General features: G+C 33.7%; 56 protein-coding genes and 1 tRNA gene (1 of these 57 running past the window's edge). 33 read left to right on the plus strand and 24 right to left on the minus strand.

Translation table 11 applies throughout. The features are described from left to right. Nucleotides 1–170 precede the first annotated feature (170 nt). The 3 genes from DFQ06_RS19460 (at nt 171) to DFQ06_RS16215 (ending at nt 2919) form a co-directional block, all read left to right on the plus strand. A complete protein-coding gene (locus DFQ06_RS19460) occupies nt 171–338 on the plus strand; it encodes a hypothetical protein (protein WP_159019090.1) in 168 nt (55 codons plus the stop codon). Between the two features lie 163 nt (nt 339–501). Next, nucleotides 502–2235, plus strand: a complete 1734-nt coding sequence (locus DFQ06_RS16210) for a tetratricopeptide repeat-containing sensor histidine kinase (protein WP_052415300.1) — start codon at nt 502–504, stop codon at nt 2233–2235. Between the two features lie 9 nt (nt 2236–2244). Continuing rightward, entirely contained in the window at nt 2245–2919 is a 675-nt protein-coding gene (locus DFQ06_RS16215) for a helix-turn-helix domain-containing protein (protein WP_042496825.1), read from the plus strand. Between the two features lie 267 nt (nt 2920–3186). Here the strand turns inward: DFQ06_RS16215 and DFQ06_RS16220 are convergent, their stop codons facing one another. Beyond that, entirely contained in the window at nt 3187–3690 is a 504-nt protein-coding gene (locus DFQ06_RS16220; protein WP_042496829.1) for a DUF456 domain-containing protein, read from the minus strand. Nucleotides 3691–3830: 140 nt separating this feature from the next. Between DFQ06_RS16220 and DFQ06_RS16225 the strand changes: the two genes are divergently transcribed. The 3 genes from DFQ06_RS16225 to DFQ06_RS16235 all read left to right on the plus strand — a co-directional run bounded on the left by DFQ06_RS16225 (nt 3831) and on the right by DFQ06_RS16235 (nt 6437). Next, on the plus strand, nt 3831–4196 hold the full coding sequence (locus DFQ06_RS16225) for a BlaI/MecI/CopY family transcriptional regulator (RefSeq protein ID WP_042496832.1): 366 nt from the start codon (nt 3831–3833) through the stop codon (nt 4194–4196). Further along, nucleotides 4193–5797, plus strand: a complete 1605-nt coding sequence (locus DFQ06_RS16230; RefSeq protein WP_133968933.1) for a M56 family metallopeptidase — start codon at nt 4193–4195, stop codon at nt 5795–5797. Before DFQ06_RS16225 ends, DFQ06_RS16230 begins: the two co-directional genes overlap by 4 nt. Before the next feature lie 163 nt (nt 5798–5960). After that, complete coding sequence (locus DFQ06_RS16235) at nt 5961–6437, plus strand: hypothetical protein (protein ID WP_042504459.1); 477 nt, start codon at nt 5961–5963, stop codon at nt 6435–6437. A 38-nt stretch (nt 6438–6475) separates the two neighbouring features. On the opposite strand, the gene DFQ06_RS16240 is transcribed toward DFQ06_RS16235, so the two are convergent. Then, the gene (locus DFQ06_RS16240) at nt 6476–7600 is read right to left on the minus strand and encodes a glycosyltransferase family 2 protein (RefSeq protein WP_042504457.1); all 1125 of its coding nucleotides are present in this window, start codon (nt 7598–7600) and stop codon (nt 6476–6478) included. Next, entirely contained in the window at nt 7597–8517 is a 921-nt protein-coding gene (locus tag DFQ06_RS16245; protein ID WP_235833569.1) for a hypothetical protein, read from the minus strand. Before DFQ06_RS16245 ends, DFQ06_RS16240 begins: the two co-directional genes overlap by 4 nt. A gap of 142 nt (nt 8518–8659) precedes the next feature. Between DFQ06_RS16245 and DFQ06_RS16250 the strand changes: the two genes are divergently transcribed. The 10 genes from DFQ06_RS16250 (at nt 8660) to DFQ06_RS16295 (ending at nt 15918) form a co-directional block, all read left to right on the plus strand. Then, complete coding sequence (locus DFQ06_RS16250) at nt 8660–9298, plus strand: outer membrane beta-barrel protein (RefSeq protein ID WP_042504453.1); 639 nt, start codon at nt 8660–8662, stop codon at nt 9296–9298. Then, nucleotides 9295–9864: a crossover junction endodeoxyribonuclease RuvC gene (gene ruvC, locus DFQ06_RS16255; RefSeq protein ID WP_042504451.1), complete on the plus strand. Its 570-nt coding sequence runs from the start codon at nt 9295–9297 to the stop codon at nt 9862–9864. The genes DFQ06_RS16250 and ruvC overlap by 4 nt, the downstream gene beginning before the upstream one ends. Before the next feature lie 9 nt (nt 9865–9873). After that, nucleotides 9874–11106, plus strand: coding sequence for a radical SAM family heme chaperone HemW (gene hemW / locus DFQ06_RS16260; protein ID WP_235833573.1), 1233 nt, complete (start codon nt 9874–9876; stop codon nt 11104–11106). 14 nt (nt 11107–11120) lie between these two features. Continuing rightward, on the plus strand, nt 11121–11873 hold the full coding sequence (locus DFQ06_RS16265; RefSeq protein WP_042504450.1) for a cyclase family protein: 753 nt from the start codon (nt 11121–11123) through the stop codon (nt 11871–11873). 45 nt (nt 11874–11918) lie between these two features. Then, nucleotides 11919–12527: a DUF4230 domain-containing protein gene (locus DFQ06_RS16270; RefSeq protein ID WP_074938688.1), complete on the plus strand. Its 609-nt coding sequence runs from the start codon at nt 11919–11921 to the stop codon at nt 12525–12527. Between the two features lie 12 nt (nt 12528–12539). Further along, nucleotides 12540–12941, plus strand: a complete 402-nt coding sequence (locus DFQ06_RS16275) for a GNAT family N-acetyltransferase (RefSeq protein WP_133968937.1) — start codon at nt 12540–12542, stop codon at nt 12939–12941. Between the two features lie 21 nt (nt 12942–12962). Further along, nucleotides 12963–13328, plus strand: coding sequence for an MmcQ/YjbR family DNA-binding protein (locus DFQ06_RS16280; RefSeq protein ID WP_133968939.1), 366 nt, complete (start codon nt 12963–12965; stop codon nt 13326–13328). A gap of 150 nt (nt 13329–13478) precedes the next feature. Next, nucleotides 13479–14300 carry a hypothetical protein gene (locus DFQ06_RS16285; protein WP_074938694.1) on the plus strand — a complete coding sequence of 274 codons (822 nt, stop codon included), beginning with the start codon at nt 13479–13481 and terminating at the stop codon, nt 14298–14300. Nucleotides 14301–14430: 130 nt separating this feature from the next. Further along, the gene (locus DFQ06_RS16290; protein WP_042496858.1) at nt 14431–15009 is read left to right on the plus strand and encodes a PhnA domain-containing protein; all 579 of its coding nucleotides are present in this window, start codon (nt 14431–14433) and stop codon (nt 15007–15009) included. A gap of 264 nt (nt 15010–15273) precedes the next feature. Further along, entirely contained in the window at nt 15274–15918 is a 645-nt protein-coding gene (locus DFQ06_RS16295) for a hypothetical protein (RefSeq protein ID WP_133968941.1), read from the plus strand. Here DFQ06_RS16295 and DFQ06_RS16300 read toward each other — a convergent pair. Then, complete coding sequence (locus DFQ06_RS16300) at nt 15915–16577, minus strand: polysaccharide deacetylase family protein (RefSeq protein ID WP_042496860.1); 663 nt, start codon at nt 16575–16577, stop codon at nt 15915–15917. The genes DFQ06_RS16295 and DFQ06_RS16300 overlap by 4 nt on opposite strands. 3 nt (nt 16578–16580) lie before the next feature. Beyond that, entirely contained in the window at nt 16581–19964 is a 3384-nt protein-coding gene (locus tag DFQ06_RS16305; protein WP_133968943.1) for a glycosyltransferase family 117 protein, read from the minus strand. 162 nt (nt 19965–20126) lie between these two features. Here DFQ06_RS16305 and DFQ06_RS16310 point away from each other — a divergent pair. Next, nucleotides 20127–20199: transfer RNA gene (locus tag DFQ06_RS16310), tRNA-Gln, on the plus strand. Nucleotides 20200–20351: 152 nt separating this feature from the next. Here the strand turns inward: DFQ06_RS16310 and DFQ06_RS16315 are convergent. After that, nucleotides 20352–20708 (minus strand): hypothetical protein, encoded by a 357-nt coding sequence (locus DFQ06_RS16315; RefSeq protein WP_042496862.1) that lies wholly within the window; start codon nt 20706–20708, stop codon nt 20352–20354. A 147-nt stretch (nt 20709–20855) separates the two neighbouring features. On the opposite strand from DFQ06_RS16315, the gene DFQ06_RS16320 reads away from it, so the two are divergent. The 6 genes from DFQ06_RS16320 to DFQ06_RS16345 all read left to right on the plus strand — a co-directional run bounded on the left by DFQ06_RS16320 (nt 20856) and on the right by DFQ06_RS16345 (nt 27671). Then, nucleotides 20856–21371 (plus strand): CvpA family protein, encoded by a 516-nt coding sequence (locus DFQ06_RS16320; protein WP_042496865.1) that lies wholly within the window; start codon nt 20856–20858, stop codon nt 21369–21371. A gap of 273 nt (nt 21372–21644) precedes the next feature. Then, nucleotides 21645–23063 (plus strand): PSP1 domain-containing protein, encoded by a 1419-nt coding sequence (locus tag DFQ06_RS16325; protein WP_133968945.1) that lies wholly within the window; start codon nt 21645–21647, stop codon nt 23061–23063. Continuing rightward, nucleotides 23047–23544 carry a gliding motility lipoprotein GldH gene (locus DFQ06_RS16330; protein WP_394345345.1) on the plus strand — a complete coding sequence of 166 codons (498 nt, stop codon included), beginning with the start codon at nt 23047–23049 and terminating at the stop codon, nt 23542–23544. Before DFQ06_RS16325 ends, DFQ06_RS16330 begins: the two co-directional genes overlap by 17 nt. A gap of 48 nt (nt 23545–23592) precedes the next feature. Beyond that, nucleotides 23593–25929, plus strand: a complete 2337-nt coding sequence (locus DFQ06_RS16335) for a penicillin-binding protein 1A (RefSeq protein WP_074938705.1) — start codon at nt 23593–23595, stop codon at nt 25927–25929. A 299-nt stretch (nt 25930–26228) separates the two neighbouring features. Then, nucleotides 26229–26930 (plus strand): CoA transferase subunit A, encoded by a 702-nt coding sequence (locus DFQ06_RS16340; RefSeq protein ID WP_042504440.1) that lies wholly within the window; start codon nt 26229–26231, stop codon nt 26928–26930. An 87-nt stretch (nt 26931–27017) separates the two neighbouring features. After that, nucleotides 27018–27671, plus strand: a complete 654-nt coding sequence (locus tag DFQ06_RS16345) for a 3-oxoacid CoA-transferase subunit B (protein ID WP_133968947.1) — start codon at nt 27018–27020, stop codon at nt 27669–27671. A 346-nt stretch (nt 27672–28017) separates the two neighbouring features. Here the strand turns inward: DFQ06_RS16345 and DFQ06_RS16350 are convergent, their stop codons facing one another. The 7 genes from DFQ06_RS16350 to hemB form a co-directional block, all read right to left on the minus strand. Then, nucleotides 28018–29694 carry an ABC transporter ATP-binding protein gene (locus DFQ06_RS16350; RefSeq protein ID WP_133968949.1) on the minus strand — a complete coding sequence of 559 codons (1677 nt, stop codon included), beginning with the start codon at nt 29692–29694 and terminating at the stop codon, nt 28018–28020. Further along, complete coding sequence (locus DFQ06_RS16355) at nt 29694–30407, minus strand: 3'-5' exonuclease (protein WP_042496870.1); 714 nt, start codon at nt 30405–30407, stop codon at nt 29694–29696. Before DFQ06_RS16355 ends, DFQ06_RS16350 begins: the two co-directional genes overlap by 1 nt. Beyond that, nucleotides 30404–31555 carry a serine hydrolase domain-containing protein gene (locus DFQ06_RS16360; protein ID WP_133968951.1) on the minus strand — a complete coding sequence of 384 codons (1152 nt, stop codon included), beginning with the start codon at nt 31553–31555 and terminating at the stop codon, nt 30404–30406. The genes DFQ06_RS16355 and DFQ06_RS16360 overlap by 4 nt, the downstream gene beginning before the upstream one ends. 65 nt (nt 31556–31620) lie before the next feature. After that, nucleotides 31621–32145 (minus strand): DUF4442 domain-containing protein, encoded by a 525-nt coding sequence (locus DFQ06_RS16365; RefSeq protein WP_042504431.1) that lies wholly within the window; start codon nt 32143–32145, stop codon nt 31621–31623. A gap of 1 nt (nt 32146) precedes the next feature. Continuing rightward, the gene (locus DFQ06_RS16370) at nt 32147–32620 is read right to left on the minus strand and encodes a methylated-DNA--[protein]-cysteine S-methyltransferase (RefSeq protein WP_074938718.1); all 474 of its coding nucleotides are present in this window, start codon (nt 32618–32620) and stop codon (nt 32147–32149) included. Continuing rightward, nucleotides 32620–33705: a CNNM domain-containing protein gene (locus DFQ06_RS16375; protein WP_042504427.1), complete on the minus strand. Its 1086-nt coding sequence runs from the start codon at nt 33703–33705 to the stop codon at nt 32620–32622. The genes DFQ06_RS16370 and DFQ06_RS16375 overlap by 1 nt, the downstream gene beginning before the upstream one ends. A 179-nt stretch (nt 33706–33884) precedes the next feature. Then, entirely contained in the window at nt 33885–34877 is a 993-nt protein-coding gene (gene hemB, locus DFQ06_RS16380; protein ID WP_133968953.1) for a porphobilinogen synthase, read from the minus strand. Nucleotides 34878–34930: 53 nt separating this feature from the next. Here hemB and DFQ06_RS16385 point away from each other — a divergent pair, with 53 nt between their 5' ends. Further along, complete coding sequence (locus DFQ06_RS16385; protein ID WP_133968955.1) at nt 34931–37558, plus strand: DEAD/DEAH box helicase family protein; 2628 nt, start codon at nt 34931–34933, stop codon at nt 37556–37558. 15 nt (nt 37559–37573) lie between these two features. Here the strand turns inward: DFQ06_RS16385 and DFQ06_RS16390 are convergent, their stop codons facing one another. The 10 genes from DFQ06_RS16390 to hemA all read right to left on the minus strand — a co-directional run bounded on the left by DFQ06_RS16390 (nt 37574) and on the right by hemA (nt 47536). After that, nucleotides 37574–38347: a hypothetical protein gene (locus DFQ06_RS16390; RefSeq protein WP_042496884.1), complete on the minus strand. Its 774-nt coding sequence runs from the start codon at nt 38345–38347 to the stop codon at nt 37574–37576. A gap of 15 nt (nt 38348–38362) precedes the next feature. Then, entirely contained in the window at nt 38363–38749 is a 387-nt protein-coding gene (locus tag DFQ06_RS16395) for a YchJ family protein (RefSeq protein ID WP_133968957.1), read from the minus strand. A gap of 18 nt (nt 38750–38767) precedes the next feature. Next, on the minus strand, nt 38768–39670 hold the full coding sequence (hemF, locus tag DFQ06_RS16400; RefSeq protein ID WP_133968959.1) for an oxygen-dependent coproporphyrinogen oxidase: 903 nt from the start codon (nt 39668–39670) through the stop codon (nt 38768–38770). 6 nt (nt 39671–39676) lie between these two features. Then, a complete protein-coding gene (locus DFQ06_RS16405; RefSeq protein ID WP_042496890.1) occupies nt 39677–40222 on the minus strand; it encodes a GNAT family N-acetyltransferase in 546 nt (181 codons plus the stop codon). Then, nucleotides 40209–40970, minus strand: coding sequence for an EI24 domain-containing protein (locus DFQ06_RS16410; protein ID WP_074938729.1), 762 nt, complete (start codon nt 40968–40970; stop codon nt 40209–40211). Before DFQ06_RS16410 ends, DFQ06_RS16405 begins: the two co-directional genes overlap by 14 nt. 158 nt (nt 40971–41128) lie before the next feature. Next, nucleotides 41129–42154, minus strand: coding sequence for a uroporphyrinogen decarboxylase (gene hemE / locus DFQ06_RS16415; protein ID WP_042504416.1), 1026 nt, complete (start codon nt 42152–42154; stop codon nt 41129–41131). A 1-nt stretch (nt 42155) separates the two neighbouring features. Continuing rightward, entirely contained in the window at nt 42156–42872 is a 717-nt protein-coding gene (locus DFQ06_RS16420; RefSeq protein ID WP_042496899.1) for a potassium channel family protein, read from the minus strand. A gap of 29 nt (nt 42873–42901) precedes the next feature. Next, nucleotides 42902–44653 (minus strand): TrkH family potassium uptake protein, encoded by a 1752-nt coding sequence (locus DFQ06_RS16425; RefSeq protein WP_042504414.1) that lies wholly within the window; start codon nt 44651–44653, stop codon nt 42902–42904. 53 nt (nt 44654–44706) lie between these two features. After that, nucleotides 44707–46281: a hydroxymethylbilane synthase gene (gene hemC / locus DFQ06_RS16430; protein ID WP_133968962.1), complete on the minus strand. Its 1575-nt coding sequence runs from the start codon at nt 46279–46281 to the stop codon at nt 44707–44709. Next, nucleotides 46274–47536, minus strand: coding sequence for a glutamyl-tRNA reductase (hemA, locus tag DFQ06_RS16435; RefSeq protein WP_042496906.1), 1263 nt, complete (start codon nt 47534–47536; stop codon nt 46274–46276). Before hemA ends, hemC begins: the two co-directional genes overlap by 8 nt. A gap of 182 nt (nt 47537–47718) precedes the next feature. Between hemA and DFQ06_RS16440 the strand changes: the two genes are divergently transcribed. Genes DFQ06_RS16440 through DFQ06_RS16460 form a run of 6 tightly spaced genes read left to right on the plus strand, consistent with a single transcriptional unit; the run spans nt 47719 to nt 52486 of the window. After that, complete coding sequence (locus DFQ06_RS16440) at nt 47719–48627, plus strand: helix-turn-helix transcriptional regulator (RefSeq protein ID WP_042504412.1); 909 nt, start codon at nt 47719–47721, stop codon at nt 48625–48627. 51 nt (nt 48628–48678) lie between these two features. Next, a complete protein-coding gene (locus DFQ06_RS19465; RefSeq protein WP_162857687.1) occupies nt 48679–48834 on the plus strand; it encodes a hypothetical protein in 156 nt (51 codons plus the stop codon). After that, on the plus strand, nt 48831–49535 hold the full coding sequence (locus DFQ06_RS16445; RefSeq protein ID WP_133968964.1) for a ThuA domain-containing protein: 705 nt from the start codon (nt 48831–48833) through the stop codon (nt 49533–49535). Before DFQ06_RS19465 ends, DFQ06_RS16445 begins: the two co-directional genes overlap by 4 nt. 5 nt (nt 49536–49540) lie before the next feature. Continuing rightward, the gene (gene hemH, locus DFQ06_RS16450; RefSeq protein WP_133968966.1) at nt 49541–50572 is read left to right on the plus strand and encodes a ferrochelatase; all 1032 of its coding nucleotides are present in this window, start codon (nt 49541–49543) and stop codon (nt 50570–50572) included. A 2-nt stretch (nt 50573–50574) separates the two neighbouring features. Then, a complete protein-coding gene (locus tag DFQ06_RS16455) occupies nt 50575–51930 on the plus strand; it encodes an MATE family efflux transporter (RefSeq protein ID WP_133968968.1) in 1356 nt (451 codons plus the stop codon). 7 nt (nt 51931–51937) lie between these two features. Next, nucleotides 51938–52486 (plus strand): CopD family protein, encoded by a 549-nt coding sequence (locus DFQ06_RS16460; RefSeq protein WP_074938743.1) that lies wholly within the window; start codon nt 51938–51940, stop codon nt 52484–52486. A 52-nt stretch (nt 52487–52538) separates the two neighbouring features. Here DFQ06_RS16460 and DFQ06_RS16465 read toward each other — a convergent pair whose 3' ends face one another. Beyond that, the gene (locus tag DFQ06_RS16465) at nt 52539–53363 is read right to left on the minus strand and encodes a universal stress protein (protein WP_042496912.1); all 825 of its coding nucleotides are present in this window, start codon (nt 53361–53363) and stop codon (nt 52539–52541) included. Between the two features lie 214 nt (nt 53364–53577). On the opposite strand from DFQ06_RS16465, the gene rimP reads away from it, so the two are divergent. From rimP to infB, 3 genes are all read left to right on the plus strand, one after another. Further along, nucleotides 53578–54039, plus strand: coding sequence for a ribosome assembly cofactor RimP (rimP, locus tag DFQ06_RS16470; protein WP_042496915.1), 462 nt, complete (start codon nt 53578–53580; stop codon nt 54037–54039). Between the two features lie 13 nt (nt 54040–54052). Then, nucleotides 54053–55285 (plus strand): transcription termination factor NusA, encoded by a 1233-nt coding sequence (gene nusA / locus DFQ06_RS16475; protein WP_042496918.1) that lies wholly within the window; start codon nt 54053–54055, stop codon nt 55283–55285. A gap of 100 nt (nt 55286–55385) precedes the next feature. Further along, nucleotides 55386–57671 carry the 5' portion of a translation initiation factor IF-2 gene (infB, locus tag DFQ06_RS16480; RefSeq protein ID WP_133968970.1) on the plus strand. 570 nt of this gene lie beyond the right edge of the window, so 2286 of the gene's 2856 nt are visible here — the first part of the coding sequence; it begins with the start codon at nt 55386–55388; its stop codon lies off the right edge, out of view.

Consider the following 57671-nt stretch of genomic DNA (forward strand, 5'->3'; position numbering starts at 1 on the left):
CAGTATTCACATCATGCACAGAGCAAGATTTAAACGATGACAGCTTATTAGCAGGAGACCAAACGGAAGTAAACGATACAGGCGGAGATATTGATGAATTTACAGGTGGTGACATCGACGAGTAGAACATTATTAACCAATAAAAAATTCACCTTAAAAACATATATAACATGAAAGCATTAAAAATTACATTCTTATTAGCATTATTAGTAACAGTATTCACATCATGCACAGAGCAAGATTTAAACGATGACAGCTTATTAGCAGGAGACCAAACGGAAGTAAACGATACAGGCGGAGATATTGATGAATTTACAGGTGGTGACATCGACGAATAACTAGTTAAAAATTTAATCAACTAAGAAAATAATAATACATTTGAAGTAATCATAAAATGCATTATTGTTGAGACTCAGTATATTTATAATATTATTTATCTGTAATTTTTCCTTTTGCCAGCAGGAAGATGCATTTTTAGAAATAGATTCGTTAAAGAAAACCATGTTTAACATTAAAGAACAAGATTCTTCTTTAATTGCGGATACCGATTATTTAATAGCTCAGACATTTAGAAAGAGTACTACCTATGCCGATAGTGCATACTTTTACTACCAAAAAGCTGAAAAGATATATCGGAACTTAGGTGATAATTTAAAATTAGCGCGTACTATTTATGGTGTTGCTGTTATATTAAAAAATGAAAAAGACTTTATAGGTAGTGAGGTTGCTAGTTTTGAAGCTATAGCTTTGTTAGAACCTCTTTATGAAACTAGATCGGTTGTAGAAACCAAGTCTTATATTTATAATAATTTAGGTATTGTTTTTAAAGAACTGGATGAATTTGATGAATCAATAGAATATAATAAAAAATCACTTGAATTAAAATATAGGTTAAATGTTAAAAGCAGTATTGATGCTTCTAAAAACAACTTAGCCAATACTTATAAAAAGAATAAGCAGTATAATCTAGCTTTAAATTATTACAGTGAAATTTTATCCAATAAGGATCTTGTTAAAGAGCGTCCACGGATATTTTCATTAGTGCTTGATAATTATGCGCATACACGATTTCTTTCTGGTAACTTAAGAGAACTTCCAGGACTATATCACAAAGCCCTAAAAGTTAGTAATAGTGTCGGTGAAGACGATTACTATTCCATAATTATAAACCAACATTTAGCAGAGTATTACTTTGATAATAAAAGAAATGTTGATTCTGCTAGATATTATGCTTACCGAGCAAAAAATATTTCAGAAAAATACTATACCGACGATTTATTAAAATCTTTACTATTGCTATCTAAAATAGAAGAAGATCACAAAGCTGTAGAGCACTTTAACGCTTATATTAAATTAAGCGATAGTCTACAAAAAAATGAACGTGCCATTCGTAATAAATTCGCACGTATTCGTTTTGAAACAGGCCAGAAAGAAAAAGAAAACATACAACTAACCAAAGAGCGTATGTGGCTCTTTATTATATCGGTAGTTGTTGTAATATCTTCATTTTTATTATATCTCGTAATAACACAGAGAAATAATAATATCGAACTAAAATTTGTTCAAAAACAACAAGAAACAAACGAAGAAATTTATAATCTCATGCTTTCTCAAAATGAAAGTATAGAAGAAGCCCGAGATTTAGAAAAAAAACGTATTTCTCAAGAACTCCACGATGGTGTTTTGGGACGCTTATTTGGTACTCGTTTAAGTTTAGATAGTTTGAATAGAAATAATAGCGAAGAAGCCATTAAATCGAGAGATTTATATATAACCGAGTTAAAAACCATTGAAGAAGAAATTAGAAAAGTATCTCACGAGTTAAATACAGATTTTGTTTCCGGTTCAGGATTTATAGATATTATTAAAACACTTGTGGAAACCCAAACATTGGCTTACGGTTTAGGTTATGATTTAAAGCACGATGAGTCCATAAGTTGGGACGATGTGAACAATAAAAAGAAAATACACATATACAGAATTATACAAGAAACATTGCATAATATTTACAAACATGCCAATGCAGAACATGTAAATATTAGTTTAGAATTAAAAAATGATGTAATTTGCTTGTCGATTATAGACAACGGTTCAGGTTACGATGTAGAGAAAGCAAGATCGGGAATTGGTTTAAAAAACATGAACTCAAGGATTAACGAAATTAACGGTATATTAAAAATAACTTCAATTAAAAACCAGGGAACAACTGTAATGATTGAGGTGCCAATGATCTAACCAAGAAAAATGATTGAAAAATTAAAAATATTAATGATCGATGATCACCCGATGATTATTGAAGGGTATCAGAATACATTGCTTTTTACTAAAAAAGAAAATCAAGAATTAGAAATAGATATTGCAAATAATTGTGATGAGGCCATTATGTATATGGATCAGGCCGTTGAGAAAAACTCACCCTATAATGTACTGTTTGTAGACATTAGTATACCGCCTTCTAAAGATGGTATTATGAGTTCTGGAGAAGACTTAGCCGAATACGCTAGAAAAGTATTACCAAAAGCTAAAATTATTATTCTAACCATGTTTAATGAGTCTTTTAGAATACATAATATTATAAAAACCATCGATCCAGAAGGGTTTTTAATAAAAAGTGATTTAACATCGAGTGAGTTGGCTAGTGCTTTTCAGGCTGTAATTTATAATCCGCCTTTTTATAGTGGTACGGTTAATAACCATATTCGTAAATCTATTGTTAGTGATATTGTTATTGATGATAAGAATAGAAAAATACTTCATTTATTATCACAAGGTGTAAAAACTAAAAACCTAGCATCACATTTAGACATCTCTTTAAGTGCTGTAGAAAAGCGTAAAAGGCAATTAAGAGACATTTTTGATGTGCAAGATGGTCAGGATGAGACCTTACTGAATGAAGCGAGGAAAAAAGGATTTGTATAGTTTTTCTTACGTAAGTGTTAAATTTATAAGTTTTTTAGTAAAAATTTAAATTTTTTTTATTCCCGAAAGTAGCATTATACTTCATTTGTCGTATTTGTCTATAAATCCATTACGGGTTTCCCTCAGTTTGAAAAGAAAAAATATTTTTATCTTTGATGCATCAACACTTCGAAAATTAATTAATCCCTCAATTTTTTTGTTGATAATAGCAATTTACATAAACCCTGTGGAGGTGAGAGACCCACAGGGTTTCTTCTGTTTAATAGTTTAGTAGGCAAAAATAGCACTTCCGTAGTCTATTAATATCCCAATAAAAAGACCTAAATAAATAATAGCAACAACAAACTTTATAAATGTTGAGGTTAAAAAACCTATAAACGATCCAAAGGCTGCTTTTGTTGCGGTTTTAGCATCATTTTTATTAATAAGTTCTCCAATTAAAGCTCCAAAAAAAGGGCCAATAATAATTCCTCCCGGGATAGGAGCAAATAAACCTACAATAAGGCCTACCGTTGTACCTATTACTCCATATTTAGTTCCGCCAAAACGTTTTGTGCCAATAGCTGGAATAATATAATCGAGCACCCAAATGGCAATCGCGATAAGCAATGTTGTAATTAAAAAAGATTTATTCATGGGCACAGCATCCGTAAAATGTGCTATTAAAAGTCCAAACCAACTAGTTATTGGTCCAGGTAAAACAGGTAAAAAGCTCCCAATAATACCTAGTAGTATAAAAAGAGTGGCAATAATAATTAAAATAATATCCATATAAAGTGTTATGTTTTCTAGTAATAAGACGAAATATTATGCCAAATGTTACATTTTAAACTAAAAAATTAGTTTGAACTAAATATTTAGTTATATTTGTTGAACTAAGTTTTTAGTTGAATAAATAATTCTTATCAAAAATGAAGCAACTTACTAAGGCAGAAGAAGATATTATGCAAATACTGTGGCAATTAGAAAAAGCCAACGTAAAGGCAATAATAGAGGAGTTTCCAGAGCCAAAACCAGCTTATAATACAGTATCGACTATTGTGCGTATTTTAGAAAGTAAAGGTTTTGTAGATTATGAAAAAGCAGGAAAAGGCCATGTGTATTTTCCGTTAATGCAACAACAGGATTATAGTAATCAATCTATAAATAAATTAGTCGATAATTATTTTCAAGGATCATTTAAAAGCATGGTGTCTTTCTTTATGAAGAAGAATGATATTAGTTTAAACGAGTTAGAATCGGTGTTGAGCGAGATTAATAAAAAGGATAAATCATGATACATTATATTATTCAAACCATTGCTTTTCAGGTGTTCTTTTTACTCATTTACGATGTGTTCTTAAAGAAAGAAACCTTTTTTAACTGGAATAGGTTTTATTTAATAGTCACGGCGTTAATGTCGTTAGTGATTCCTGTCGTGGAAATTGAAAGTTTTAAAAATGTTGTTCCAGAAAATTATATCATTAGGTTGCCTGCAGTTATTTTGGGGCAAACACAAGCAAATGTTAAAGCCGAACAAATAAATCAAACCATTTTACCTTCTAGCTTTTCTGTTTTAGAATTAATATTTTATGTTGGTGTTGGAGTAGTCGTATTATTGTTTATCTATAAGCTGAGTAAACTTGTAAGGCTAATTCAATCAAATCCTAAGGAGTATAAAGACCAATTTATTATAGTTAAACTTTTAAATAGTAGTGCTTCGTTTTCATTTTTTAAATACATTTTTTTAGGTGAAAGACTTAGTAGCGAAGAAAAAGAAATCATTTTAAAACATGAACAGATACATGTAAAACACTGGCATAGTCTAGATTTAATGTGTTTTGAATTGTTACGCGTTCTATTTTGGTACAATCCGTTAATTTATATTTATCAAAGTAGAATCACAGAATTGCACGAGTTCATCGCCGATGCGGAAGCTGTAAAAATAGAAGAGAAATCAATTTATTATCAAAGCTTATTGGCTCAAGTTTTCGATACCAAAAAAATATCATTCATCAATCCATTTTTTAATCAATCATTAATCAAAAAACGAATCGTTATGTTACAAAAATCAAAATCAAAACAAGTTTATTTATTTAAGTATGCACTGTTAGTTCCTATGGTTTTCGGTATGCTGGTTTATACCTCATGTGCTGATAATATTGGAGAGAAAGAAGTGCCCGAATTAATTAGTCCTGACAATAATCAAGAAACAGAGTTAGTTAAAACAGTTAACGAAGTAAAATATCAAATACAAATTCAAGGTGATATTAGTGATCAGGAAGAAAAAGGATTAGATCTTTTACTTCAAACTGTTAAAGGTTCTGGGTTAAGTAGCTCGTTGGTAAATGATGTGCAAGAATTTATAGCAAATAAAGATGAAACTAAACTAACCGAAAAAATTTCTTATGTCTTTGAGCAAATTCAAGCTAAAGGTGAAGTTAGCGAAGCGGAAACAAAAGCCTTAAAAGGTTTATTAATTTTAACTAGTGATGATGGGTTTAATGATCCGTTTTTTGCTGATGTTTTAAAGGATGTTGAAATACCTTTCGGAATTATCGACCAAGTACCTATGTTTCCAGGTTGCGAAGATTTAGAGTCTAACGCTGATAGAAAAGCGTGTATGTCCAAAGGAGTTCAACAATTAGTTGTTCAAAATTTTAATACTGATTTAGCTGATGATTTAGGGTTGAAAGGTAGACAGCGAATTAATGTAATTTTCAAAATAAATAATGAAGGAGATGTTGTCGATGTTAGAGCTAGAGCACCGCATCCAGAATTATCTGAAGAGGCCATTCGAGTTATAAAAACACTACCTAAAATGATTCCCGGAGAACAAAAAGGTAAAAAGGTAAATGTACCTTATTCATTACCAATAGTTTTTCAAGTGCAGGAATAAAAATAAAATCAATACTATTTTTAAAACCGAAGTGGGAGCTTCGGTTTTTATTTTGCTCTAATTTTTGAAATAAAACGCCATACATCGCTATTAAGTGCCTTATTTTGAACAAAAAGAGTTTAAAAACCAAAAAAATCGTACTTTTCGGCTTTAGTTTTAATCTATGAAACAAATTTGTGTTTTTCTATCTGTTTTAATGCTTTGCTCTTGCGAGTATTTTAATGTGAAAAAAACATCATCAGAAGCCATTTTGAAAGAGGAACTACAAACCTTTAATTGGAATGATGTTGATGCTTATCCTAGTTTTTCGGAATGCGATTCGGTAGAAACTAAAACCGATAAAAAATCTTGTTTTGAAAATGTTTTAACACTGCATATTTGGGAGTTTTTACAACGCGAAAAAATTGTGGTCACTAAAGATGTTAGCGATACTATTATTTTAAGTTTTCGAGTTTCGGAAACAGGCGATTTAAAGCTAAGTAATGCTAAAATAGATTCTGTAACCCGCCGTGAAATACCAGAAATAGAAAAGCTGCTGTATAAAAGCTTAGAACAATTACCTCCTGTTTTTCCTGCAACAAAACGTGGACAACAAGTTAAAACTGAATTTCAGTTACCAATTATTATAGATATTCAGTAAACGTTTACAAACCAATTTCAAACTAGAATACGGAGTCTTTATTTTTTAAAGGTTCTGCCTTTCCAATTATAGGTTTTAAAAATAGATAAGAACGCAACGTACACGCTAAAAAACGGATAGATAAAAAATGAAGGCATATAGCTTTCAAAAACCTTTTTCTGATTGAAAAAAGTAGCTGTTTTACTTATTAAATAAAAATCGATATTGAATTTAATAACCAAAACATAAAACAAGGCTTTTAAAGGGAAGCATCCGAGTAGTAAAAGTATAATTACTGATATGGTTAAAACATTCATGAGTAAAACAATAAGGCCGGTAATTTTTCCAAAAGTACTGTTGTACGCACTAGTTTTAGAAGCCCATCTTAAGCGTTGCTCTATTAAACTACCCCATGTAGGTTGGGCGTTTGTTTTAACTATGGCTTGCTCGCATTTTAAATAATGAAGTTCGTTGGCACGATTTTTAGCAATTTTTTCTAGCATAAAAACATCATCACCACTTGCAATATCTGTATTACCTTCAAAACCATTTATTGTTTTAAAGATGGCTTTTGTGTAGGCGAAATTGGCACCATTGCATAAAAAGGGTTTTTTAATACCAAAGCCACCAATAGTTGCTCCTTGTAAACTTAAAATATCTAAAGTTTGGAATCCGTTTAAAAAAGATTTCTCAAGATTGTAGGTTACTGGCGCCGCAATGCATGCTGTATTTGTGGTTTGGATAAATTCATCAAAACTATCTAACCAATATTTTGGCAAAAAACAATCGGCATCGGTAGTAACAATCCATTCATGTTCGGCTATGTTTATAGCTGTAGTAATAGCATCCTTTTTTGGGGAATGTGTTAATCGGTGGTTGGGAATAACTTTAAAATTCTGTTTCTTCTTTTTAAAAAAAGATGTTATTATTTCCGAAGAATCATCGGTAGATTCATCGTCAATAAAAATAATTTCAAAAAGATGAGTTGGATAATTTAAGTTTTCAATAGATTCTAGTAATCTTGGCAGGTTTTCGGCTTCATTCCTAAAAGGAATTAAAACAGAGAATTTAGTTGTGTGTTCTAGGTTCTTTAAAGTAAAATCGGGAATTTTACCAAAGCCATAAACAAACCTCCATATCAAAATGAGGTAAACTAAACTTATAGAAATGCTTAATAAAATCATGAGTTTGTTTGGGGTTTGGGCATTTTAAATTGGATTACAAAATAGCTTCCAATAAGGCTTGGTAATACAAAGTTGAGAATCCACATAATGGTGATCACACTTAGAATTACCAAATCATTTACGCCCAGAAATTCAAACAAATATACGGCTACGCTACCTTTAATCACAACATCAAAGATAAAAATTGTAGGAATAATAGACACGAGTAAATACATGGTTGTAATAACCATCATACTATCTAGATAGCTAATTTCAATTTGAAAAATTTGTAGTAGATAGAAAAATTGAAATGAAAAAATTGCATATCTCACAAGAGAAAGACTAAAACCAATACGTATTTTCTCTCCTGGAAAGTTCTTAATGAATACTTTTAGCTTTAGTAAAGGAGTCCATTTTATGCCGATTTCATATTGTGCCAATCCTAACAAAATAAGGCTAACCGTAATTATGCCAATCACTACAGTTACAATAAGATGACCATAATTTGCTTCTAAATTGTAAGTATTAATAAAAGCAAATAAACCAATAGCACCTAAAATGATGGTAACACTCATTTGTTGTAGGTTGCTTATTAAATTTGTAAGCATAACACGTTTGCGTAATTTGGGTGGGTAAAACATGGCTTTTGCTCCATATTCTCCAATACGGTTTGGTGTAATTAGTGATGCGGTTAAAGACCCTAAAGTTTGTTTTGTGGCTTGGTTTAAACTTGTTTTTTTTAAGTTTGAAATTAGAGTTTGCCATTTTATTATTTCAAAAAACCAATTAAAGCCGCTTAAAATCAATAGAATAAGAGTGTTTTTAATTGAAAAAACAGCCTTTGCCGATAGAAATGAAATAAAATTAGAGAAACTGAGTTCACTGTTGTAAGCTAATTTTTGATAGATAAAATAAAAAGCGACAACAACTATGCTCAATTTAATGAGCACAAAAAAGAATTGTTTAGTTTTGTGAAGTCGCATTCAATTAAAATAGTCTTCCATTTAGGTTTGGTAAATCGCATTCGTTTTTAGCCACTTTTCCGGAAGAATAAAGTGCAAATTAAATTAATATTATAACATGGCTCTTATTTTTAAATTTAATAAGCAAAAGCTAATTGCTTTAGTTTTTGTTTCGTTTTCCTATTTAGGCTTTTCTCAAAGTGATACTAGCACGTTTAAAGCACAGTTTGCCTTAGGTGTTAATAGTCCGTCGAGCAAAGGTTTTGTAACTAATTTTGAAGCAAACAGCGTTAATTTTCCAACTATTAATTTAGGCTTACAATATATGTTTAAGCCTTTATTTGGTTTAAAGTTAGATTTGGGTTACAACCGGTTTTCTAGTGCAGACAACTCACCAGAATTTAAAACCAATTACACACGTGTTAATGCACAATTGGTGTACAATGCATCCAACGTTTTAGGTTTATATAACAATCTGGGCGTATTTGCTCATGCAGGTCCTGGTATCTCCATGATAAAACCATTGGGAGATTATGGTGAAAACAAAACCAGCTATTTAAACGCTATGGCAGGTTTGGAGTTTCATTATGCGGTTTCAGAAAAATTATCACTGTATTTAGATACGGCTTATATTTTAGGATTCAGGAAAGATTTTGACCCAGTAAATGATGGTTTTGGTGCGTTTAACGGGAATTTATTAACTATAACTCTTGGTGCATCTATTTCGCTAAGTGGTTGTCAATATTGCGGAGAATGAAGCAGGAGAGAATTATTTTAGGTATCGACCCGGGTACAACTATTATGGGTTTCGGTCTTATAAAAGTGGTTGGTAAAAAAATGGAGTTTTTGCAATTAAACGAGTTGGATTTAAAAAAATATAGCGATCATTATTTAAAATTAAAACTCATTTTTGAGCGTACTATAGAACTTATAGAAACGCATAACCCAGACGAAATTGCTATTGAAGCACCATTTTTTGGTAAAAACGTACAAAGTATGCTTAAGCTTGGTCGTGCTCAAGGTGTAGCTATGGCTGCAGGCTTAAGTCGCGAAATACCAATAACGGAGTATTTGCCTAAAAAAATAAAAATGGCCATTACTGGGAATGGAAACGCTAGTAAGGAACAAGTTGCTAAAATGTTGCAAAGTGTGCTAGGTTTAAAAACGCTACCAAAAAATCTGGATTCTACTGATGGATTGGCAGCGGCGGTTTGTCATTTTTATAACTCGAGTAGAGTGGAAGTAGGTAAAAGTTACACCGGTTGGGATGCTTTTGTAAAACAGAATGCAACCCGAGTTACTAAACGAACTTTAAAAAAATAAGTGCTAGAAATAACTAAAACTCAAAACAGTGGCAATTCCGAGACATCGGAACAAAAAGCAGGCGCCATTTATATTCATATTCCGTTTTGTAAACAGGCTTGTTTTTACTGCGATTTTCATTTTTCTACATCATTAAAAAAGAAGGATGAATTAATTCAATGCTTAGTAAAAGAGTTAGAATTAAGAACAAGCAAATTTGATGCGATTACCGTAGAAACCATTTATTTTGGAGGAGGAACACCAAGTTTATTATCTACGGAAGAAATTCAGCTTTTAATAGATACAGTTTATAATAATTACAAAGTTGTAGACAATCCGGAAATAACTTTGGAAGCTAACCCGGACGATTTATCAACAGAAGTTATTCTTCAATTAGCAAAAAGCCCAATAAATCGATTAAGCATTGGAATTCAATCTTTTTTCGAAGACGATTTAAAAAGTATGAATCGTGCTCACAACAAAGAAGAAGCCTTGCGTTGTTTGGAAGAAGCAACTAAGTATTTCGATAATATTACTATCGATTTAATTTACGGAATTCCAAATATGAGTTTACAAAAATGGAACGAAAACTTAGAGATTGCTTTAAATTTCGGTATTAATCATATTTCTAGTTATGCTTTAACGGTAGAACCAAAAACGGCCTTAGATACGTTTGTGAAAAACGGAAGCTACCCGCCAATAGACGAGGCTTTAGCTTTAGAACATTTTAACCATTTGGTTGAAAAAACGGAAGCGAATGGTTTTGTTCATTATGAAATTTCAAACTTTGGGAAACCTAATTACTTCTCTAAACACAACACCAGTTATTGGCAAGGTAAGCCGTACTTAGGTATTGGTCCGTCGGCACATTCTTTTTATGGAAACGAACGTAGCTGGCATGTGGCTAATAATACAAAATACATACAGGCAATTCAAAAAAATGAATTACCTAAAACCGTAGAAACCCTTTCTAAAGAAGATCAATTTAATGAATACGTAATGACGGGTTTGAGAACCATTTGGGGTGTTTCATTTAACAGAGTTCAGGCTGAATTTGGAGATGTATTTCTTCAGCATTTAAAAAAATATTCAGATAAATTTATAAAAGAAGACTTGTTAGTTATTTCTAATAAAAAAGAGCAAATGTCTCAAAGTAAATTGGATACCGATTTAAAAAGTAACGCGAGTAGCCAAATTTTGAAAACAACCCAAAAAGGTAAGTTTCTTGTTGACGGAATTGCTTCCGAATTATTTATGATTTAACTATATTTGATGATATGCAAACAACAATTCAATATAATTCCAGAAAACTTCAAATAGATTTAAAAAAGCCTATAGATATTTCAATCGCAATTCAGGCTTCTAGTAACAGCGTAAATGCATGGTACATCGATGGCCCAAAAATTGAGCCTGCTGTAGATGGCGAGTGGATTGCAAGTGTGAAAGAAGGTGCGGCTGTTAATTTTAATAACATCAATTTTAATCCGCATGCGCATGGTACGCATACCGAATGCGTTGGGCATATTACCGAAAAGGTACATTCTATTAACCAAAATTTAAAGCAGTTTTTCTTTTTGGCAGAGGTTATTACTGTAGCGCCAGAGCGTTTAGATGACGATTTTGTAATTTCTAAAAAGCAACTACAATATGCTTTAGGGAATAAAAAACGTGATGCGGTAATAATACGTACTTTGCCAAATACAAAAGGGAAATTATCGCGTCAATATTCTAACACAAACCCAACTTATATATTAGAAGAAGCCGCTATTTACTTGCGTGAAAAGGGGGTGAAACATTTATTGGTAGATTTGCCAAGTGTTGATAAGGAAAAGGATGAAGGCGAGCTTTTATCGCATAATGCCTTTTGGAATACCAGCGGAAAATTACGAATGGACGCTACAATAACTGAATTTATTTATGTAGATAATAGCGTGGAAGATGGCGAGTATTTTTTAAACCTACAAATAGCATCTTTTGAGAATGATGCAAGCCCAAGTAAACCTATTTTATATAAAGCGGAGCCAGTTTAATAATTTTGGAACAAAACTTGATTTCAAAAAACTAAAAACGAATTAATGGAAGCATTTTTAGGTATAATAATTGGCATTTTAACAACAATGGGCGTGGTAACTTATACCAAATCGATCAAAAAGAAAAGTTTGGTAAACGCACAGTCGGTTTTATTGTTAGATAAAATTAAAAAAGTGTGCAAGTTTATTACTGTTGAAGGTGATTTTGCTGAAATTTACCATTATGAAGATGTGAAAGAACGTTTTTTAAAATTGGTAAGTAGCCGAAAAAAAGCTTTGGTAATTATTAATGCTAAAGCCCATGTGGGGTACGATTTGGCTAAAATTGATTTAAAGGCCGATACTGAAAATAAAAAAATTGTTTTAGAACATTTTCCACAACCTGAAATTTTATCGATAGAAACTAACTTAAATTATTACGATAAATCTGATGGCATTTTTAATCGTTTTGAAGCTTCAGATTTAACTGGTTTACACCAAGAGGCCAAATTACATATACAAGAGAAAGTACCACAAAGCGGACTGATAGAAATAGCTCAAAAAGAAGCTTTAGAAACCATTTTACTTATGGAAACTATAGTTGAAACTATTGGATGGAAATTGGATTATTCAGCTTTAAAAATTGAAGAAAAGGGGACAAAGTTGATTAAATAAATTGATTTCATCATGATTGAAATTTCAACAGATAAAAGTAAACTTCAAATAGATGTTATTCATCAGTTTATCACCAACGCTTATTGGGCAAAAGGCAGAACGGTTGCTGAGGTTAAAAAAACAATAGAACATTGTTTTTGTTTTGGTGTATATCTAGATGATAAGCAAATTGGTTTTGCAAGAGTAGCTACAGATTATACGGTTTTCGCCTATTTAATGGATGTTTTTATTCTTGAAGAACATCGCGGAAAAGGCTATTCAAAAGCATTAATAGCACGTATACATGAAGCCGAAGAATTAAAATCATGTAAAGTATGGATGTTAAAGACGGCCGATGCTCATGGTTTGTATAAACAGTTTGGGTTTACAACGCTAAGGAGTCCAGAAAAAGTAATGGAGCGAATTTTGAAATAATTTCAACTTAAAACCATTAAAATGAATATTGAACAACTCCGTAACTACTGCTTGAGCAAAAAAGGAACTACAGAAGACTTTCCGTTTGATGAAGATACTTTGGTGTTTAAAGTATTGGGAAAAATGTTTGTTTTGGCGGGCTTGTCAAAATGGGAGCGTGGCGAAGCATCCATAAACTTAAAAGCAGATCCTGAATACTCCCAAGAATTACGCGCGGAATATGAAAGTATACGCCCAGGATTTCATATGAGCAAAAAACATTGGAATACTATTTATATGCACGAAGGAGAATTATCTCCTGAATTTATCTATAAACTTATCGATCATTCTTACGATATGGTCTTAAAAGGAATGAGTAAAAAAGTGCGAAACTCGTTGCTTGATTGAAATGTATGTATTTGTAATTTAGTTATTTTGTTGTATGTTTGTGTGAATCTCTCTCTCTTCGCAATAAAATTTTAGCATAATCTATCTAGGCTTCTAAGCCTTAAAGTCGTAATTAATTAACCATTATATTAACTTTAAAATTAACAGATTATGAAAAAAACGAATCAATTATTCGCTACAATTGTTGTGTTGTTATTGTTTTGTGCACCAACTCTCCAAGCACAAGAAAAAAAAGAAGTAAAGTATGTTACAGTAACTAAAAGTCATTGGAATCTCGATAAAAAGGATTTTAAAATGTCCGAATGGAAGGCTGCTGAAAAAGAATACTTAGATAAAGTAATCAAGAAAAACGAATATATTTTGAGTGCTTCAACATATATACACAACTTAACGCCCGATAATACTGAAGTTTTAAGTTCTATGAGTTACGCTTCTTGGGAAGATATAGACAAGCAAGTAGAACGAAGTGCTGAGCTTGAAAAAGAGGCTTGGCCAGATGAAGCTGAAAGAAAAGCATTTTTGCAAAATTTAAATTCATACTATTCTAATCAACATTCCGATGAGATTTATAGTCCGCTTTTTGGGGCAAAGTTTTTAACTGAAAGACCAAATAAAGATATGGTGCTTTACGTTCGAAAAAGTTATTTGGCATTTCCAAAAGATGGGACTATGAAAGAGTTTGAGGACTTAAGATTAGAAGGTAACACAATAATCACTCAAAAAAACGAATATATTAAGGGGTATTTTCCTTATGTTCATGCTTGGGGAGCCGATAAAACCGAATATATAGAGGCTTATTTCTTAGATTCACTGGAAGATATAGAAAAAATGTTTGATGAAGATGATGAGTTGTTTAAAGCTGGTTATGCAAGGAGTGAAGAGAATAAGGTTAAATTAGAAACGTGGAATACTTATTTTACGGGTGTTCATGGAGATTATGTGTATACTTTTATCCACGACCTTTTAAAATAAATAATTAGTATTACAATATAAAAAAAGGACGCGCTATGCGTTCTTTTTTATTTAATAAAAATATTACAGAATCCTAAATTTGTACAATCCTCGATTTTGCTGTACTATTGCAAAAATCAAAATTATACTTATGAGCGTTTTACAAACATTACAAGAGCGAAGCAATTCTAGTTGCGAATTATGTACTTCAAAAGAAGACTTAAACCAATATACAATTCCGCCGTCGTTGAACGAAAATGTAGGGAACGATGTTTTGGTTTGTAAAACTTGTTTAGATCAAATTAACGGTGATGTAGATATGGATGCTAACCACTGGCGTTGTTTAAACGATAGTATGTGGAGTGAGCATGTTGCTGTGCAAATTATGGCGTGGCGTATGTTACAAAGATTAAGAAATGAAGGTTGGCCAAAAGATTTATTGGATATGATGTATCTTGATGATGATGCTATGGCTTTAGCAAGAGCTACTGGAGAGCATGAAGATGCAGCAAGTAAAATTATTCATCGTGATGTAAACGGTGTTATTTTAGAAGCAGGAGATAATGTAGTGTTAATAAAAGATTTAAAAGTAAAAGGTTCTAGCATGGTTGCCAAACAAGGTACAGCTGTTAGAAATATTAGGCTAGATCATGAAAATGCTGAGTTTATAGAAGGTAAAGTTGGACCAACACAAATTGTAATTATTACAAAGTATGTGAAGAAAACATAATTTTTATTCAGCTTACAAATATTTAAACGGTTAAAGTTTTATTGATAATTTCAATAAAGTTTTAACCGTTTTTTTCTGTTTTATTCTGAATACCAAATATGTCTTATTGATGCCGGCTTTCTACAATGTTCTAAAAGGTGTAATGTTTTTTGTTTTATATGAAAATTGACAGTTGAGTCTCAAAAAAATACAATTGGGAAATGAAAAATTCTGTAAGTTGAAGAATAATCTCAAATTTGAAGTAACAAAACTAATTAACTACAAATGGAAGAAGCAATTAAAATTTTGATTTACGTTCATGCCTTTTTTGGGGGCCTTGGATTAATTACAGGAATAGGAAGTGTTATTGTAAAAAAGGGAAGTCCTGCACATAAAAAAATGGGGAAACTATTTTCTATTGGTATGCTGGTCAGTTCTTCTATTTCGTTACCAATTTCATGTATGCCAAATCATGAAAATGTGTTTTTATTTTTAATTGGCTTATTTACAATTTATCTCGTTTTAGCAGGGAATCGTGCGTTAACTTTTAAAACAAAAAAAGAGGCTGACATGAAAGATAAATTGATTTCGGGTGCGATGGTGTGCTTTTCCGTATTAATGATCTTAAATGGTGCTTATGGTGTTCTAAATGATTCTTCTTTGAGTGTTCTGTTTCTATTCTTTGGTGGTTTTGGATTATTTATGAGTATTCAAGATTTTCGATTCTATAAAGCGCCTAAAAAAGTTAAGAATACTTGGTTGCGATTACATATCGGAAAAATGATAGGTGCTTTAATTGCATCCATTACAGCTTTTATTGTTGCAGGTTTGGGCATGGGCAATATAGTCGCTTGGACGTTGCCAACCATTATCGGGACACTATATATTATATATTGGAAAAGAAAACTGAAACTAGTAGTGAAGTCTTAAAAGGCTAAAGATTTAAATTGATAACCTTGCTCGCTAAAATGTTTTAAAACCTTTGGGAGTGTGTATTGCATGTTTTTTGAAGCTTTCAAGCTATCATGAAAAACAACAATGCTACCACTTTTTGTTTTTGAAATAACGTTTTTTAAGCAAGTTGCTTCACTTATTGAGTTTTGCCAATCGAAAGATAAAATATCCCACATTATTATTTTATAGCCAAGTTTAATTAATTGTTTGCCTTGTGCTCGTTTTATTTTACCATAAGGAGGGCGAAATAATTTAATATCGCTAGGTATTGCAGTGTGCTGTTGAGCTTTTTCTTTTTGAATGTTATTCTCAGCGGCATCAACTTCAGTTAAATAATCGGCTGTTTTAGTTTTCCAACCTTTAACATGGTTTTGAGTGTGGTTCCCAATGGCATGCCCGTTTTCTATAATGCTACGGAAAATTCCAGGATGCTTTTCAATGTTATTTCCTATACAGAAAAATGTAGCTTTCGCTTGATAAGCTTTTAATGTATCTAGGGTCCAATTTGTTATTTCTGGTGTTGGGCCATCATCAAAAGTAAGATAGATTGTTTTTTCATTTGTTGAGATGTCCCAAATATAATTTGGGAACATCTTTTTTATAACAAATGGTGTTTTTACAGGTGTTAAGGTCATGCCTTATTCTATAGGTTCAATGGTATCTGTACTTACGTTTGCAGGAATATCTTGGTTTTCTTCTGGAGCGTATTCATCTTGATCACTGTCACCATAAAAATATTTAAACATTTTTAGGTGGTCGTTAAAAATATCGCCTTCAGTTTCTGCAAAAGGAATGTCGTATTTTATTAAAACATCAACTAAGCCTTTGTAGCGTTGTATGTCGGTATAAATATCTTCAAATAAACGTTCTTGTTTATCTGTTTTTAACTTACTGTAATATACTAAATTTTCTTGATATTTTTGAGCAACTTCTTTAAATAAACGTTGCGCTTTTTCTTTGTTTCCTACTTCGTAATAAGCACTAATGTAAGGCTCTAAAAGTGTGTAATAACCAAAGAATTCAACAGGCATGTTTTCCATAGCTATATCGGCTATTTCTTCAGCTTTATCAAGTTTGTCTTCGTTAATTAACTGCTCGGTTAATCGTGCTAAATTTCCACGGTATGTAATTGAGTTTTTACGAGTTTCAACATCGTGATAAATGTCTGGACTTCCGCTATTTCCCCAATCCCATTTTTTAACTTTTTCATACATCAAATCACTGTCTACACGTCCCATATCAAACGGGTTCGATCTATCAACTTCCGTTCTAATAGGTACTAGTTTGTAGCACATACCATCAAGTTGAAGGTAATCTTTCATCCAAATATAATCGTCGTCACCAAAGCTTCCGCCAGTAAAGTAGATTGGGCGATTCCATTCGTTGTTAGCTACAATGTCTAACATAAGTAAACGGTTTTTGTATAGCGCCCCGCCTTTAATTGTAAGGTCTATATAAGGCACTATTTTATCAGCATCTTCCGGTTTAACAATACCCGAGTTTAATGCATTTTGTTTATTTACCGGCAGACGTAATGTTTCGGTTGGTAAATAACTAGCTTTTAAATCTTGTCTCCTTACTTGAGAAATATCGACACCTTGCTGCTCTAAAACATATTTGTATTTAGTTTTAGGATTATCACTTGCAATGAAGTCTAAAAATTGCTTCACTTCAATGGTGTCTTTAGTTACAGGCTCTATCACGATATAATCGTTAGTGCCGTATTTGTATAAATCGTGCGTTAATTGAGACGGTACAGGATCACTTTCGTAAGCCTTGCGTTTCATTTGGTCGATGTACCAATCGGTTTGGAATAAACTTGTGTTTACTACACGTACATCGGTTCTGTAACCTTCAATTTCTTGAGCATACCAAAGTGCGAATGTATCGTTGTCTCCAATGGTAAATAGAATACCATTTTCTGCACAAGAATCTAAATACATTTTAGCCATAGCATTGGCAGTGTATTTTCCAGAACGGTCATGATCGTCCCAGTTGCTAGCAGCCATAATTCCAGGAACTAGAATTAAACAGGCTATAGTAACTATTGGTGCGGTAAGTTGTTTTGGTAAATATGTTTTAAAGAAATCGTACAATGCGTAAACTCCAAAACCAATCCATAGAGCAAATACGTAATAAGATCCTACAACCGAGTAGTCACGCTCACGTGGTTCAAACGGACGTACATTTGTGTAAACTTGTATGGCGATTCCTGTAAACAGAAAGAATACAAGCATTACCCAAAATAATTTTTTGTCTTTATTGTAAAGGAAGAATAAACCGATAATACCTAGAATAAGCGGTAGCATGTAGTATGCATTTCGCGCCTTGTTGTTTTTAACATCGCTAGGTAAGTGGTCTTGAGAGTAGCCTAAGTGCCATTCGTCAATAAATTTAATTCCTGTTATCCAGTTACCGTGATTATCATAACGGCCTTGAATATCATCTTGTCTTCCAGAGAAATTCCACATAAAATAACGCCAGTACATGTAACCCAATTGGTATTCAAACATGTAAATAACATTACTAATTATCGAAGGTTTTTCAACTTCAATTAAACTTTTTTCCTTTTTCAAGAAGTTGTTATAATCTTCGTAATCTACATTGCCTTGTGCCACCTGATTTTTAAAATCATTAAGTTGGGCTTTATATTTTGTAATTTGATTTAAGGCATAAGTTTTAGCTTGTTCCTCGGTTGCTCCAGCGTTAATAGCACTTCTGTAATATGTGTTTTGCGCATCTGGTTTTACTTTGAAATCTAAAAAGCCAGAAAACATCATGTAATTTTCCGCATGCTCGGCACTCCACATTCTTGGTAGAATAGAAGCGTGTTTAGAGTTGTAGTTCTGTTTTGCTTTTTTCCAATCGTTTACAACAACGTATTCCCCTTTTTCTTCATCTTTCTCATACTTAGGTTTGTCGTCTATGTACGGATTGTTTTCATCTAAATAAGCATATTGATCTGTAAATTGAGGTCCGTAAAACAAGTGTGTTTCAGGGTATTGTTCTAAGTTGTAATACGCTAACAATTCTCTAGCACTCGATGGGTTGTTCTCGTTAATAACCACATTAGCATTCGCACGAATTGGTAACATTAACCACGTAGAGAAACCAATAATAACAAAGGTTAAACAAAGAATAGCTGTGTTTAAATGTACAAAGTGTTTCTTTCTAGTGTATTTTAAGCCGTAAGTAATAAGGCCAACAAGTAGTAAGCCCGCAATAATAGACCCTGAATTAAAAGGCAAGCCAATAGTGTTCACGAAAAATATTTCGAAAGCACTAAATATTTTAAGAATATTAGGAGCCAAAAGTTTAAAAACGAATAACAAAATACCAACCGAAGCAATATTTGCAATGATGAAGTTTTTTATAGTTACGGTTTTATAATTCTTGAAAAAGTAAACCAACCCTATGGCAGGTATGGTTAATAAGCCCATAAAGTGAACTCCAAAAGAAAGCCCGATAACAAAGGCAATTAAAATAAGCCATCGATTTCCTCTTGGGTTATCCATGTCTTGTTCCCAACGTAAGCCTAGCCAGAATAAAACGGACATAATTAATGTCGCCATGGCATAAACTTCGGTTTCTACAGCATTAAACCAAAACGAATCGGTAAAAGTAAAGGCTAAACTACCAACTAAACCACTACCTAAAATGGCATAAGCTTGGTTTTTATTTATCTCACCATCTGCTGTAACCAGTTTTTTTAATAGAATTGTTATGGTCCAAAACATAAAAAGAATAGTGAATGCACTAGAAACAGCACTCATCATATTCATCATCCAGCCAATTAAAGCATTATTTCCAAATGTGAAAATGGAGAAAAAAGCACCCAACATTTGAAATAATGGCGCTCCCGGTGGGTGGCCAACTTGTAGTTTAGAAGAAGTTAAAATATATTCCCCTGCATCCCAAAAACTCACTGTTGGCTCAACAGTTAAGCTATAAGTAATAAGTGCTATTAAAAAAGAGAACCATCCTAAAACGGTATTCCATTTTTTAAAGTTAAAATTTGCCATAAAAATCTATACATTAATTGCTTTGGCGAATTTAATAATAAATACTTAATACCTTATGTTTTTAAGGAAACGTTAAGTGTTCAAAAAAAATAATTGAAAAAAAAATTAAAAAAGTTTGCACAAAGGAAAAAAAGTTCTAAATTTGCCGTCTCGAATAAAGAATGGCCCATGGTGTAACTGGCAACACGTCTGTTTTTGGTGCAGAAGAGTCTAGGTTCGAGCCCTAGTGGGCCAACTCTGAAACCAACCCTGATTACGAAAGTAATTGGGGTTTTTTTTGTGCTTTACTTTTGGAGTTTTTACAGATAAAAAAAAGCTCCATGTAAAATTTATGGAGCCTTTAAAAGTATAATTAGCAATTGGTTTTGCTGAAATTTTAAAAAAGAGTTAATCAATATACTCGGTTTCTAGAAAGTAATTTACAATAGCTTCTTTCATTAAAACACTTTGTTCGCCAGCCTTTAAATGTGGTAAAGCTTCTAGCGCTGTGTAATGTGGCCAGCCATCTTTATCTACAAAATCGAGTTGGTAATATCCGTAAGGCATTAATAATTTGCAAATAGCAATATGCATTAAGTCTAATTTTTGATCTTTTTTAAAAGCGCGCTCCAATTGTCCGAGTTCTTGTACGCCTATTAAATATATAATAGCGTCAAGATCTAAGGTGTCTCCATCTGCAAATTGATCAGATAGTTTTTTAACAACCAAGTTCCAGCGTTCCTTTAATTCTTCGTCTCTTGCCATTTTTAGTTTTTAAATTGAAATTTTTGACAAAGTTAACGAACCTTTTGTTATTCTAAGATAACATAGTGGGGCATTTGCCGTTATTGTTTGTGTGAGCAGTATTAGTGTGTAAATTCTTTTATTTTATATTTGCATTAAATTGTTACTATGGGTGTTATTGATATTGTTTTAGGCGCATTAATTCTATTTGGCTTAGTTCGTGGTTTTATGAAAGGGCTTTTTGTTGAGGTTGCTTCGTTGGTTGCTTTAGTTGCAGGAGTTTATGGAGCTATCCATTTTAGTGATTTTGCTGCCGAATTTTTAAATACTAAAACCGATTGGGATGAAAAAACCATTAGTATTACCGCCTTTGCTATAACTTTTGTTGTTATCATTCTGGCTATTTCGCTTGCTGGTAAAGCCTTAACTAAATTGGCCGATTTTGCGGCACTCGGTATTATAAATAAATTAGCGGGTGGCGTTTTTGGAGCTTTAAAAATTGCAGTTATTTTAAGTGTGGTTTTAATAGTTTTCGATAGAATGAATAGTACAATTACTTTTGTAGAAGAAGAAAATGTGGAAGATTCTATGCTTTATATGCCAGTGAAATCTTTAGTACCTATGATTTTTCCAAATATTTTAACACCCAAAGAAGATATTGAAGAGACTGATGTTGAAGTTTAATTTAGCTGATTTTCAGAACGAAAAAGCGTCACAAATAATTGAGATTTACCAAGATAATCGGTATTAATTGCTAAAGCGAAAATCTTTGTTTTTAGTCTTTAGAATAATCTTATCTTTACATCTTGAAGTTGTATTTAGTAGATACACTTCATCAACCGTGTTATACTCTTGCTTTCATAGTAAAATAACTGTAAAGTAAAGATTCAAAATAAATAGTTATAAACCTTCTTCTGGTAAAACTTTGGTTTTATTCAGAATCAATATATAAAATATATGGCTTGCGCAAGTTGCTCAACAAAAGACGGCTCTCCTAGTGGCTGCAAAAATAATGGCACCTGTGGTACAGATAGTTGCAATAAATTAACCGTATTCGATTGGTTAGCAAATATGTCTCTTCCAAGTGGCGAAAAACCATTCGATTGGGTAGAAGTACGTTTTAAAAACGGACGAAAAGACTACTATAAAAATGCCGAAAACTTAACATTAAGTATTGGTGATATTGTAGCAACACAAGCACAATCTGGTCACGATATTGGTATGGTTACCCTTTCGGGGGAATTAGTACGCGTACAAATGAAACGCAAAAATATCTCGGTAAAGCCAGTTGAAACATTAAAAATATACAGAAAAGCAAGTCAGAAAGATATCGATATTTGGCAAGCGGCCCGTGATAAAGAAGAGCCAATGAAGGTTCGTGCGCGTCAGTTTGCAATAGATTTAAAGCTCCAAATGAAAATTTCGGATATCGAATTTCAAGGAGATGCTAGTAAAGCCACGTTTTATTATACAGCCGAAGAGCGCGTAGATTTCCGTGAGTTAATTAAGGTTTTTGCTCGTGAGTTTAGAACACGAATAGAAATGAAACAAGTTGGTTTTCGTCAAGAAGCTTCACGACTTGGAGGTATTGGTTCTTGTGGACGTGAATTATGTTGCTCTACGTGGTTAACAGATTTTAGATCGGTAAGCACATCTGCAGCGCGTTACCAACAGTTATCACTTAATCCTCAGAAATTAGCAGGGCAATGTGGTAAATTAAAATGTTGTTTAAATTACGAATTAGATACTTATTTAGATGCTTTAAAAAGTTTTCCAAAAACAGATATTAAGCTAAAAACAGGAAAAGGAACAGCAGTTTGTCAAAAAACAGATATTTTCAAAGGACATATGTGGTATGCTTATGAAGGTGAATGGATGAACTGGCATAAAATAACTACAGAGCAGGCTAACGAAATTATTGAAGCTAACAAAAAGAACGAACCTATTGCCAGCCTAGAGGAATATGCATTAGATGTTTTAGAAGATGTTAAAACAGAGTTCGAAAATGTTGTTGGTCAAGATAGTTTAACACGTTTCGATAGTCCAAAACGTAATAATAAACGTAAAAATACTAGAAAGAAGCCGAACCAAAAGGGGGCTCCAAATTCTAATCAAAAGCCAAGGCCTAACGCTAAGAGTTCTAATACGTCGCCAAAAAGACAAAACCCAAATCAAAAAGGGCCGAATCAAAAAGGTGAAGGAACTCCAAAAGCAGTTCCTAATAAAAGAGCTCCTAAGAAAAGAACAGGAGAAAATGGCGCAGCAAATACGGATAAACCAAACACTAATCCGAATAGGAATAACCGAAACCGGAATAATAAAAGAAAACCAAAACCAAAATCAAAACCACAAAGCAATAATGATGCTGCCGAATAATAGCTTCTTATTTTTTTTAATAACCGCATTGCTGTTTACATCATGCGATTCTAATCGTGTTTTCGATGAGTATCAATCGGTTCCAAATACTTGGAATAGAGAGAATGTTGTGAGTTTCAATATTACTCCAACCGATTCTATTAAACCTTATAATTTATTTGTAAATCTGAGAAATACAAATGCTTATAAGTACAATAATGTCTTTTTAATTGTTGAAATGATAAATCCGAACGGAAAGATTCAAAAAGATACTTTGGAGTATAAAATGGCCGAACCTAGCGGGAAACTTTTAGGTACAGGTTATACAGATATAAAAGAAAATAAACTTTGGTATAAAAAAGGTTTTGTGTTTAATGAAACTGGCGAGTACAAGGTTAATATACATCAAGCTATGCGCGAACGCGGCAAAGTAAACGGTGTTGTAAACCTAGACGGCATAACCGATGTTGGCTTTAGAATAGAAAATCCCACAATACAGTAATCCCTAATTTTAAAACTTAAATCGCTCTTAATTTAAGGCTCTTAAACCATGGCAAAAGCAAAAAAAGAAACAAACACAGTTCAAGATTTTACAAAATACATTCGATGGTTTTGGGTGATATTTTTAGGAGGTATTCTCTCTATCGTTTTAGTGTTTTTATTAGCATCTTGGGGTGTTTTTGGCGAAATGCCAGATCACACCGTGTTAGAAAACCCTAAAACAAATTTAGCAACAGAAATTCTTTCTTCCGATGGGCAAACCCTAGGGAAGTTCTATTTTAATGATAACAGAACACCTGTTGGTTATAATGAGTTGCCACAATATTTGGTTAACGCATTAATAGCAACAGAAGATGCACGGTTTAAAGATCATTCTGGTATTGATGCCAAAGGAACTTTACGTGCTATATTGACGCTTGGTAGCGGTGGTGGAGCAAGTACTATTTCTCAGCAATTGGCAAAGCAATTATTTCATGGTGAAGGCTCTAAAAATATTGTAGAGCGTGTTTTGCAAAAAGTGAAAGAATGGATTATTGCTATTCGTTTAGAGCGCCAATACACCAAAGAAGAAATTATTGCACAATATTTCAATATTTACGATTTCTTAAATAATGCCGATGGTATTCGTAGTGCCTCACGTATTTATTTCGGTAAAGAACCTATAGAGTTGGATTTAAAAGAATCTGCGATGCTTGTTGGTATGTTTAAAAATTCATCTTTATTTAATCCAAGAAAACGAGTTGAGTTAACTAAAACCCGTAGAAATGTAGTTTTAGCTCAAATGGAGAAATACGATTTTATAGATGAAAAAGTAAAAGACTCTCTTCAAAAAACAGATTTAGATTTAAACTATTCTCCAGAGTCGCACCGTGAAGGTATCGCTACTTACTTTAGAGGATATTTAGATGGTTTTATGAAAGATTGGATTAAAGAAAACCCTAAGCCAGACGGAACAAAATATAATTTATATAACGACGGTTTAAAAATTTATACAACCATCGATTCTCGTATGCAAAAACATGCTGAAGATGCTGTGCAACAACATATGCCAAGGCTTCAAGCTGAGTTTTTTAACCAGAATAACATTAAAAAGAATCCTACAGCTCCGTTTTTAGATCTTAATAAAAATGAGGTTGCTTCGCTATTAAGGCGAGGAATGAAACAGTCTGAACGTTGGAGGCATCTTAAATACGATTTAAAAAAATCGGATAAAGAAATTGAAGCTTCATTTAATGAACCTGCAGAAATGACTGTTTTTGCATGGGAAGATGGTAGAGCGTCAGAAATAGATACTATCATGAAACCTATAGATTCTATGCGTTATTATAAATCATTCCTTCGTACAGGTATGATGTCTATGGATCCGCAAACAGGCCATGTAAAAGCTTGGGTTGGTGGTATGAATTACCGTCACTTCCAATATGATATGGTAAACCAAGGGAAGCGTCAAATTGGTTCGACCTTTAAGCCTTTTGTTTATACAGCGGCTATGGATCAGTTGCATTTATCACCTTGTGATGAGTTGCCAGATACACCATTTTGTATCGAAGCCAATAAATACGGAAACCCAGAAGAATGGTGTCCTAAAAACTCAGGTGGTGAGTATGGTGGTACACGTTCTTTGAAGAATGCATTAGCTAATTCGGTTAATACCATTACAGCACGATTAATTGATAAAGTAGGACCGCAAACGGTTATAGATTTAGTTAGAAAATTAGGAATCGATTCTGATATTCCTGCTGTGCCTTCTATTGCTTTAGGAACACCAGATATTAGTGTTTACGAAATGGTTGGTGCTTATTCTACTTTTGCAAACCAAGGGGTTTATACCAAACCAGTTATGGTAACAACAATTGCCGATAAGAACGGAACTATTTTATATCAATTTAAACCAGAAACACGGGATGTTTTAAGTGAAGAAACCGCTTATGTTACCGTAAAACTTATGGAAGGTGTAACACAATCTGGTTCTGGTGCACGTTTAAGAGGTAAAGGAAGAGATTCTTATAGAAGTGATTATAGAAAAGTAATTACAGGATATCCATATGAGTTTACAAACCCAATTGCAGGTAAAACTGGTACTACACAAAACCAAAGTGATGGTTGGTTTATGGGTATGGTTCCAAACTTAGTAACTGGTGTTTGGGTTGGAGGCGAAGATAGAGCTGTCCATTTTCCTGGTATTACTTACGGGCAAGGTGCAGCAATGGCTCTACCAATTTGGGGTGTTTACATGAAGAACTGTTATGCCGACAAGCATTTAGAAATTTCTAAAGATGCTTTTACAAAACCTAAAAATTTATCTATTAATGTAGATTGTTCTAAGGTTGATAGCGATTCTGATAGTAATCAAGATGATAATACACCTGAAGATTTAGATTTTTAAATCTTAAGAACTTAATATAATGTATTAAAAACCATTCTGAAAAGGATGGTTTTTTTTGGTTTAGTTCGTAGCTAATTTGTTAAGTCTTGAATAGGTTTCTTTTCAATAAATTTTTCCGTGTAAACGATACCCATAAATTATTGGAGATGAAAGATTTTATGGTTCAAGTTTATTTAACTAAAACGTTGGTAATATTATTTGTTTAAATTTTAATATTCTTTTGAATTATTCGTAAATTTAAGCAGCTTTAAATGATGTTTTTATAAAAACATGAAGCTTAATTCTAAAACGAATTCATAATGATAAATAAGAAAGTAGCTAATGTTGATGCCGCGCTAAATGGTGTAAAAGACAATATGACCTTTATGCTAGGCGGATTTGGACTGAGTGGCATTCCCGAAAATGCTATAGCTAAGTTAGTAAAGCTTGGAGTTCATGGTTTAACCTGTATTTCTAATAATGCAGGTGTTGATGATTTTGGATTGGGTTTACTACTTCAAAAAAAACAGATTAAAAAAATGATATCTTCTTATGTTGGCGAAAATGATGAATTTGAACGCCAAATGCTTTCTGGAGAACTCGATGTTGAACTTATTCCGCAAGGTACATTAGCTGAAAGATGTCGTGCTGCTCAAGCCGGATTCCCTGCTATTTACACACCTGCAGGTTATGGAACCGAAGTCGCCGAAGGTAAAGAAACGAGAGAATTCGATGGTAAAATGTATGTGTTAGAACATGCGTTTAAAGCCGATTTTGCTTTTGTTAAGGCCTGGAAAGGCGATGCCGCTGGTAATTTGATTTTTAAAGGAACAGCTCGAAATTTTAATCCGGTAATGTGTGGTGCTGCAAAAATAACTGTTGCTGAGGTTGAAGAGTTGGTGCCACTAGGGGAGTTAGATCCTAATCAAATTCATATTCCTGGTATTTTTGTACAGCGTATTTTTCAAGGAGAACGCTATGAGAAACGAATTGAGCAACGCACAGTAAGATCGCGTGGTTAAATTTGATTATCCTTTTAGATAAAGTTTAAAATTAAGAATCCAATTAAGAGGTTTTCGCTTCCGCGGAACTAATAAAGACACAAAATCATGTTAGATAAAATAGGTATAGCAAAGCGCATTGCAAAGGAAGTTCAGGATGGTTATTACGTTAATTTAGGAATTGGCATTCCAACGTTGGTAGCAAATTATGTTAGAGAAGATATAGAGGTCGAATTTCAAAGTGAAAATGGTGTTTTAGGCATGGGGCCTTTCCCTTTTGAGGGAGAAGAAGATGCTGATGTTATAAATGCAGGAAAACAAACTATAACGGCTTTGCCTGGGGCTAGTTTTTTCGATTCGGCTTTAAGTTTCTCAATGATTCGAGGTCAGCATGTCGATTTAACTATTCTAGGTGCTATGGAAGTGGCGGAAAATGGGGACATTGCAAACTGGAAAATCCCAGGACGGATGGTTAAAGGTATGGGAGGCGCTATGGATTTGGTAGCAAGTGCCGAAAATATTATTGTCGCCATGATGCACACTAACAAAAAAGGCGAATCTAAACTTCTCAAAAAATGTACGTTACCATTAACAGGTGTTGGGTGTGTAAAGAGAATTGTAACCAACCTTGCGGTGTTAGATGTTACTGCTGTTGGGTTTAAACTTTTAGAACGCGCTCCAGGTGTTTCGGTAGATGATATAAAAAACGCAACAGAGGGCACTTTAATTATTGATGGAGATATACCTGAGATGCAATTTTAATAAGCTGTTTTTAGTTGTTTGTGGGGCTAAACAGAGTTAAATGTTAAAATTTAATGTATTTCAGCGATAATATGTGTTTTTAAACCGATTTATTCAAAGAAAAGAATATCTTTACAGAGAACAAAGAAACCAAGTTTAATTATAGATTTCCCCCAAATCTACCATAATCTAACCCTTATGAATTTTGCACCAAATCTACCTGAACAACCTACATTTAAAACAAGTAAATTTCAAGAATCTGTACAAGGAAACTTGCAATTTTTAAAAGGCCTACTTTACTTGACCAAGAAAATTTTCATGCTATAACTTCCCCAAGTTATAGCGTGAATCTATTTCACAATTCTTATTAAATCCCTTTCGGAATAGCTTCAATAAGCTTTTTTGTATAATCCTTTTTAGGAGTTTTGTAGATAGTATCAGCGTCGTCCAATTCTTCAATTTTACCTTTATTCATAACCAATAATTGGTCGCTCATATATTTTACAACAGCCAAATCGTGTGAAATAAAGATATAAGTAAAACCGAAATCTTTTTTTAGCTCATTTAATAGGTTTAAAACTTGTGCTTGTACTGATATGTCAAGTGCAGAAACAGACTCGTCGCAAACAATAAGTTTGGGCTGTAAAGCAATGGTACGCGCAATACCAATACGTTGGCGCTGCCCGCCAGAAAATTCGTGAGGATATCTATTAAAATAATCTTCCGATAAGCCAACACGGTTTAAAATATCAATAACTTTTTCTTTCCTTTCTTTAGTAGAGTTGAATAGTCCATGGACTTTCATAGGTTCCATAATGGCTTCTCCAACAGGCATTCTTGGATTTAATGAGGAGTAAGGATCTTGGAATATAATTTGAATATCTTTTCTAAGTTTTCTAGTTTCAGTTTTATCTAATTTGGTAATATCAATGCCGTTATACAAAATTTGACCTGCCGTAGCTTTATCTAGTTGCAAGATGGCGTTACCAAGTGTAGATTTCCCGCAGCCAGATTCACCTACCAATCCTAATGTTTCACCAGGATATAATTTGAAACTAACATTATTTACAGCCTTGAAGGAGGTGGCCTTTTTAAAGAATCCAGCACTAGATAAATATTCCTTTTCAACATTAATAACTTCTAATAACGGTGTTTGGCTATAAATTTTTTCATGATTTACTTGCCTGTCATAGTCGGTTACAATTTCGGTAGAGGTTGTGTCTTCCAAAAAATCTTTTATAGTTGGTAAGGTTTTTAGGCGTGTATCTAATGATGGACGCGAGTTAATTAATGCTTTGGTGTAATTGTGTTTTGGGCTTTTAAATATAGTTTTAACCAAGCCTTCTTCAACTAAGTTTCCTCTAAACATAACCAAAACATGGTTCGCTATTTCGGAGATTAAAGCCAAATCGTGAGTAATGAAAATAATACTCATTTTGGTTTCAGCCTGTAGTTCTTTCAGAAGCTTTATTATATCTTTTTGTACTGTAACATCTAGTGCTGTTGTAGGTTCGTCGGCAATTAAAACATCGGGTTTACATGCAATAGCCATCGCAATCATAACGCGTTGTTTTTGGCCTCCAGATATTTCATGTGGATATTTGGTGTAGGTTCGTTTTACGTCGGGTAGCTTTACTTTTTCGAATAAAGATAATGTTTCGTTTTCGGCTTCTTTTTTAGATAAATTGGTGTGCTGTAAAAGAATTTCTTGTACTTGCTTGCCACAGGTCATAGACGGATTTAAAGAACTCATGGGTTCTTGAAAAATCATGGCTATTTGTTTTCCTCTTATATTTTGAAATGCTTTGGGTGATAGTTTGGTTAAATCTTCATTGTTAAAGAGAATGCTTCCTGAGGTGATTTTAGAAATTTTCTTCGGAAGTAAACCTAAAATGGCTAATGAGGATACTGATTTTCCTGAACCCGATTCGCCTACAATACCCAGGATTTCATTTTCCTTAAGGTTGAAAGATATGTTATGGATGACTTCATTGCCATTAAATGCAATGGATAAATCGGTTACGCTAAGTATGTTTTTCTTCATTAAATATGAATAATTTCGTCGTTTTTTAAAATGGCATCACCTCGTAGGCGTAAAAATATCTGTGCTACGGCAATGGTATCTTTTTCGCAATAGGTTACAATTCTATCAATTTCTTTGTCTTCGTAAAATACACGATAAACCTCGCTGCCATCAATATCATCTTTTGGAGACGGAATCCCTAATACGCTGGTTAATAGTTTTAACGAGGTATAGGTTTTATAATCGCCAAATTTCCATAGTTCTAGCGTGTCTAGATGTGGTACTTCCCAAGGTTTTTTGCCAAATAAATTTAATTTTTGTGGTATTTCAATATCGTTTATAATCATGCGTCTAGCAATAAACGGAAAATCGAATTCTTTACCATTGTGACCGCAAAGTAAGTGTTTTGCTTGATTAAAATGTGTGTTTAATAAGGTTTTAAAATCAGTTAAAAGTTTAACTTCTTCTCCATGGAAAGAAGTTGTTCTAAAACTTCGAGACTCATCCGTGATTTTAAAATAACCTACCGAAATACAAACTATTTTACCAAACTCTGCCCAAATTCCGGCATGGTTATAAAATTCTTCGGCGGTTTCATCTTCTTTGCGCTGGTATTTCGATTTGTGTTCCCAAAGCGCTTGTTTTGTTTCGTCTAAATCAGAGAAATATTGTGTTTCCGGAACGGTTTCGATATCCAGAAATAAAATGTTTTCTAAGTTAAGTTTACGTATCATTTTTCTAGCATTTTATAGGCTTCGTTTATATACACAGAAATATCATCGGTAAACGTAGCCACTGTTTTTATTGGCCCTTTAGAGTGACCTAGCCTTACTATAATAACATTATCGTTCGGTTCTACAATAACGTATTGCCCTAAGTGGCCACGCATCATAAAAAAGTGTTTATCTTTTATTGTTCTTAGCCACCAACCGTAACCATATTCCGGACTGTTTTTAAAGCGTGGTTTAATTGATTTTGCCACAAAAGTGGAGTCTAAAATTTGTTTACCGTTCCATTTTCCGTGGTCTTTATAAAGTTTACCAAAGCGCGCAAAATCTTTAGCATTACTAGCTATGCAGCAATAGGCTTTTACTAAATCGTGAGTTTCGCTGTCTACTTGCCATAGGGTTGAGTTTTCAGAGTTTAGAGGTTTCCAAAAACTTTCGGTTAAATAATTATAGAGTTTTTTGCCCGTAGCGTTTTCTATCACCATGGCTAACATTTGTGTGTCTCCACTAGCGTATTTAAAATACTGACCAGGAGTATCTACAACCTTTAGACTGTTTGTTACTTTCGCTAGGTCGTCATCAAAATAAGCACGTGTTGTAATAGATAGAGGCGAGTAGTAGGCTTCGTCCCAATTTGTGCCAGAAGCCATGCTAGATAAATCTCCAACCGTCATGGTTTTGGCTAATCCATTACAAAATTCTGGTAAAAAATCACAAACTGGTTGGTCTAAATTTTTTATATAACCTTCTTTTATTGCTTTACCTAAAAGTCCCGACACATAGCTTTTTGCCATAGAAAAGGAATTGGATTGTGAATTTGCGTTAAAACCGTCGTAGTAATTTTCGAACCAAATACTATCGTTTTTAATAATCACGTAGGCAATGGTTCCGTTTTGTGAGTTGATTTTAGATAGTGTTTCGGTTGCTTTTACAGAATTATAATCTGTATGGTTTGGCCAAGGGATAGGTGTGCCCGTTTCAACCACTCTGTTATCTAGTTCTTTATAATCTTCCAAGAAAGCTGTGGTATGCCCTTTTAGATATATGGTTCTAACGGCTTTTATTAAGTAATCTGTATCGGTGATATAAAGCACAGCAATAAGTAGAACGATTATTATTGCGAGCCATTTAATAAGTTTTTTAAGGAATGTCATTTATTTGGTTTAGTATAGAAACTAAAGATAATAAAATTCTATTCTAATAAAAAAGAAGGTTTGTTTTAGGCGAGAGAATTCGTTTTGCGTTTTCGTTTATTTTTGTAAAATACTTTATCGGCAATGTAAATAGTTTTTGATAATTCGGCGATAATAGTGCCGTTTTTATCAACGATTTTTGGGGTTTTTACTAAGTTAAATTCACCGTTTTCAGAAACTTCAGTTTTAATAAGATTTAAATCTTCTTCGGAAAAAATAAATTCTGAAAACACTGTTTCTTTTGCAGGACGTTTAAAGTTTATGGTGGCGCTTTTATCCCAAACTACATAGTTGTCTCCAAGAATATTCATGAGTTGAATCATGTAAATCGGGTCGGTTGCCGAAAATAGACTACCGCCAAAAATAGTGCCTACAAAATTTCGATTTTTAATACTTAGCGGGATTTTAATTTTAACGTACATTAAATCTTCCGAAACCGTAACTAATCGACCTGTTGATCTTCTGTACATTGGTGACCAGTTGAACCCGTATTTATAAATTTGAGCATCGGTAAAAAAGCGTTTTGCAATCTTGGTTATGGTTCTGTACATTCTAAAAAAGCGATTGTTGTTTGTATGGGCTCTCGTGTTCTATGAGCCATTTTTTTCTGTGAAGTCCGCCTGCGTAACCTGTTAAGCTACCGTTACTGCCAATAACACGATGGCATGGTACAATAATCCAAAGCGGATTTTTACCGTTAGCATTGGCAACTGCTCTAATGGCTTTTACATCTCCTAATTCTTTAGTAAGGTCTAGGTATGATGTGGTTTTACCATACGGAATTTGCTCTAAGGCATCCCAAACACGCTTTTGAAAATCTGTTCCTTGCGCGTTTAGTTTTAAACTAAACTCTGTACGTATGCCTTCAAAATATTCTTGAAGTTGTGTTGCACATTCTTCTAATTCTATAGGTATAATATCGGTTTCTTTTTCTTCAGAATTTAAAACCGTTACTTGAGTAATACCATCTACATCACCAACTATTTTGGTGAAACCCAAAGGAGATTTGATGATGCAGGTTTCCATTAGTTTTCAGGATTTTCTTCCTCAAAAATACCAAGTTTTTTAGCTCGTGCTTCCCAACTTTTTCTGGCCATGGATTGTAAATCAGATACGTTATCACTCTCGTCCATAATCTCTAAACCTAAAAGCGTTTCAATAACATCTTCCATAGTAACCAAACCACTAACAGATCCGTACTCATCGACCACTAAAGCCATATGGTTTCTAGTTTCTACAAGTTGTTCAAAAAGTTTTGGTATCGGTAAGTTACGGTCTACAATAATTATATTTCTGGTAAGTTCAGATAGTTTTTTTGTGCCGTTTCCTAGAGCCATTTCTTTAAAGACTTCATCTTTTAAAACTAAGCCTGTAATGTTATCAGGGTTCTCAGAAAAAATAGGGATTCTAGAAAAACGCAAGTTTAAGTTTCTGTTAAAAAACTCTTCTACTGTAGCATTTTGATCTTCAGCAAGCATAACCGTTCTTGGGGTCATTACGTTTTTAGCAAAGACCTCTTTAAAGGTTAATAAATTCTTTATTATTTTACTTTCATTTTCTTGAAAAACACCTTCTTCTTGAGCCATATCGGCCATTACTAAAAAGCCTTCGCGACTTAAAACACTACCGTGACCTTTACCGCCAATAAGTTTAGTAGTAAGTTGTAGTAACCATAAAATCCCAGTCCATTTTAATGGGAAAATTAAAACAACTAAAGCTTTAGAAGTGAAGTTAGCAAGTTGTTTCCAGTATGTAGCGCCAATAGTTTTCGGGATAATTTCCGAAGCAACCAAAATTAAAAACGTCATTATTGCAGATACTACACCAACTGTGTTAATGCCCCAAAATTCTATTTTGTATGGTAAACTTTCTGCTTGGATACCTACCATCATAGCACCTAAAGTATGTGCAATAGTGTTTAAGGTTAAAATAGCAATTAAAGGTTTGTCTACATCTTTTTTTAAAGTCTCTAATGTTAATGCGTAATCTTTACCCTCTTGTTTTTTAACATTTATAAAGGTTGGCGTTACACTCAGTAAAACAGCTTCGAGTATAGAACATAAAAATGAAAAGAAAATAGATACGGTTGCCCAAAGGATTAATGCGGTCATTAATAATGATTTTGTTAAATGCTAATTTACAAAATCAAATCAATTTAAAGATGAAATAATACAAGTACCATAAGAATATTATAAAAGCACCCTATATGGCGTATAAAAAATAAAAAAATCGCCAACCTAAATATTAAATTATCTAAGTTGGCGATTTGTGAAGTTATATGTTTTTGAAACTAACCGTTTAATATTTTAACGACATCTTTAGCAAAGTAACTTGCTATAATATCGGCACCAGCACGTTTAAAAGCCATAGTGGTTTCCATCATAACTTCGTCGTGATTTAACCAGCCTTTTTCAGCGGCCGCTTTTATCATAGCATATTCGCCAGAAACTTGATAAACAGCCACAGGTACGTCTACTTCATTTTTAATATCTCTTAAAATATCAAGATAAGATAAGCCTGGTTTTACCATAACAATATCCGATCCTTCATCAATATCCATTAGGGTTTCGCGTATAGCTTCTATTCTATTTCCGCAATCCATTTGGTAGGTTTTTTTGTCTTTTGGTACATCAACCAAATCTACAGGAGCAGAGTCTAGAGCATCACGAAAAGGCCCGTAAAAAGCCGAGGCGTATTTTGCTGAATAACTCATAATCCCCGTATTTTTAAAGCCTTCGTTTTCTAATAATTGACGAATTTGTAAGGTTCTGCCATCATTCATATCACTAGGCGCAACAAAATCGGCGCCTGCTTGTGCATGTGTTAAAGCCATTTGCGATAATACAGCAGCCGACTCGTCGTTTATTATCATACCATTCTGCACAATACCATCATGTCCAAAAGAAGAATAAGGATCTAGCGCAACATCCGTCATCACTAACATATCCGGACAAACGTTTTTTATGGTCTTAATGGCACGTTGCATTAATCCGTTCGGGTTTAAAGCTTCAGTACCTTTATTATCTTTTAAATGATCTGGTACTTTTACAAAAAGTAAAACCGATTTTAGTCCAAGACTCCAAAGTTCTTTTATTTCGCCTTCTAATAAATCTAAGCTATACCTAAAATAGTTTGGCATCGATGCTATTTCATCTTTAATACCTTTGCCTTCAACCACAAAAAGTGGCACTAAAAAGTCGTTTGGCGTTATTACAGTTTCACGAACTAAACTACGAATAGCTTCATTAGTTCTCAATCTTCTATTTCTTCGTAATGGATACATAGTTTTTATTACTTTTATCGAATACAAAGTTAATAATTTAAACCCTTTTTATCTTGCTCGAATCGTTTCGATTTTTAGAATTTAACTTTCCTTGGCGAAGTTATCAGGCTAATTTGTTAAAACACTTCAATACTCATATTGAGGACAATCATTTTCATGTTATTGCACCTCCAGGATCAGGAAAAACCATTCTAGGCATTGAAATTATTAGAAAATTAAACAAGAAAACTTTGGTTTTGGCTCCAACCTTAACTATTAGAAATCAATGGGAAAACCGCTTACAAACCTTTTTTACTAGAGATGAAGATTTCGAGCCGTTTTCTTTCGATTTAAAAGCTCCTAAAGATATTACCTTTTCTACCTATCAATCGTTACATGCTTTTTACAAAACCTTTGAAGATAAAAATGATTATTACGCCTTTTTCAAAAAGCATAATATTCAAACATTGGTTTTAGATGAAGCGCATCATTTAAAAAATGCATGGTGGACCTGCTTAATTGATTTAAAAGAAAATATTCCGTTTCATTTAGTGGCCTTAACCGCCACGCCACCTTATGATAGCGATAGAACGGAAGTTGCTAAATATTTTAAGCTATGTGGAGACATAGACGATGAAATTGCGGTACCGGACTTGGTTAGAGAAACCGATTTATGTCCTCATCAAGATTTTGTTTACTTTTCTAAACCTGAAGATTTAGAGATTAATTTTATAGTTGAATACAGAAAAAAAATAGCAACATTTAATGATGAATTAATAGAGGATGAAGCTTTTATATCTTTTCTGAAAGCCCATCGTTTTTATAAAAGCCCGAAGTATCATTTAGAAGCTATTTATAGCAATACTGAATATTTTTCGGCGATTCTTATTTTTTTAAATGCCTGCGGAATTAGTATTGAAAAGGAGAAACTTGAACTTCTTGGTTTTGAGGGAGATGAAACGATTCAGTTTCCAGAGTTACAATTAGAATGGTTGGGTGTTTTATTTCAGAATTTATTAGTGTCCGATAGAGAACTTTTGATAGATCACGAGGTGTATTTGATGAGATTGGAAAAGAAACTCCGACAATTAGATGTATTTCGAAAAAGAAAAGTGGATTTTATTGGTGAAAACTTACTGTATAAATCATTATCCAATAGCCCGAGTAAATTAAAAAGTATAGTAGATATTGTAAAGGCAGAGCGCGAAAATTTAAAAGAAGATTTACGTTGCGTTATTTTAACCGATTATATTCGGAAAGAATTTTTAAACAGCCAAAAAGAACTCATAAACAGTATTGGTGTTATGCCGATATTTCAGTTTATAAGAAGTAGTTGCTCGCATAAAGAAGACCTTGCTGTACTTTCAGGAAGCTTAGTTATTGTGCATAAAAGCGTATTGGAGCCTTTTAATAAGATTGAAAGTTGCGATAGCTTTTCTTTTTCTCCCTTAGAAATTGATGCCGATTTTTTAGTGGTTTCATCTAAAATTAAAACAAAAAATAGCATTGTTAGTATTATCACAAAGCTTTTTGAAGATGGAGATATTAAAGTTCTGGTGGGTACAAAATCGTTGCTTGGTGAAGGCTGGGATGCACCTTCTATCAATAGTTTAATTTTAGCTTCCTTTATTGGTTCGTTTGTTTCATCTAACCAAATGCGTGGTCGTGCTATTAGAAAAGATGCCGATAAGCCAGATAAAACCGGAAATATTTGGCATCTAGCTTGTGTAGATATTACAGATGCAAGCGGTGGGCGAGATGTTGAAGTTTTAAAGCGACGTTTTGATGCTTTTGTAGGTGTTACTAATAATGATGTTCCGTTTATTTCTAACGGTATTGATCGTTTAAATTTTCCTGAACATTTTTTAGAAGAAGATATTGATGTTTTAAATGAAGTGACTTTAAAACGTGCAAAAGATAGAGGTGAAACAACCAAAAAATGGGAAGACTCTATTGGTAAAGGAACAAGATTAACCAAAGATGTGAGGCTGTTTTATATAGGTGATAAACCTTTTACTAGACAGCGACAATTATATTACTTTGATGCTATTCGCTTTTTTGTAGTCGAGTTAATGCTTGCTATTTCTGTGTTTTATGTCGAGTTTATTCTAAGAGGTATAAACCTTGTTGTACAACGTGGTGTGCTATATTTTATTTATGCCTTTCTAGCTGCTTTTTTATTTTCGTTTGGACTTAAATTATATCGTGCTATAACACTTTATGTAAAACATGGGTATCTGTATAAAAAGATACAAAATATGGGACTTTCCATATTGGATACTATGGTTGAGTTGAATTATATAACAACGAATAAAGAGGCGTTAATTGTAACATCTAGTCTTGTAAATAAAGGAGATGTATCGTGCAGTTTGCTCGGTGGAAATGCCTATGAAAGTGCTGTGTTTTCTAAAGCGTTAAGCGAAATTATAAACCCAATAAATTCACCAAGATATCTTATTATTAAAAGTAGTTTCTTTAGAAAACGACTAGATATTGAAAATTTCTACCCGGTTCCTGAGATCTTCGGAGATAAAAAAGCGAAGGCCTTAGTTTTTCAAAAACATTGGAACACGCATATTGGTAAAAGTAAATTGTTTTACACAAGGCATAAGGAAGGTCGAAGATTACTGTTAAAAGCTAGATTGGCGCATGTGCATAATGCTTTTAAGAAAGTATCAAAAGAGGTGATGGTTTGGAAGTAATTAAGTTAAAAAAACTTAATCTAAATTTCTTATAAATTTATCGACATTAATATAAACATCATCTTCACCTTGCTGATCGAAAGGATTTTCTAAATGCGATTGTATATTGTCTAGAGCAACTAAAATTACACTGAACATAATAGGTACAGCAAACTCCAAGCCGTAGTTATAACTTGTTACGTTGTGAGCAAAATGTGGTCCGTAAATAATTGGTAAAAGCACAATGAAAATATCACTGTAGGTACGCAGTGTTCTTGGTGTTCTGTATTGGTAAATATGCTTGATACGCTCGAATGAAATCATCATTTTGCTTAAAAACTGATTAGAACGTGATGCTTCTCCCGAAGGTAAGCCGTGTGCACGCATACTTTTTATAAATTTAGATAGATCTTCAAAACTGCTGTAAACTCCTTTTTCGTTTTCTTCTAGTTGTTCTTTAGGGTGGCTAAAAACGTGTTTACAAGAGTTTAAAAGGTTTCTTAGGTTTTCTTTTAATTCATCTTTAAGTTCTTGAGGAGGATTTTCTACCCAATCTGAAACTGCGAAAAATAACGCGCGACCATGAGCTTTTATTGAGCCATATTCATCTAAAGCAACTTCACGGCGTTTATAAGCACCACCAATAGAAAAAACAATTGGGAACACAATAGCAGTACCAATTAAGGTTAATGGGAAATCTGCCTTAATTTCAAAATGTAAACAAAACGCTGTGGAAGCAATGGATAAACCCGTAATCAAGAGTGTTTTAAAATTAATGATTAAAAACACGCGTTGAAATATTTTACTCATAATGCAATATGTTTTCTATTTACTTAGTCCTAAATACGACCAAAGATTGTTTTCTCGTACAAAAGCCGATTTTTCGTGTATCACATCTACTTTTCCGTTTTCGAAAAAATATGCGTTAAATGTAACCGTACCTTTAGCATCGTTTTCTTGTCCTTCGGAAGTTTCTAGAACTTCTAATTTTATCCATTTTACAGATTTCGCCCAGTTTACTATCGCTTTTTTTTCTTTTGTTGGGCGTGTAGATACGTGATGCGTAGCCATTAAATAATCGCCATTGGCTAACACAAAAGCACTGTAGCGCGAGCGCATAAGTTGTTCGGCTGTTTTAGCTTCGGCAACATTATGGTGCGCTTTTTGGCAACAATCTGTATAAGGTTTTAAATTTCCGCAGTGGCAATTCATGGTAAAAGCATCAATATTTTAAACCCAATCTATAGGGTTTTGTAATACGTTTATTAATTTTTCTTCCTCACTGCCTGCTTCTGGATGGTGATCGTAAACCCATTGCACATGCGGAGGTAAGCTCATTAAAATACTTTCTATGCGCCCGTTGGTTTTTAATCCAAAAAGGGTGCCTTTATCATGTACTAAATTGAATTCTACATAGCGTCCACGACGAATTTCTTGCCAAGTGCGTTGTGCTTCGGTATATGGTAAATCTTTACGTTTTTCAACAATAGGCACATAAGCTTCTAAAAAACTATCGCCAACTTCGGTTACAAAATTGTACCAGTTTTCCATGCTCATGGTTTCGGTTTCTTTACAGTAATCGAAAAATAGCCCCCCTAATCCACGACCTTCATTTCGGTGTGCATTGTAGAAATACTCATCGCAACGAGCTTTGTATTTAGGATAAAATTCTGGGTTGTGCTTATCACAGGCTGTTTTACATGTTTGATGAAAATGTTTAGCATCTTCTTCAAATAAATAATAAGGCGTTAAATCTTGTCCGCCACCAAACCAACTACCTACGATTTCTCCTGTTTTATCATACATTTCAAAATAGCGCCAATTGGCATGCACGGTTGGTACCATTGGGTTTGTAGGGTGAAGTACCAAACTTAAACCACATGCAAAAAAATCGACATCGCCAACTTTAAAATAGTCTTGCATAGACTTTGGTAATTTGCCGTTTACGCCTGAAATATTTACACCACCTTTTTCGAAAACATTTCCATGTTCTATTACTCGGGTGCGTCCGCCACCGCCTTCTGGACGTTTCCAAATATCTTCTTGAAAGGTTGCTTTACCATCAATAGCTTCTAGTTTAGAGGTGATGCTATCTTGAAGGTTTTGAATATATTGGTAGAATTTGTTTTTCATTATAAATTATTCCATTTCATAATACAACTCGTAAAGTTCCATGTCTAATGGGCTTTCGTTTGGAGGTGTATGTTCGTTTTTTAATGTTTTTATCCAAGTGAAGCTATTATTTATCGCTACAGCCACACTGGCATGATTGTCTTTATGTACTATAATTTGAAGCGTCTTTAAACCTAAAGTTTCAAAAGCATAATCGGATAATATTCCAACGGCTTTAGTGGTTATTCCTTTGCCCTCAAATTGGTAGCCAATGCAGTAAGCAAATTCGGCTTGTTTGGTTGTCCAGTCGAGTTCTTTTAGATAAACTAGGCCTGCCACATCGTTCGATGCTTTTTCTTTTATGGTGAATAAAAACTCCTTTTTTAGTTGAAATTGCTTCACTTTTTTATCGGTGAAATTTTGTGCTAAATCTGGTGTTAAATTCTGTTGTAATGTTTTAGGAAAGTACCGTTTTAAACGGTCGTCATTAGCAGCTATAAAATTACATAATGGCCAAGCATCTGTTGCTTTTATAGCATTAATGGTGAGGTTGTTAAAACTAAGCGTTACCATGTGTTGTATTGTTTTTTAATTCTAATGCATTAACTGTTTTTACAGTAGCTGCAGTTACCGATAAAGGTAGCACTAAAATAACACCAATAATTGGAATTAGTAAAAATAGAATAAAAACAATACCATTACCAATGGCTAAGCCACGGTTTTTACGTACAAATTGAACACTTTGTTTGTATTTGAAATGGCGCTCTAAGGTGTAATCCATATTACCAAAACCGGCATAGTAAGCTTGTAAAAGGAATAGGAGTATGGCTGAAAATATATTTACAACAGGTATGAATTTTAAAATAAGTAGCGGAATAGTTAATAGAAGTTCCATTAATAAATTTCGTCCATTTATTTTTATACCACGCATTAATTGTTCTAAAAACGACGTGTCTCGATGAGAATGCGGAGCGTTGCCTGTTAGGTGTGCTTCAATTTTTTCTGAAACGGGACTCATAAATGGCGCAGATAAAGCCATTATAATGTGTTTAAATAGTATTAAACCTATTACTAGAATAACAAGCCCACCAATAAAAGTGCTGATAGAGGTGAAGGTTTCTTTCCCCCAATCCCAGATCCAAATTTTAGAAATGAAATTACCAACATTATCGGATAGCCCATAGGCTGAGCCGAATATAATGGTTGCTGTTACCACGCTAATAAGCATAGGTACTGCAAAGAATTTCCAGAGTTTGAGTTTTGATATTAAGCTGAAAGCACCGAAGTATGCTTTTATTCCTGAAATTATATTTTTAATCATGACGTTTATCTTGCGTTAGCGATTGAACGGTCTGTTTAAGCTCCCCGACCTTTTCGGGAGGGAGCGAGTAGTAAAAGCGCGACCTACTTTTTTTACAGCTATATGTATGCTGTTTAGATAGAATGTTACTAAAAAAAGTAGGTAACGCCCAAAAAACTTTAAACTTTATATTCTTTCACTGCATCGATAAATGCGCGTGCATTTTCAATTGGGATATTTGGTAAAATACCATGCCCTAGGTTTACAATGTATTTGTCTTTGCCAAATTCGTTAATCATTTGGTGAACCATTTTCTTAATTTCTGCTGGTGGCGAAAATAGGCGTGTTGGATCGAAATTACCTTGAAGTGTAATATTGCCTCCTGTTAAATAACGTGCATTTCTAGCCGAGCACGTCCAGTCTACACCTAAAGCGGCAGCACCAGAATTGGCCATTTCGTTTAGGGCAAACCAACATCCTTTACCGAAAGCGATAACTGGAGTTTCGTCTTTTAAAGCATCGATAATTTGTTGGATATATTGCCAAGAAAACTCTTGGTAATCTACTGGAGAAAGCATGCCTCCCCAAGAATCGAAAACTTGTACAGCGTTAACACCGGCTTTTACTTTTTCTTTTAAATAAGCGATGGTGGTGTCTGTAATTTTTTGCAATAAATTATGTGCTGCAACTGGGTTTGTAAAACAAAACTCCTTGGCTTTATCGAAGTTTTTACTGCCTTGGCCTTGTACGCAATAGCATAAAATAGTCCATGGAGATCCGGCAAAACCTATTAAAGGAATGTCGTCGTTTAGTTTTTCTTTTGTTGCTTTTATTGCTTGGTAAACATAGTCTAGAGCTACAGTAACATCTGGCACTATAACGTTGTCTACATCTTTTTGTGAACGAATTGGGTTTGGTAAATATGGACCGAAATTGGGTTTCATTTGTACCTCGATGTTCATGGCTTGTGGTATTACCAAAATATCACTAAATAAAATGGCAGCATCCATACCAAAACGGCGAATGGGTTGTACGGTAATTTCACTTGCTAATTCTGGAGTTTGGCAACGTGTAAAAAAATCGTATTTTGCTTTAATTTCCATGAATTCTGGTAAATATCTACCGGCTTGGCGCATCATCCAAACTGGTGGACGCTCTACGGTTTCACCTTTTAATGCTCGTAAAAATAAATCGTTCTTTATCATGTTATATGTTTTTATTTCTTAAATCGTATTCTTCTTGTCCAATGCAGTAATTTTCGATGTCTTTGTTATTACCATAAACCACTAAAACATCGTTTTCGAGTACTAAGGTTTCCGAAGTAACACGACCAATACTTTCTTTTATTATTTGTTTTTTTCCTAAAAGACTATGCTTTTCTCTTTCTCTAATTATGGTAATTAATGTAAGCTGAAATTTGTTTGTTGTATCTAACTCTTTTAATGTTTTTCCGAAGAATGCTTTTTTTGCTTTTACTTCCGAAATGGTGAAATTATTATCTAATTGATAGTTTTCTAAGGTAGATTTAAAGTTTATTTGTTTGGTTAATCTATTTGCCGAATCTTGCTCCGGATGAATAATGCTATGCACACCCATGGCTTCTAAAACGGTATCGTGAATAGGGGAAAGGGCACGACTAATAATTTTTACATCGGATAATTTTTTTACAATGGCCGTTGTAATTATTGCAGCGCCTTCGTTTTCACCAATGGCTACTACAACCTTATCTGCATCTTTTAAAGGTACAGCGTTATAGGCAAGCTCGTTTGTTGAGTCCATACAAATGGCATGAGAAACTTGATCTTTGAGCAGGTTAATTTTCTCCATTTGTTTGTCTATGGCAATAACTTCGTTGCCTGTTTCGGTAAGGCTTATTGCTAAGGCATGTCCGAAATTACCAAGTCCGATAACGATTATTTTCATTTTTAAAATTATTTATTTTTGAGTAACTATTAGTTAATCAAAATATTCTCTTTTGGATACTCGTAAAATTGATGGTTTATTTGACGTAATAAACCAATCATTAAGTTGAGCATACCTATACGACCAATAAACATGACTAAAATAATAACATATTTACTAGGTTCTGTTAAAGTTGGTGTAAAATTTAAACTTAGACCAACGGTGCTGTAAGCTGAAAAACACTCGAAAGCCACCGTTAATAAAGGTGTGCCTTTAGGTTCGAATATCAATAACGCCATTATAGAAAAACCAATAACGATAAGCGAGATACATAAAATAGCAAAGGCTCGGGATGTAGACTCTGATGAGATTCGTTTTCCAAAAATTTCAATACGGCTTTTTCCTCTAGCCACTGCAAATATATTTAATGTTGCCAATGCAAAGGTACTTGTTTTTATACCACCCCCGGTTGATGCTGGTGAAGCTCCAATCCACATTAAAAAGATAACGAACAATAATGATGGTATAGTCATTTTACTGTAATCTATAACATTAAATCCTGCTGTTCTCGGGCTTACTGAGCTAAATGCTGCATTGGTTAGTTTACCAATTATTGTGGTGTGCTCTACCATGGTGTTATTGTATTCTGTTATAAAGAAAACAACCCAACCCACAAATAGTAAAATAGATGTGGTATAAATTACAATTTTGGTATTTAAAGTAATTATAGGCACACGTTTATGTATGGCTTTTTTTTGAAACAGTTCTAAAAAAGAAATTTTCACTTTTTTATAGAAGTTGAAAATAATATTGTGTCCTAGACCGCCAAAGATAATAAGCATCATAATAATCCATTGGAACCCATAATTAAAACGAATGCTTTCTTCAAACAATCCTGATGGTAAAATAGAAAAACCTGCATTACAAAAAGCCGATATAGAATGGAATACGGAAAAGAAAAATTTATCTTTTATAACCACATTGTCAAGAACAGAAAAATATATAAATACCATACCTACGAGTTCTAGCGCGACGGTGAATGTTACAACGTTTAGTGCGGCTCTAAAGACGTCTTTTAATCCTTCTTGAGCAATAAAATCTTTAGTGTTCAAGCCTTCTTTGAATGATGAGCTCCCTCTGAAAAAAAACGCGAAAAAAGAAGTGAACGTTAATATACCTAAACCACCTAATTGAATTAAAACAAGTATTATAGATTGCCCAATAATAGTGAAATCTTGACTTGTATCTAGTACTGCCAAACCGGTTACGCATACAGAGCTTGTTGCTGTAAAAAGTGCATTTGTAAAGCTTATGCCGTTTGTTGTGGCACTTGGTAGCATTAATAAAAAAGCACCTAAAATAGCTAGTATAAAAAAACTGCCAACAAAAACAATAGCCGGATTAAAGTATACGGCATATATGTAACGTACAAACACAAGTAGCCTTAGTAGAAAGTATAAAACAAGCCCAAGTTCGAGTATGGGTTTTATTTTTTGTAAAACAAAATGATAATCGTTACTACTGTGTATCAACCAAACCACCAAAGAACTTAAAAGTAAAATGGAGATAATTGCTATGTTAACTATGGCTACACGCTTGTTGTTTTTGTACTTGTAAATAAAAAGTTTTACCGTATTAAATGCTAGTAATAAAAGCGATAGCGTAAGTAAGCCGAATACATGTGGCGATGTGTAATTATCGGCATGATCGTAACCAAAATCAAAAACAATAAAAAATAATACGATTATATCGAAAAAGCGATACACGTAATTTAATAATGATTGTTTTTTTAATTTAGGCATTTTAAATGTACTGGTTTAAAAGTAAACCTGTTTTTAAAATAAAAGCTTAAGTACTAAATATAGTGCTCGTTTACTAACTCAATAACGCTTTCTACCGTTGGTACTTTTGCTACACGTACATCATCAAAATGCTTTTTAGCTTCCTTTGCTGTAGTTTCACCAATACAAAAAGCAATAATTTCTTTATTGTTTTTTTGAGTAAAACTTTCAACTGTAGAAGGGCTATAAAACATAACAGCTTCTACCGAGTCGTTAACTTTTACACCATCGTACTTGGTTTGGTAAGCCTCAATTTCGTTAACTTTTATATTGTTTTCGCTTAAAATAGTTGGTAAAGCATCTAATCTAATGTCGCTGCAGAAATAAGTTGCTTCTGTACCTTCCATGTATTCTACCAAGTATTTCGCTAGTTTTTTAGCGTTGTTTTCGGTATGTGTTACTTTTCCAATTTTATTTTCAACTAAACGCTTGGTTCTGCGACCTACACAGTAAATGTTTTTAAACTGCAATTCAATCGCTGAATAATTTGTAGTAAGCGATTCTACTGCGTTTTTACTAGTAATTATTACGTTTTGTATTTCTTGCTTTAAAAATCTTGGGTGAATACGGTTTAAACTAATTTTAACCACATCGGTACTTTCAGATTTTACTTTTTCATGAAACAACAAGCGTTGATCTTCGGTTAAAGATTTTGTAGAATATACATTCGTTTTTCTATCGGCATCTTTTATGCTATCCATTAAGCGTTTTCCGCCACGTTCAATAACAAAATCGGCACAATATTGTGCAATATCATTGTGTTCGCCTAATTTTTTAACACGAGTAACATCAATACGTTTTGTACCGTCAGGACTTAGTAAAACACCTGTAAAGGTTATTTCTTCGTCTTTAATAAAGGCTAAAGCTCCAATAGGTGCTGTACATCCGCCTTCTAATTTGTTTAAAAATTCGCGCTCTATGGTTGTGCAAATTTCAGTTTCTTCGTGGTTTAATTCTGCGCAAATAGCTCGAGTTTCTTCATCGTCTTCTAGAGCTGTAATCATAATTGCACCTTGTGCTGGTGCAGGAATCATCCAGTCTAAATTAATAGCGTCTTCTGGTCTAATTCCAATACGTCCAATACCGGCAGCTGCAAAAATAGCACCGTTCCAATCGCTGTTTTCTAGTTTTTCTAAACGCGAATTTACATTGCCACGTAAATCTGTGATGGTATGGGTTGGGAAACGATTTAACCATTGGGCACGTCTACGTAAACTACCTGTCGCAATAACGGCGTCTTTAGAGCCTAAAAATTCTTCATTGTCTTTAAAAACCAAAGTATCTTTTACATTACCACGTTTTAAAACGGCTGCTTGTACAATACCTTTTGGTAAAAGGGTAGGCACATCTTTTAAGGAGTGTACAGCAATATCGATATCGTTATTTAGCATAGCGATATCTAATGTTCTTGTAAAAATCCCGGTAATACCTAACTCATAAAGAGGTTTGTCTAAAACTAAATCACCTGTAGATTTTACAGGGACTAATTGTGTTTTGTGACCTAAATGTTCGAGTTGACTTTGTACTATTTTGGCTTGCCATAGCGCTAATTCGCTATCACGAGTACCAATTTTTATAATTTTAGACATTTTTTGTAGAAGGTTCTAGTTGGAACACTTTTTTAATAAGTTCAAGACTTTCGTCTGTAGAAACGTCATCATCCTTTAGGTGATGCGCAAAATGATTTGTAATTTTCTGAATGATGTTGTTGCTGATAATTTCAGCTTGCGATTCGTTAAAATCAGATATTTTTTTACGTTGTGTATCTAATTCAGCAGTTGCAAAATCGTTCAGTTTATGTTTAAGAGCTTTAATAGTTGGTGCAAATTTTCTTGTTTCTAACCAACCATTAAATTCTTCTTTTACTTCTTCTATAATCGCTTCCGCAGAAGGGATATGTTGCTTTCTAGCTTCTAGAGTTCTATCGGTAATTTGAGATAAATGATCTAAATGTACCAATTTAACACCTTCTAGTTCTAATACGTTTTCGTCTACATTTTTAGGAATTGACAAGTCTAAAATTAAAAGCGGTTTGTTGCTTTGTATAATGTGTTTGTCAATAGTAGGGCGTTGTGCTCCTGTAGCCACAATTAAAATATCCGAGTCGGTTATTTCTTCTTGTAAATTAGAATAGTCTTTAACTAATAAATTGAATTTTCCGGCTATTTGTTCAGCCTTCGTTTTCGTTCTGTTTATTAAAGTAATGTGTTCGTTTTTGGTATGTTTAACTAGGTTTTCGCAAGTATTTCTACCAATTTTTCCTGTTCCAAAGAGTAGAATGTTTTTATTGGTAATATCTTCAACTTCATTAAAAATGTATTGTACAGAAGCAAAAGAAACCGAAGTGGCTCCCGATGAGATTTCAGTTTCATTTTTAATACGTTTACTTGCTTGTATTACGGCATTTATTAATCTTTCGGAAAAAGGATTAAGTAATCCGTGTTTTCTTGAAAGTTTAGCGCTAATTTTTAATTGACTAATAATTTCGAAATCACCAAGAATTTGGCTGTCCAAGCCAGATCCAACACGAAACATATGCGATATCGCTTCTTTGTTTTTGTATATGTAGGCCACCTCTTGAAATTCTTCAACAGTACCACGTGTATTATCGCAAAGTAATTTAATAAGTTGGAAAGGATGCTGTGCAAAACCGTAAATTTCAGTTCTGTTACAAGTGGAAGTTACCACCAAACTTTCAATATTATTTTCTTTGGCTTGATTTAAAAGTGCAAGTTTACCTTCTTCGCTTAGACTAAAATGTCCGCGAATATCCGCATCGGCCTTTTTGTAACTTAGGCCAATAGCGTAAAAGTAACTACTTTTCGAAACGTTATACTTTTGCATGCGTTAATTAAAAATGTGTGGCAAAAATATACGGATGCCGACTTAAAAAGTAACGCTCAAAGAACTTTTAGTGTCGTTTGTGGTTTTTTAACGTTGTTTTTGCTCGAAATGTGATAAATATCATATTTTTGTAGTGAAATAGGATGATTTGGAGTGATTAATTTAGAACCAATCTAAATAAGATGAATAAAAATAACGCTGAAGATACCGGTAAAAGTAACGCTCAAAGGTCGTTTTTGGAGACAGAAGTTGGCGAGGGGTTTGTGGTTTTAATGTATAAAAATGATGAAAGCGAAACGCAAAACATTGTAAAAGATATACATAGCGACTTTATACAATTTCACTTTTGTGTAAAAGGTTCTAGCCAGTTTGTTTTTAATGAAGGGCGCTACACTTTAAATATTCTTGAAGAGAACTCATTGCTTTTGTATAATCCACAACGCGATTTGCCAATCAACCTAAAAATTGAACCTAATTCTTGGATGGTTTCTATATTAATTTCAATCAAGAAGTTTCATGGTTTGTTTTCTCAAGAAGCGGGTTATATCACTTTTTTAAGTGATGATAATAAGGATAAAAAGTATTATAAAGATGGTGTTATTACGCCTTCTATGGCTATTGTTTTAAATCAACTGATAAACTATAATCTTAACCTGTCGATAAAAAACTTATATTTCAAAGGTAAAGCGTACGAGCTTTTAAGTCTTTATTTTAATAGGAATGAAGATGCCGATGTTGAACAATGCCCATTTTTAGTAGACGAAACTAATGTTATAAAAATTAGAAAAGCAAAAGATATTGTGATTTCTCGAATAGCAGAGCCACCAAGTTTGCAGGAACTTGCTGATGAAATTGGATTAAACATTAAAAAATTAAAAGAAGGTTTTAAGCAAATTTATGGTGATTCAGTTTTTAGCTTTTTATTCGACTATAAGATGGAAGTGGCAAGAAAACTACTTGAAGCTGGTAATGATAATGTAAATGAAGTTGGTTTAAAAGTAGGTTATAGCACATCGAGTCATTTTATAGCAGCTTTTAAAAAGAAATATGGCACCACGCCTAAAAAATATGTGATGTCTTTAACATCGTAAACAGTAGAAGTGATTATTTAAACAAGGTTTCTTCTGAAATAAATTATAAAAATGAAATATTTAACACCAGAAATTGCAGCTTTAGCGAAATTTGCAAACACGAAAACTTTAGCAAGGTCAAGTACATCGTGCGGAATTTTTCAAGATTGTGATTACACAGAGGAGCGACCTAAACTATACCACGAACAACTAAATACAAACAAATGAGAGTATTATTAATTACATTTTTAGCATTTTTTACAATCAGTACTTATGCTGCCGAAAAGGTGCTAGTTTTTTCAAAAACAGCGGGATTTAGACATAAATCTATCGAAACGGGTGTAAAAACTATTGAGGCGTTAGGCTTAGAAAATAATTTTACAGTAACGCACACAGAGGATGCTGCAGTGTTTTTAGATAAGAAATTAAAAAAGTACGATTTAATTATTTTCTTAAATACCACAGGCGATGTTTTGAATACTGAGGAGGAACACGCTTTTAAAAAGTATATTAATAAAGGAGGAAGCTTTTTAGGTATTCATGCGGCTACAGATACAGAGTTCGAGTGGGCTTGGTATGGTAAGTTGGTTGGTGCGTATTTTATAAGTCATCCAAAACAAACGGAAGCTACCATGCATGTAAAAGATAACAAGCATGAGGCTACAAAACATTTACCTAGTCCGTGGACGCATTATGATGAGTGGTATAATTTTAAAAATATTAACAAAGATTTACATGTGTTACTAGAATTAGATGAATCGAGTTATAAAGGTGGTGAAAATGGTGATTTTCATCCGATAGCTTGGTGCCAAGAATTCGATGGCGGTAAAATGTTTTATACCGGAATGGGGCATACTGTAGAATCTTACTCAAATCCAGAATTTAAGCAACATCTTTTAGGTGGAATCTTATATTGTTTAGATAAATAAAATAAATGAAAAAAGGTATATTACTTGTCAATCTTGGTTCTCCGGAGAGTCCAGAGCCAAAAGACGTTAAAAAGTATTTAGGTGAGTTTTTAATGGACGAGCGTGTTATCGATATTCCATATATAGCAAGAGCAGCCTTAGTTAAAGGTATCATATTAAAAACGCGACCAAAAGCATCAGCCGCAGCCTATAAAAAGATTTGGTGGGAAGAAGGCTCTCCGCTTATTGTGCTTTCGGAAAGGCTTCAGAATAAAATTCAAAAACAAGTAGAATATCCTGTTGCTTTGGCAATGCGTTATGGAAGCATGACGATTAAAAAAGGACTTCAGGAGCTTGTTGATAAAGGTGTAGAAGAGGTTTTGCTTTTTCCACTTTATCCACAATTTGCTATGGCAACTACCGAAACTATTACAGTTTTAGCAGAAGAGTTGCGACAAGAATTTTTTCCTAGTTTAAAAATAGAATCTGTGCCTGCGTTTTATAATAAAGCAGATTATATTGAAGTGCTTTCAAATTCTATTAAAAGGCATTTAGAGGGTAAGAAATACGATCATGTTTTATTCTCGTATCATGGTGTTCCTGAACGCCATATTAGAAAAAGTGATGTTACGCAGTCACATTGTAAAATCGATAAAAGCTGTTGTGTAACGCCTAGTAAAGCGCATGAGTATTGCTATAAGCATCAATGTTTAGAGGTTACAAGGTTGGTGGGTGAAAGACTTCAATTTAAAAAAGGGGCTTTTTCCACATCCTTTCAGTCTCGTTTAGGTTTCGATCCATGGTTACAACCGTATACGGATAGAACTATTGAACGTTTAGGTAAGAATGGTGTAGAAAATATGGCGATTATTACTCCTGCATTTGTTAGTGATTGTTTAGAAACTCTCGAAGAAATAGCAATGGAAGGTCAAGAGATTTTTCATGAAATGGGTGGTAAAGATTTTACAACTGTACCGTGTTTAAATGATGATGATGAGTTTGTGGCGTTACTTTCTAAATGGATAAATACTTGGGCTGAGTCTAAAATCACTGCTTAATAATGGCAAAAGTATCCTCCGATGGTTTTGGTGAGCAATCGATAAGTAAGTTATTGGTTAAGCAAGCTGTTCCTGCGTCTATTGGTCTGTTGGTGATGTCGCTAAATATTTTGGTCGACACTGTATTTGTAGGTCAATGGATTGGGTCTATCGCTATTGCTGCCATAAATATAGTATTGCCTGTGTCGTTTTTTATAGCGGCTCTAGGTATGAGTATTGGTATTGGAGGTGCTTCTATAATATCGCGTGCGCTTGGCGCTTCAAATTACGAAAAGGCTTTAAAAACTTTTGGGAATCAAATAACACTTACGTTGTTAATTGTGGTTTCTATGGTTGTTTTAGGGTTGCTCTTTGTAGACGATATTATTTTATCCTTTGGAGGAAAAGGAGCTATTTTTGAGCCGGCAAAAATCTATTATAAAATTGTACTTTATGGTGTGCCGTTTTTGGCATTTTCCATGTTAGGTAACAATGTAATGCGGGCAGAAGGAAAGCCTAAATTTGCTATGTATGCCATGATGTTGCCTTCTGTAGGTAATCTGGTTTTAGATTATATCTTTATTAATGTAATGGGGTATGGCATGGAAGGTGCTGCATGGGCAACTAGTGTTTCTTATCTGTTTTCTTTCGTTTTTATTGTTTGGTTTTTTAGTTCTAAAAATTCAGAATTAAAAATTAGTGTAGCGCATTTTGGTTTAAATCGTTATGTTGTAAAGGAAATAGGTTCTTTGGGGTTTGTTACTCTTGCTCGCCAAGCTGTAGTAAGTGTAACCTATTTATTTATGAATAATATTTTATTCGATTTAGGAGGTGAAACATCGGTTACTGCTTATGCTATTGTTGGTCGTATGCTTATGTTTGCATTATTTCCTGTTTTTGGTATTACTCAAGGTTTCTTGCCTGTTGCAGGTTTTAATTATGGTGCTAAAAATTACGAACGGGTAAGAGAAAGTATAAATATTGCTATTAAATATGCCGCTATTTTGGCAACACTTATTTTTATCTTACTCATGGTTTTTCCGGAGACAATAACAAGAATATTTACTACAGATCCCGATGTTATTGCACAAACCCCAAATGCTATGCGTTGGGTTTTTGCGGCGACGCCAATTATAGCTTTACAGCTTATTGGTGCTGCTTATTTTCAGGCTATTGGTAAAGCTACGCCAGCATTATTACTTACATTGTCTAGGCAGGGTTTCTTTTTTATTCCGCTTATATTAATTTTGCCGAAATTTTATGGAGAATTAGGGGTTTGGATGTCGTTTCCAATTTCCGATGTGTTATCAACACTGGTTACTGCATATTTTTTAAATAGGGAAATACGAAGAGATTTAATATTGAAAACTACAAAATAACTCACTTATGGAATATTATAATTATATAAAATCGTTTCATCTTATTTTTGTTGTTACTTGGTTTGCTGGTTTGTTTTACATTCCGCGATTGTTTGTGTATCAAATAGAAGCACATTATAAGCCATCGCCAGATAAAGAGATTTTAGGTAAGCAATTGCAAATAATGGCAAAGCGCTTATGGTATATTATAACTTGGCCATCGGCTATTTTGTGTACTATTTTTGCTGTTTGGTTAATGATTTTACAACCGTTTTGGTTGCAGCAACCCTGGATGCATGTTAAGCTTACTTTTGTGGTATTACTTTTTGTTTATCATTTAAAAACACATCAATACTTTAAGCAGTTGCAAAATGGTATAGTGAATAAAACATCTAGTTTTATGCGTATTTGGAACGAAGGTGCTACGTTTATACTTTTTGCTGTTGTGTTTTTAGTTATTCTGAAGAGTGCAATTAATTGGGTTTGGGGTGTAGTAGGAATTGTTGTTTTAGGTGTTTTAATTATGCTTGGCTTTAAAGTTTATAAAAATATAAGAAGTAAAAATCCTGATGCCTAATTAAAAAAAAATAATCTGCCTTAAGTTTTATTAAAGCAGACTGTTTGTGTTTTTAAATTTTAAAAGTAATTACTGGGCGTTTTGCGTGGTTCACTAAATCTTCACTAATACTGCCATTAAAAAAGTGTGAAATACCTTGTCGGCCATGAGTGCTCATGCCTATTAGGTTTGCTGAAATAGATTCGGAAAAATTCATAATTCCACTTTCAATACTAATGTCGTTATAAATGTTTTTGCTGAGTTCCGGAAAATCGAAAGCATCTAAGAATGTTTGCATTCTGCCATTTGCTTCTCCTGAAGTCATAAAATTATTTGGAGTGTTCACTAAAAGTAAATGTACCTTAGCATTGAAAATTTTGGCAAACTGGAGTAGTTTTTCATAACTAGGTTTGCTTTCATCTTTAAAATCGGAAGCAAATACGAAGTTATCAACTTTAAATGCTTTGTGCTCATTTTTAATAACTAAAACTGGAGCTTCTGAAGTTCTTACAACCTTTTCAGTGTTACTTCCAATAAGCATTTCTTTTAATCCGCTTACTCCATTAGATCCCATGATGATTAAATCAATATCATGCTTTTTGCTTACATGAAAAATGCCTTTAAAAATTTCGTGAAAATCAACTGTTTCATGTATTGTTATATCTTTTAGGTAATCTTTCTTTTTTAAGGCTTCAAATTTATTGTGAGCTAACTTCATGAAAAACAAAGCTTCTGGGAAGTCGCTGTGCGAGTTTATAGCATCGTCTTGGTCTATAGGTAATTCAATAATATGCAATAAATAAATTTCACAATCATAAGTTCGGGCTAGTTGTGCGGCAACCTTTAGTGCGTTCTCAGCTTGGTCGGAAAAATCTGTGGGTACAAGAATTTTTTTCATAGAATTATGGGGTGTTTAGTTATTTGGTAAGGCATTATCTGCAGAGCAGATATAAAGCTTAAATGTACACTTATTTGTTTGTAACCTAAGCTGTGGCATAGCTAAATTTATGAAATATTCCTTTAAAAATCAATAAAATGTTATATATTTGCACCGTTGAAAGGCGAATTAAGAAAATGAGGGGACGGAAAGTCCCCTCTTTTTATACTAGAAAATGTTAAAAACTACCGTAAAAAACTTACTCGAAGAGGCATTGACAGAGCGACAAGATTTATTTCTTATCAGCTTAACGATTAGTGCAGAAAACCATATAAACATTGTTATCGATGGAGATAATGGTGTTTTAGTTGAAGACTGCATTTTTATTAGCAGATTTGTTGAGAGTGATTTAGATAGGGAAGAGCAAGATTATTCTATTGAAGTGATGTCGGCAGGAGCAACAGCTCCATTGACGCATCAACGCCAATATGTGAAAAATGTAAATAGAACGCTTAGTGTGCGTACAAGTGCAGAAGAAATTGAAGGTGTTTTAACAAACGCTACCGAAAACGATATTCAACTAGAATGGAAAGCTAGAGAACCTAAGCCAGTAGGTAAAGGAAAAGTGACGGTAAATAAGCAAGCGAATATAGCTTACCAAGATATTGTAGAAGCAAAAGTTGTGATAAAATTTTAAATCGAAACCAGTTATGGAAAATATTGCGTTAATTGATTCTTTTTCAGAATTCAAAGACGATAAGCTTATTGACAGAGTAACGTTAATGGCTATTTTAGAAGATGTTTTTAGAAGTGCTTTAAAACGAAAATTTGGAGATGATGATAATTTTGATATTATTGTAAACCCGGATAAAGGCGATTTAGAAATTTGGAGAAATAGAGTCGTTGTTGCTGATGGTGAGGTTGAGGAGGAAAATCAAGAGATTTCGTTATCGGAAGCTCGCAAGATTGAACCTGATTTTGAAGTTGGTGAAGATGTATCGGAAGAGGTAAAACTTATCGATTTAGGTCGCCGTGCTATTTTAGCATTACGCCAAAACTTGATTTCTAAAATTCATGAGCACGATAACACAATTGTCTTTAAGCATTTTAAAGATTTAATTGGTGAGATTTATACAGCAGAAGTTCACCATATTCGTCATAGAGCAGTAATTTTGCTTGATGATGAAGGGAATGAAATTGTACTTCCAAAAGATAAACAAATTCCATCGGATTTCTTTAGAAAAGGAGATAACGTTCGTGGTGTAATTGATAGTGTAGAGCTTAAAGGAGCAAAACCAACTATTATTATGTCGAGAAGTTCCCCTGTGTTTTTGGAGAAATTATTCGAACAAGAAATTCCAGAAGTTTTTGATGGTTTAATAACTATTAAAAAAGTAGTAAGAATTCCAGGTGAAAAAGCAAAAGTAGCTGTAGATTCTTATGATGATAGAATTGATCCAGTTGGAGCTTGTGTAGGTATGAAAGGATCTCGTATTCACGGTATTGTTCGTGAATTAGGAAACGAAAATATCGATGTAATAAACTATACTAGTAACTTACCATTATTTGTTACTAGAGCATTAAGCCCAGCTCGTGTAACTTCGGTTAAATTAAACGAAGAAACAAAACGTGCTGAGGTAATATTAAAACCAGAAGAAGTAAGTAAAGCTATTGGTAGAGGCGGTCATAACATCCGTTTAGCAGGGCAACTTACAGGCTTCGAGATTGATGTATTTAGAGAAGGAGCAGAGGAAGATGTAGAATTACGTGAGTTCTCTGATGAAATCGAATCATGGATTATCGAAGAATTTAGTAAAGCTGGATTAGACACCGCTAAAAGTATTTTAGAGCAAGAGGTGAAAGATTTAGTGAAAAGAACGGACTTAGAGGAAGAAACCATTAACGACGTTATTAGGATTTTAAGAGAAGAATTCGAAGAATAATATCGATTTCATAAAAATTATAAGAAATTATCGTTAGATGTTTCTTAATTTTATGATAGAATTGGTATAATATATATATTTGAGTATTTTAAAGGCAATTATGGCTGAAACAATTAGATTAAATAAAGTATTACGCGAGCTTAACATCTCTCTAGATCGTGCCGTAGAATTTTTAGATTCTAAAGGTGTCGAAATAGAGAAGCGTCCGACTACGAAAATATCAAAGGAAACCTACAAGTTTCTTTCTGATGAGTTTCAAACAGACGCTAGTAAAAAAGTGGCATCTTTAGAGGTTAGTGAAGCAAAACTAAAAGAGAAAGAAGTGTTACGTGAGCAACGCGAGCGTGAACTTGAAGAAAAGCAAAAAGCAGCTGCCAAAAGAGAGGAGATTATCAAAGCGACTAAAACACTTAGCGGACCTAAACAGGTTGGTAAAATTGATTTAGACGGTAAAAAAGAAACTCCAAAACCAACAATCGAGGAGAAACCAAAAGTGGTTGAGCCTAAAGTTGAAAAACAAGAGGTTGTTAAAGAAGTTACTAAAGAACAGGTAAAAGAAGTTGTTAAGGAAGAAGCAGTTGTTCCTAAAACAGAAAAGCCTATAGAAGTAGCTAAAAAGGAACCTGTTAAAGTTGAAGAAGCTAAGCCAAAAGTTGAAGAGAAGCCAGCGGCAAAGGTTATTGAAAAACCTAAAGCGGAAGCAAAACAAGTTGCTACAGAAAAAATAGAAAAACAAGAAAGCATTATAGTTGATGGTGAAATTGTGACTCCTGAAGAAAAGGTGAAAACACAATACCAAAAACTTACAGGACCAAAAATAGCAGGTGATAAAATTGATTTATCTCAATTTAACAAACCTAAAAAGAAACCTGTAGAAAAGAAACCAGCAGCAGGTGCAGCGGCAAACAAGAAAAAGCGTCGTCGTATTAGTAAAGCTGGAGCTCCCGGAGATAACAGGTCTGGAGGAAATAATAGACCAGGCGGAAACGATCGTTTTAAAGGAAAATCAGGAACAGGTGTAGGACGTCGTAATGTTGTTAAAGAAGAGCCTAGTGAAGAAGATGTAAAGAAACAAGTGCGTGAAACACTTGAGAAACTTCAAGGTAAATCTAGCAAAGGTCGTGGTGCTAAAAACAGAAGAGATAAAAGAGATAAGCATAGAGAACAAACTGAAATTGATCAGCAAATAGAGGCAGCTGAAAGCAAAATCATTAAAGTTACTGAGTTTGTTACGGCAAGCGAAATGGCAACAATGATGGATGTTGGTGTAACTCAAATTATTTCGGCTTGTATGTCGTTAGGAATGATGGTTACCATGAACCAACGTTTGGATGCTGAAACATTATCTATTGTAGCCGATGAATTTGGTTACCAAGTAGAGTTTGTTACTGCTGATATCGAAGAATCTATTGAAGAAGTAGAAGATAAACCAGAAGATTTAAAATTACGTGCGCCGATTGTTACGGTAATGGGTCACGTAGATCACGGTAAAACATCACTTCTAGATTACATTCGTCAAGAAAATGTAATTGCTGGAGAGTCTGGTGGTATTACACAACATATTGGTGCTTATGGCGTAGAATTAGAGAATGGTCAAAAAATTGCCTTCTTAGATACACCAGGTCACGAGGCCTTTACAGCCATGCGTGCTCGTGGGGCCCAAGTTACCGATATTGCTATTATTGTAGCAGCAGCAGATGATGATATTATGCCGCAGACAAAAGAGGCTATTTCGCATGCGCAAGCTGCCGGAGTACCAATTGTATTTGCAATTAATAAAATAGATAAGCCAGATGCTAATCCTGAAAGAATTAAGGAACGTTTAGCTCAAATGAATTTACTAGTAGAAGATTGGGGTGGTAAAATACAATCACATGATATTTCTGCAAAAGTAGGTACTGGTGTTAAAGAATTATTAGAAAAAGTATTGCTAGAAGCTGAATTGTTAGAGCTTAAAGCAAATCCTGAAAAGGCTGCAGTAGGTACTGTAGTAGAAGCATTTTTAGATAAAGGTAGAGGTTACGTATCAACTATTTTAGTACAGGCCGGAACACTTCGCGTTGGTGATTATGTTTTAGCAGGTAGAAATAGTGGTAAAGTAAAAGCAATGCATGATGAGCGTGGAAATGATGTTGCAGCCGCAGGGCCATCAACACCGGTTTCTATCTTAGGTCTAGATGGTGCACCACAAGCAGGTGATAAATTTAATGTATTTGAAGATGAGCGTGAAGCGAAGCAAATCGCTTCTAAACGCGCACAGTTACAACGTGAGCAATCTGTTAGAACACAGCGTCATATTACATTAGATGAAATTGGTCGTCGTATCGCACTTGGTGATTTCCAAGAATTAAATATTATCCTTAAAGGTGATGTGGATGGTTCTGTG

Origin of the sequence: Algibacter lectus, from assembly GCF_004368925.1 — a bacterium.
Taxonomy (GTDB): Bacteria; Bacteroidota; Bacteroidia; order Flavobacteriales; family Flavobacteriaceae; genus Algibacter; species Algibacter lectus.

Bases quoted from the DNA above. Each gene is read 5' to 3' on its own strand.
- DFQ06_RS19460 (WP_159019090.1), top strand. From the start codon at position 171: ATGAAAGCATTAAAAATTACATTCTTATTAGCATTATTAGTAACAGTA.
- DFQ06_RS16210 (WP_052415300.1), top strand. From the start codon at position 502: ATGTTTAACATTAAAGAACAAGATTCTTCTTTAATTGCGGATACCGAT.
- DFQ06_RS16215 (WP_042496825.1), top strand. From the start codon at position 2,245: ATGATTGAAAAATTAAAAATATTAATGATCGATGATCACCCGATGATT.
- DFQ06_RS16220 (WP_042496829.1), bottom strand. From the start codon at position 3,690: ATGGATATTATTTTAATTATTATTGCCACTCTTTTTATACTACTAGGT.
- DFQ06_RS16225 (WP_042496832.1), top strand. From the start codon at position 3,831: ATGAAGCAACTTACTAAGGCAGAAGAAGATATTATGCAAATACTGTGG.
- DFQ06_RS16230 (WP_133968933.1), top strand. From the start codon at position 4,193: ATGATACATTATATTATTCAAACCATTGCTTTTCAGGTGTTCTTTTTA.
- DFQ06_RS16235 (WP_042504459.1), top strand. From the start codon at position 5,961: ATGAAACAAATTTGTGTTTTTCTATCTGTTTTAATGCTTTGCTCTTGC.
- DFQ06_RS16240 (WP_042504457.1), bottom strand. From the start codon at position 7,600: ATGATTTTATTAAGCATTTCTATAAGTTTAGTTTACCTCATTTTGATA.
- DFQ06_RS16250 (WP_042504453.1), top strand. From the start codon at position 8,660: ATGGCTCTTATTTTTAAATTTAATAAGCAAAAGCTAATTGCTTTAGTT.
- ruvC (WP_042504451.1), top strand. From the start codon at position 9,295: ATGAAGCAGGAGAGAATTATTTTAGGTATCGACCCGGGTACAACTATT.
- DFQ06_RS16265 (WP_042504450.1), top strand. From the start codon at position 11,121: ATGCAAACAACAATTCAATATAATTCCAGAAAACTTCAAATAGATTTA.
- DFQ06_RS16270 (WP_074938688.1), top strand. From the start codon at position 11,919: ATGGAAGCATTTTTAGGTATAATAATTGGCATTTTAACAACAATGGGC.
- DFQ06_RS16275 (WP_133968937.1), top strand. From the start codon at position 12,540: ATGATTGAAATTTCAACAGATAAAAGTAAACTTCAAATAGATGTTATT.
- DFQ06_RS16280 (WP_133968939.1), top strand. From the start codon at position 12,963: ATGAATATTGAACAACTCCGTAACTACTGCTTGAGCAAAAAAGGAACT.
- DFQ06_RS16285 (WP_074938694.1), top strand. From the start codon at position 13,479: ATGAAAAAAACGAATCAATTATTCGCTACAATTGTTGTGTTGTTATTG.
- DFQ06_RS16290 (WP_042496858.1), top strand. From the start codon at position 14,431: ATGAGCGTTTTACAAACATTACAAGAGCGAAGCAATTCTAGTTGCGAA.
- DFQ06_RS16295 (WP_133968941.1), top strand. From the start codon at position 15,274: ATGGAAGAAGCAATTAAAATTTTGATTTACGTTCATGCCTTTTTTGGG.
- DFQ06_RS16300 (WP_042496860.1), bottom strand. From the start codon at position 16,577: ATGACCTTAACACCTGTAAAAACACCATTTGTTATAAAAAAGATGTTC.
- DFQ06_RS16305 (WP_133968943.1), bottom strand. From the start codon at position 19,964: ATGGCAAATTTTAACTTTAAAAAATGGAATACCGTTTTAGGATGGTTC.
- DFQ06_RS16315 (WP_042496862.1), bottom strand. From the start codon at position 20,708: ATGGCAAGAGACGAAGAATTAAAGGAACGCTGGAACTTGGTTGTTAAA.
- DFQ06_RS16320 (WP_042496865.1), top strand. From the start codon at position 20,856: ATGGGTGTTATTGATATTGTTTTAGGCGCATTAATTCTATTTGGCTTA.
- DFQ06_RS16325 (WP_133968945.1), top strand. From the start codon at position 21,645: ATGGCTTGCGCAAGTTGCTCAACAAAAGACGGCTCTCCTAGTGGCTGC.
- DFQ06_RS16330 (WP_394345345.1), top strand. From the start codon at position 23,047: ATGATGCTGCCGAATAATAGCTTCTTATTTTTTTTAATAACCGCATTG.
- DFQ06_RS16335 (WP_074938705.1), top strand. From the start codon at position 23,593: ATGGCAAAAGCAAAAAAAGAAACAAACACAGTTCAAGATTTTACAAAA.
- DFQ06_RS16340 (WP_042504440.1), top strand. From the start codon at position 26,229: ATGATAAATAAGAAAGTAGCTAATGTTGATGCCGCGCTAAATGGTGTA.
- DFQ06_RS16345 (WP_133968947.1), top strand. From the start codon at position 27,018: ATGTTAGATAAAATAGGTATAGCAAAGCGCATTGCAAAGGAAGTTCAG.
- DFQ06_RS16350 (WP_133968949.1), bottom strand. From the start codon at position 29,694: ATGAAGAAAAACATACTTAGCGTAACCGATTTATCCATTGCATTTAAT.
- DFQ06_RS16355 (WP_042496870.1), bottom strand. From the start codon at position 30,407: ATGATACGTAAACTTAACTTAGAAAACATTTTATTTCTGGATATCGAA.
- DFQ06_RS16360 (WP_133968951.1), bottom strand. From the start codon at position 31,555: ATGACATTCCTTAAAAAACTTATTAAATGGCTCGCAATAATAATCGTT.
- DFQ06_RS16365 (WP_042504431.1), bottom strand. From the start codon at position 32,145: ATGTACAGAACCATAACCAAGATTGCAAAACGCTTTTTTACCGATGCT.
- DFQ06_RS16370 (WP_074938718.1), bottom strand. From the start codon at position 32,620: ATGGAAACCTGCATCATCAAATCTCCTTTGGGTTTCACCAAAATAGTT.
- DFQ06_RS16375 (WP_042504427.1), bottom strand. From the start codon at position 33,705: ATGACCGCATTAATCCTTTGGGCAACCGTATCTATTTTCTTTTCATTT.
- hemB (WP_133968953.1), bottom strand. From the start codon at position 34,877: ATGTATCCATTACGAAGAAATAGAAGATTGAGAACTAATGAAGCTATT.
- DFQ06_RS16390 (WP_042496884.1), bottom strand. From the start codon at position 38,347: ATGAGTAAAATATTTCAACGCGTGTTTTTAATCATTAATTTTAAAACA.
- DFQ06_RS16395 (WP_133968957.1), bottom strand. From the start codon at position 38,749: ATGAATTGCCACTGCGGAAATTTAAAACCTTATACAGATTGTTGCCAA.
- hemF (WP_133968959.1), bottom strand. From the start codon at position 39,670: ATGAAAAACAAATTCTACCAATATATTCAAAACCTTCAAGATAGCATC.
- DFQ06_RS16405 (WP_042496890.1), bottom strand. From the start codon at position 40,222: ATGGTAACGCTTAGTTTTAACAACCTCACCATTAATGCTATAAAAGCA.
- DFQ06_RS16410 (WP_074938729.1), bottom strand. From the start codon at position 40,970: ATGATTAAAAATATAATTTCAGGAATAAAAGCATACTTCGGTGCTTTC.
- hemE (WP_042504416.1), bottom strand. From the start codon at position 42,154: ATGATAAAGAACGATTTATTTTTACGAGCATTAAAAGGTGAAACCGTA.
- DFQ06_RS16420 (WP_042496899.1), bottom strand. From the start codon at position 42,872: ATGAAAATAATCGTTATCGGACTTGGTAATTTCGGACATGCCTTAGCA.
- DFQ06_RS16425 (WP_042504414.1), bottom strand. From the start codon at position 44,653: ATGCCTAAATTAAAAAAACAATCATTATTAAATTACGTGTATCGCTTT.
- hemC (WP_133968962.1), bottom strand. From the start codon at position 46,281: ATGTCTAAAATTATAAAAATTGGTACTCGTGATAGCGAATTAGCGCTA.
- hemA (WP_042496906.1), bottom strand. From the start codon at position 47,536: ATGCAAAAGTATAACGTTTCGAAAAGTAGTTACTTTTACGCTATTGGC.
- DFQ06_RS16440 (WP_042504412.1), top strand. From the start codon at position 47,719: ATGAATAAAAATAACGCTGAAGATACCGGTAAAAGTAACGCTCAAAGG.
- DFQ06_RS19465 (WP_162857687.1), top strand. From the start codon at position 48,679: ATGAAATATTTAACACCAGAAATTGCAGCTTTAGCGAAATTTGCAAAC.
- DFQ06_RS16445 (WP_133968964.1), top strand. From the start codon at position 48,831: ATGAGAGTATTATTAATTACATTTTTAGCATTTTTTACAATCAGTACT.
- hemH (WP_133968966.1), top strand. From the start codon at position 49,541: ATGAAAAAAGGTATATTACTTGTCAATCTTGGTTCTCCGGAGAGTCCA.
- DFQ06_RS16455 (WP_133968968.1), top strand. From the start codon at position 50,575: ATGGCAAAAGTATCCTCCGATGGTTTTGGTGAGCAATCGATAAGTAAG.
- DFQ06_RS16460 (WP_074938743.1), top strand. From the start codon at position 51,938: ATGGAATATTATAATTATATAAAATCGTTTCATCTTATTTTTGTTGTT.
- DFQ06_RS16465 (WP_042496912.1), bottom strand. From the start codon at position 53,363: ATGAAAAAAATTCTTGTACCCACAGATTTTTCCGACCAAGCTGAGAAC.
- rimP (WP_042496915.1), top strand. From the start codon at position 53,578: ATGTTAAAAACTACCGTAAAAAACTTACTCGAAGAGGCATTGACAGAG.
- nusA (WP_042496918.1), top strand. From the start codon at position 54,053: ATGGAAAATATTGCGTTAATTGATTCTTTTTCAGAATTCAAAGACGAT.